At 69.6% G+C, this 55646-nt stretch carries 58 protein-coding genes, 2 tRNA genes and 1 pseudogene (2 of these 61 only partly in view); 35 read left to right on the top strand and 26 right to left on the bottom strand.

Translation table 11 applies throughout. The features are described 5' to 3' along the window. The 4 genes from BLV05_RS02160 to BLV05_RS02145 form a co-directional block, all read left to right on the top strand. Nucleotides 1–1324, top strand: partial view of a type IV secretion system protein gene (locus BLV05_RS02160; RefSeq protein ID WP_046766638.1) — the 3' portion only. Its footprint begins 197 nt before the window's first position; only the last 1324 of its 1521 coding nucleotides appear in the window; the start codon falls outside the window, past its left edge; its stop codon occupies nt 1322–1324. Then, entirely contained in the window at nt 1321–2337 is a 1017-nt protein-coding gene (locus tag BLV05_RS36830; protein ID WP_052762067.1) for a C40 family peptidase, read from the top strand. The genes BLV05_RS02160 and BLV05_RS36830 overlap by 4 nt, the downstream gene beginning before the upstream one ends. Before the next feature lie 184 nt (nt 2338–2521). Further along, nucleotides 2522–2869 (top strand): hypothetical protein, encoded by a 348-nt coding sequence (locus BLV05_RS36825; RefSeq protein WP_052762068.1) that lies wholly within the window; start codon nt 2522–2524, stop codon nt 2867–2869. 167 nt (nt 2870–3036) lie between these two features. Further along, complete coding sequence (locus BLV05_RS02145) at nt 3037–7803, top strand: helicase-related protein (RefSeq protein WP_052762069.1); 4767 nt, start codon at nt 3037–3039, stop codon at nt 7801–7803. Nucleotides 7804–8041: 238 nt separating this feature from the next. On the opposite strand, the gene BLV05_RS02140 is transcribed toward BLV05_RS02145, so the two are convergent. After that, the gene (locus BLV05_RS02140; protein ID WP_046766639.1) at nt 8042–8347 is read right to left on the bottom strand and encodes a GntR family transcriptional regulator; all 306 of its coding nucleotides are present in this window, start codon (nt 8345–8347) and stop codon (nt 8042–8044) included. Nucleotides 8348–8512: 165 nt separating this feature from the next. Between BLV05_RS02140 and BLV05_RS02135 the strand changes: the two genes are divergently transcribed. From BLV05_RS02135 to BLV05_RS02110, 7 genes and pseudogenes are all read left to right on the top strand, one after another. Next, entirely contained in the window at nt 8513–9256 is a 744-nt protein-coding gene (locus BLV05_RS02135) for a hypothetical protein (protein ID WP_046766640.1), read from the top strand. Between the two features lie 93 nt (nt 9257–9349). After that, nucleotides 9350–9928 (top strand): helix-turn-helix domain-containing protein, encoded by a 579-nt coding sequence (locus tag BLV05_RS02130; protein ID WP_052762070.1) that lies wholly within the window; start codon nt 9350–9352, stop codon nt 9926–9928. A 468-nt stretch (nt 9929–10396) separates the two neighbouring features. Next, on the top strand, nt 10397–10705 hold the full coding sequence (locus tag BLV05_RS35410) for a DUF6112 family protein (protein WP_046766815.1): 309 nt from the start codon (nt 10397–10399) through the stop codon (nt 10703–10705). Between the two features lie 5 nt (nt 10706–10710). Beyond that, nucleotides 10711–12168, top strand: coding sequence for an SCO6880 family protein (locus BLV05_RS02125; protein WP_331245858.1), 1458 nt, complete (start codon nt 10711–10713; stop codon nt 12166–12168). Next, a complete protein-coding gene (locus BLV05_RS02120; RefSeq protein ID WP_046766641.1) occupies nt 12165–13685 on the top strand; it encodes a hypothetical protein in 1521 nt (506 codons plus the stop codon). The genes BLV05_RS02125 and BLV05_RS02120 overlap by 4 nt, the downstream gene beginning before the upstream one ends. A gap of 283 nt (nt 13686–13968) precedes the next feature. Beyond that, a complete protein-coding gene (locus tag BLV05_RS02115) occupies nt 13969–15732 on the top strand; it encodes a type IV secretory system conjugative DNA transfer family protein (RefSeq protein ID WP_197683504.1) in 1764 nt (587 codons plus the stop codon). After that, a pseudogene (locus BLV05_RS02110) lies at nt 15638–16294 on the top strand (DUF2786 domain-containing protein); the annotation flags it as partial. The gene BLV05_RS02115 and the pseudogene BLV05_RS02110, both read left to right, overlap by 95 nt. Nucleotides 16295–16373: 79 nt before the next feature. Here the strand turns inward: BLV05_RS02110 and BLV05_RS02105 are convergent. Together BLV05_RS02105 and BLV05_RS02100 are read right to left on the bottom strand one after the other, a co-directional pair. Next, nucleotides 16374–16595 (bottom strand): hypothetical protein, encoded by a 222-nt coding sequence (locus BLV05_RS02105; RefSeq protein WP_152690549.1) that lies wholly within the window; start codon nt 16593–16595, stop codon nt 16374–16376. A 486-nt stretch (nt 16596–17081) separates the two neighbouring features. Next, nucleotides 17082–17348, bottom strand: a complete 267-nt coding sequence (locus tag BLV05_RS02100; RefSeq protein ID WP_152690550.1) for a hypothetical protein — start codon at nt 17346–17348, stop codon at nt 17082–17084. Between the two features lie 307 nt (nt 17349–17655). On the opposite strand from BLV05_RS02100, the gene BLV05_RS02095 reads away from it, so the two are divergent. Genes BLV05_RS02095 through BLV05_RS02085 form a run of 3 tightly spaced genes read left to right on the top strand, consistent with a single transcriptional unit; the run spans nt 17656 to nt 19240 of the window. Further along, nucleotides 17656–17862, top strand: a complete 207-nt coding sequence (locus BLV05_RS02095) for a hypothetical protein (protein ID WP_046766645.1) — start codon at nt 17656–17658, stop codon at nt 17860–17862. Beyond that, nucleotides 17859–18395, top strand: a complete 537-nt coding sequence (locus tag BLV05_RS02090; protein ID WP_046766646.1) for a DUF6879 family protein — start codon at nt 17859–17861, stop codon at nt 18393–18395. Before BLV05_RS02095 ends, BLV05_RS02090 begins: the two co-directional genes overlap by 4 nt. Next, nucleotides 18395–19240: a helix-turn-helix domain-containing protein gene (locus BLV05_RS02085; RefSeq protein WP_046766647.1), complete on the top strand. Its 846-nt coding sequence runs from the start codon at nt 18395–18397 to the stop codon at nt 19238–19240. The genes BLV05_RS02090 and BLV05_RS02085 overlap by 1 nt, the downstream gene beginning before the upstream one ends. A 149-nt stretch (nt 19241–19389) precedes the next feature. On the opposite strand, the gene BLV05_RS02080 is transcribed toward BLV05_RS02085, so the two are convergent. Together BLV05_RS02080 and BLV05_RS02075 are read right to left on the bottom strand one after the other, a co-directional pair. After that, complete coding sequence (locus BLV05_RS02080; RefSeq protein WP_197683503.1) at nt 19390–19689, bottom strand: hypothetical protein; 300 nt, start codon at nt 19687–19689, stop codon at nt 19390–19392. A gap of 38 nt (nt 19690–19727) precedes the next feature. Beyond that, complete coding sequence (locus tag BLV05_RS02075; protein ID WP_152690551.1) at nt 19728–20138, bottom strand: hypothetical protein; 411 nt, start codon at nt 20136–20138, stop codon at nt 19728–19730. A gap of 180 nt (nt 20139–20318) precedes the next feature. On the opposite strand from BLV05_RS02075, the gene BLV05_RS02070 reads away from it, so the two are divergent. From BLV05_RS02070 to BLV05_RS02050, 5 genes are all read left to right on the top strand, one after another. Further along, nucleotides 20319–20870, top strand: a complete 552-nt coding sequence (locus BLV05_RS02070; RefSeq protein ID WP_082154898.1) for a single-stranded DNA-binding protein — start codon at nt 20319–20321, stop codon at nt 20868–20870. Nucleotides 20871–20875: 5 nt separating this feature from the next. Continuing rightward, nucleotides 20876–21424: a hypothetical protein gene (locus tag BLV05_RS02065; RefSeq protein ID WP_152690553.1), complete on the top strand. Its 549-nt coding sequence runs from the start codon at nt 20876–20878 to the stop codon at nt 21422–21424. A 101-nt stretch (nt 21425–21525) separates the two neighbouring features. Beyond that, the gene (locus BLV05_RS02060; RefSeq protein WP_052762074.1) at nt 21526–22821 is read left to right on the top strand and encodes a DNA cytosine methyltransferase; all 1296 of its coding nucleotides are present in this window, start codon (nt 21526–21528) and stop codon (nt 22819–22821) included. A gap of 59 nt (nt 22822–22880) precedes the next feature. Then, on the top strand, nt 22881–23348 hold the full coding sequence (locus tag BLV05_RS02055; protein WP_052762075.1) for a hypothetical protein: 468 nt from the start codon (nt 22881–22883) through the stop codon (nt 23346–23348). Further along, a complete protein-coding gene (locus BLV05_RS02050) occupies nt 23345–24160 on the top strand; it encodes a bifunctional DNA primase/polymerase (protein ID WP_052762076.1) in 816 nt (271 codons plus the stop codon). The genes BLV05_RS02055 and BLV05_RS02050 overlap by 4 nt, the downstream gene beginning before the upstream one ends. A 71-nt stretch (nt 24161–24231) precedes the next feature. On the opposite strand, the gene BLV05_RS02045 is transcribed toward BLV05_RS02050, so the two are convergent. From BLV05_RS02045 to BLV05_RS02035, 3 genes are all read right to left on the bottom strand, one after another. Continuing rightward, on the bottom strand, nt 24232–24507 hold the full coding sequence (locus BLV05_RS02045; protein ID WP_046766650.1) for a hypothetical protein: 276 nt from the start codon (nt 24505–24507) through the stop codon (nt 24232–24234). Next, entirely contained in the window at nt 24504–24983 is a 480-nt protein-coding gene (locus tag BLV05_RS02040; protein WP_046766651.1) for a hypothetical protein, read from the bottom strand. The genes BLV05_RS02045 and BLV05_RS02040 overlap by 4 nt, the downstream gene beginning before the upstream one ends. Nucleotides 24984–25138: 155 nt before the next feature. Further along, nucleotides 25139–25375 (bottom strand): hypothetical protein, encoded by a 237-nt coding sequence (locus BLV05_RS02035; RefSeq protein ID WP_152690554.1) that lies wholly within the window; start codon nt 25373–25375, stop codon nt 25139–25141. 119 nt (nt 25376–25494) lie between these two features. Here BLV05_RS02035 and BLV05_RS35405 point away from each other — a divergent pair, with 119 nt between their 5' ends. Continuing rightward, entirely contained in the window at nt 25495–25659 is a 165-nt protein-coding gene (locus BLV05_RS35405) for a hypothetical protein (RefSeq protein ID WP_157524174.1), read from the top strand. On the opposite strand, the gene mobF is transcribed toward BLV05_RS35405, so the two are convergent. Next, on the bottom strand, nt 25660–29418 hold the full coding sequence (mobF, locus tag BLV05_RS02030; RefSeq protein ID WP_052762077.1) for a MobF family relaxase: 3759 nt from the start codon (nt 29416–29418) through the stop codon (nt 25660–25662). It abuts the gene before it with no gap. 901 nt (nt 29419–30319) lie between these two features. Between mobF and BLV05_RS02025 the strand changes: the two genes are divergently transcribed. The 3 genes from BLV05_RS02025 (at nt 30320) to BLV05_RS02015 (ending at nt 34431) form a co-directional block, all read left to right on the top strand. Then, entirely contained in the window at nt 30320–32311 is a 1992-nt protein-coding gene (locus BLV05_RS02025) for an N-6 DNA methylase (RefSeq protein WP_046766654.1), read from the top strand. Further along, nucleotides 32308–33675, top strand: a complete 1368-nt coding sequence (locus BLV05_RS02020; RefSeq protein ID WP_152690555.1) for a restriction endonuclease subunit S domain-containing protein — start codon at nt 32308–32310, stop codon at nt 33673–33675. Before BLV05_RS02025 ends, BLV05_RS02020 begins: the two co-directional genes overlap by 4 nt. A gap of 345 nt (nt 33676–34020) precedes the next feature. Then, on the top strand, nt 34021–34431 hold the full coding sequence (locus BLV05_RS02015) for a hypothetical protein (RefSeq protein ID WP_082154918.1): 411 nt from the start codon (nt 34021–34023) through the stop codon (nt 34429–34431). 71 nt (nt 34432–34502) lie between these two features. Here BLV05_RS02015 and BLV05_RS02010 read toward each other — a convergent pair whose 3' ends face one another. Beyond that, the gene (locus tag BLV05_RS02010; RefSeq protein WP_052762078.1) at nt 34503–34835 is read right to left on the bottom strand and encodes a DNA/RNA non-specific endonuclease; all 333 of its coding nucleotides are present in this window, start codon (nt 34833–34835) and stop codon (nt 34503–34505) included. Nucleotides 34836–35313: 478 nt separating this feature from the next. On the opposite strand from BLV05_RS02010, the gene BLV05_RS02005 reads away from it, so the two are divergent. From BLV05_RS02005 to BLV05_RS01995, 3 genes are read left to right on the top strand one after another with little or no spacing between them, the layout of a single operon-like run. Continuing rightward, entirely contained in the window at nt 35314–36228 is a 915-nt protein-coding gene (locus tag BLV05_RS02005; protein ID WP_052762079.1) for a nucleotidyltransferase domain-containing protein, read from the top strand. A gap of 1 nt (nt 36229) precedes the next feature. Then, nucleotides 36230–36889 carry a Cap15 family cyclic dinucleotide receptor domain-containing protein gene (locus tag BLV05_RS38465; RefSeq protein WP_046766656.1) on the top strand — a complete coding sequence of 220 codons (660 nt, stop codon included), beginning with the start codon at nt 36230–36232 and terminating at the stop codon, nt 36887–36889. A gap of 54 nt (nt 36890–36943) precedes the next feature. Beyond that, entirely contained in the window at nt 36944–37171 is a 228-nt protein-coding gene (locus BLV05_RS01995) for a hypothetical protein (protein WP_083421259.1), read from the top strand. 123 nt (nt 37172–37294) lie between these two features. Here BLV05_RS01995 and BLV05_RS01990 read toward each other — a convergent pair whose 3' ends face one another. The 4 genes from BLV05_RS01990 to BLV05_RS01970 form a co-directional block, all read right to left on the bottom strand. After that, nucleotides 37295–37507, bottom strand: coding sequence for a hypothetical protein (locus BLV05_RS01990; protein ID WP_046766658.1), 213 nt, complete (start codon nt 37505–37507; stop codon nt 37295–37297). A gap of 295 nt (nt 37508–37802) precedes the next feature. Further along, nucleotides 37803–38192 carry a uracil-DNA glycosylase family protein gene (locus tag BLV05_RS36820; protein WP_197683502.1) on the bottom strand — a complete coding sequence of 130 codons (390 nt, stop codon included), beginning with the start codon at nt 38190–38192 and terminating at the stop codon, nt 37803–37805. Between the two features lie 290 nt (nt 38193–38482). Continuing rightward, nucleotides 38483–39067: a hypothetical protein gene (locus tag BLV05_RS01980; protein ID WP_046766659.1), complete on the bottom strand. Its 585-nt coding sequence runs from the start codon at nt 39065–39067 to the stop codon at nt 38483–38485. A gap of 410 nt (nt 39068–39477) precedes the next feature. Continuing rightward, on the bottom strand, nt 39478–39771 hold the full coding sequence (locus BLV05_RS01970; protein WP_052762081.1) for a uracil-DNA glycosylase family protein: 294 nt from the start codon (nt 39769–39771) through the stop codon (nt 39478–39480). A gap of 565 nt (nt 39772–40336) precedes the next feature. Between BLV05_RS01970 and BLV05_RS01965 the strand changes: the two genes are divergently transcribed. After that, entirely contained in the window at nt 40337–41122 is a 786-nt protein-coding gene (locus BLV05_RS01965; protein WP_160312704.1) for a DUF2637 domain-containing protein, read from the top strand. Beyond that, a complete protein-coding gene (locus BLV05_RS01960; RefSeq protein WP_046766660.1) occupies nt 41109–41330 on the top strand; it encodes a hypothetical protein in 222 nt (73 codons plus the stop codon). The genes BLV05_RS01965 and BLV05_RS01960 overlap by 14 nt, the downstream gene beginning before the upstream one ends. A 13-nt stretch (nt 41331–41343) precedes the next feature. On the opposite strand, the gene BLV05_RS01955 is transcribed toward BLV05_RS01960, so the two are convergent. Then, nucleotides 41344–41568: a helix-turn-helix transcriptional regulator gene (locus BLV05_RS01955; RefSeq protein ID WP_046766661.1), complete on the bottom strand. Its 225-nt coding sequence runs from the start codon at nt 41566–41568 to the stop codon at nt 41344–41346. A gap of 336 nt (nt 41569–41904) precedes the next feature. Here BLV05_RS01955 and BLV05_RS01950 point away from each other — a divergent pair, with 336 nt between their 5' ends. Further along, nucleotides 41905–43029 (top strand): tyrosine-type recombinase/integrase, encoded by a 1125-nt coding sequence (locus BLV05_RS01950; RefSeq protein WP_046766662.1) that lies wholly within the window; start codon nt 41905–41907, stop codon nt 43027–43029. Between the two features lie 13 nt (nt 43030–43042). On the opposite strand, the gene BLV05_RS01945 is transcribed toward BLV05_RS01950, so the two are convergent. The 3 genes from BLV05_RS01945 to BLV05_RS01935 all read right to left on the bottom strand — a co-directional run bounded on the left by BLV05_RS01945 (nt 43043) and on the right by BLV05_RS01935 (nt 44844). After that, nucleotides 43043–43120, bottom strand: a tRNA-Asp gene (locus BLV05_RS01945). Between the two features lie 55 nt (nt 43121–43175). Then, nucleotides 43176–43248, bottom strand: a tRNA-Glu gene (locus BLV05_RS01940). A gap of 66 nt (nt 43249–43314) precedes the next feature. After that, nucleotides 43315–44844, bottom strand: coding sequence for a metallophosphoesterase family protein (locus tag BLV05_RS01935; protein WP_052762083.1), 1530 nt, complete (start codon nt 44842–44844; stop codon nt 43315–43317). 68 nt (nt 44845–44912) lie between these two features. On the opposite strand from BLV05_RS01935, the gene BLV05_RS01930 reads away from it, so the two are divergent. Beyond that, a complete protein-coding gene (locus BLV05_RS01930; RefSeq protein ID WP_046766663.1) occupies nt 44913–45263 on the top strand; it encodes a metallopeptidase family protein in 351 nt (116 codons plus the stop codon). Nucleotides 45264–45379: 116 nt separating this feature from the next. On the opposite strand, the gene BLV05_RS01925 is transcribed toward BLV05_RS01930, so the two are convergent. Then, the gene (locus BLV05_RS01925) at nt 45380–45670 is read right to left on the bottom strand and encodes a LysR family transcriptional regulator (protein WP_046766664.1); all 291 of its coding nucleotides are present in this window, start codon (nt 45668–45670) and stop codon (nt 45380–45382) included. Between the two features lie 199 nt (nt 45671–45869). Continuing rightward, entirely contained in the window at nt 45870–46487 is a 618-nt protein-coding gene (locus tag BLV05_RS01920; RefSeq protein WP_046766665.1) for a TetR/AcrR family transcriptional regulator, read from the bottom strand. A 67-nt stretch (nt 46488–46554) separates the two neighbouring features. Between BLV05_RS01920 and BLV05_RS01915 the strand changes: the two genes are divergently transcribed. Continuing rightward, the gene (locus BLV05_RS01915; RefSeq protein ID WP_046766666.1) at nt 46555–46809 is read left to right on the top strand and encodes a hypothetical protein; all 255 of its coding nucleotides are present in this window, start codon (nt 46555–46557) and stop codon (nt 46807–46809) included. On the opposite strand, the gene BLV05_RS01910 is transcribed toward BLV05_RS01915, so the two are convergent. Further along, nucleotides 46766–47509 carry an ABC transporter permease gene (locus BLV05_RS01910; RefSeq protein ID WP_046766667.1) on the bottom strand — a complete coding sequence of 248 codons (744 nt, stop codon included), beginning with the start codon at nt 47507–47509 and terminating at the stop codon, nt 46766–46768. The genes BLV05_RS01915 and BLV05_RS01910 overlap by 44 nt on opposite strands. 271 nt (nt 47510–47780) lie before the next feature. On the opposite strand from BLV05_RS01910, the gene BLV05_RS01905 reads away from it, so the two are divergent. The 4 genes from BLV05_RS01905 to BLV05_RS38085 are packed head-to-tail and all read left to right on the top strand — an operon-like array spanning nt 47781 to nt 50330. Beyond that, nucleotides 47781–48407 carry a cob(I)yrinic acid a,c-diamide adenosyltransferase gene (locus tag BLV05_RS01905; protein WP_046766668.1) on the top strand — a complete coding sequence of 209 codons (627 nt, stop codon included), beginning with the start codon at nt 47781–47783 and terminating at the stop codon, nt 48405–48407. Between the two features lie 10 nt (nt 48408–48417). Beyond that, nucleotides 48418–49047, top strand: coding sequence for an MBL fold metallo-hydrolase (locus BLV05_RS01900; protein ID WP_046766669.1), 630 nt, complete (start codon nt 48418–48420; stop codon nt 49045–49047). A gap of 35 nt (nt 49048–49082) precedes the next feature. After that, the gene (locus BLV05_RS01895) at nt 49083–49700 is read left to right on the top strand and encodes a hypothetical protein (RefSeq protein ID WP_197683501.1); all 618 of its coding nucleotides are present in this window, start codon (nt 49083–49085) and stop codon (nt 49698–49700) included. A gap of 51 nt (nt 49701–49751) precedes the next feature. After that, nucleotides 49752–50330, top strand: coding sequence for a sugar O-acetyltransferase (locus BLV05_RS38085; RefSeq protein ID WP_197683500.1), 579 nt, complete (start codon nt 49752–49754; stop codon nt 50328–50330). Nucleotides 50331–50377: 47 nt separating this feature from the next. Here the strand turns inward: BLV05_RS38085 and BLV05_RS01885 are convergent, their stop codons facing one another. The 5 genes from BLV05_RS01885 to BLV05_RS01865 all read right to left on the bottom strand — a co-directional run. Next, on the bottom strand, nt 50378–51076 hold the full coding sequence (locus tag BLV05_RS01885; protein ID WP_052762084.1) for a GIDE domain-containing protein: 699 nt from the start codon (nt 51074–51076) through the stop codon (nt 50378–50380). Nucleotides 51077–51236: 160 nt separating this feature from the next. Beyond that, the gene (locus BLV05_RS01880; protein WP_046766672.1) at nt 51237–52991 is read right to left on the bottom strand and encodes an IucA/IucC family protein; all 1755 of its coding nucleotides are present in this window, start codon (nt 52989–52991) and stop codon (nt 51237–51239) included. Further along, nucleotides 52978–54309, bottom strand: coding sequence for a lysine N(6)-hydroxylase/L-ornithine N(5)-oxygenase family protein (locus tag BLV05_RS01875; protein WP_046766673.1), 1332 nt, complete (start codon nt 54307–54309; stop codon nt 52978–52980). The genes BLV05_RS01880 and BLV05_RS01875 overlap by 14 nt, the downstream gene beginning before the upstream one ends. Continuing rightward, nucleotides 54293–54985, bottom strand: a complete 693-nt coding sequence (locus BLV05_RS01870) for a GNAT family N-acetyltransferase (RefSeq protein WP_052762085.1) — start codon at nt 54983–54985, stop codon at nt 54293–54295. Before BLV05_RS01870 ends, BLV05_RS01875 begins: the two co-directional genes overlap by 17 nt. Continuing rightward, on the bottom strand, nt 54982–55646 hold the 3' portion of the coding sequence (locus BLV05_RS01865) for an IucA/IucC family protein (protein ID WP_046766674.1). The gene runs 1117 nt beyond the window's last position; only the last 665 of its 1782 coding nucleotides appear in the window; its start codon lies beyond the right edge, outside the window — the gene reads right to left on this strand; the stop codon is at nt 54982–54984. The genes BLV05_RS01870 and BLV05_RS01865 overlap by 4 nt, the downstream gene beginning before the upstream one ends.

Here is a 55646-nt window from a genome sequence, read left to right as displayed (position 1 = left end):
CTACGAGTGGGCCGGCAGGATCTTCGGGATCACGCTGCCGATCACCGTCGCCCTGCTGATCCTGCAGGTCATCACCATCGTCCTGCGAGACGGCGGCGCCCGCGACGGTGTCGGCCGGGCGGTGGCCCGAGCCGGTGCCGCCGTCTTCGGAACCGCCGTGTCCCTCCCCGTGATCCACCTGCTCACCTCCGCCGTCGACGCGCTCGGCACCGACCTCACGGCAGCGACCTTCGGCGACATGGATCAGGTAGGCGACCGCCTCCAGCAGGTGTTCGCCACCGTCGCCGTCATCGACCAGGCCACCGGCGGGCTCAACTACGGGCTGCTCGGTGGCGGCAGCGTCATCGCCGGCGCCGTGGCGTTCATCATCTTCGGGATCCTGCTCGTCCTCGGCGCGATCGCGGTGTGGGGCGCGTTGCTGGTCCGGTCGATGCTGCTCTACGTCGTCATCGTGATGGGCCCGATCGCGATCATGGGCCTGGCCTGGCAGTACACCAGCGGCTGGTTCCGCTCCTGGATCGCCGTGGTCAACGCGCTGGTGTGGACGAAGCTGGCCGTGATGGTGGTCTTCGGGCTGGGCGTGTCGGCCATCGCCGGAGCGGACTTCGGCAGCGACGGCCCAGGCGCGGTCGGTGTCCTGCTGTCCGGGGCACTCATGATGCTCATGGCCGCCCTCGTCCCGATTGCCTGCTACTCCTTCATGTCGTTCGTCGGTGACGAGGTCCACGCCAGCGTCCTGCACCGCGGCGGCATCAGCGCCGCCGCGGCCGGACGCGCCGCGGTCGCACGAGCAGACCCCGCCCAGATCCTGCGCCGGACGAGCCGGCATGGATCCACCGCCGACGACACCGACACCACCACGACCTCGGACCCGCGGGCATCCCGCCGCCCGGGCATCATTTCGCGCCCGGCACCTACCGCCGACCAACGCCAACCGGCGCCAATGTCCGCCACCGCTGCCGGTGGTCAGGCACGAGCCGGCGACGTCGACGGCGGGCCGGACCGGCAGGAACATCGGCCACGGCAGACCGGCTGGTGGCCGTCCTCCCAGGTCGGGGACGACACCAAGCGCCAGGATCAGGGATCTGCACGCAACTCACGCGCCTCGGCGGATATCGCGGACGTCGTGGACGCTCGCGGCGAGCGCGCCGGCGGCACCCCACGCGCCGCCGCCACGCATCCGGCGCCGTCACACTCCGCCCCTGTGGATGTTGAGGTGGCGGACGAACCGCCGGCTCCGGAGCCCACGCACGCAGCCGACCGGCTCCGCGCCGCCACGGCCGACGCCCCGAGCGCCCAGCCGCACGAGACCGAACACGGATGAGGCGGCTCGTCGCCTCGCTCCTCGCCACCGTGACGGCGGCCGTGGCGTCGCCGGCCTTGGTTCTCTTCGCGCCGGGCGCTCCCACGGAGGGCGAGTGGAGCTGTGCTGAGCAGTTCGGCGACGCCCAGCTGGCCGGGCTCGACGCTGATCAGTCCGACCATGCTCGGATCATCGTGGCCGAGGGCGCCGCACGCGACATCGAACCGTTCGGCATCGCCGTCGCTCTCGCCACCGCCGCGCAGGAGTCCACCCTGCGCAACCTTGCCTACGGCGACCGCGACTCACTCGGGCTGTTCCAGCAACGCGCGCCCTGGGGGAGCGCCGCCCAGCGCCTCGACCCGCGCACGGCGACCGGGTACTTCTACGACGGCGGATCCGGTGGGCAGCCGGGGCTCCTCGACATCGACGGCTGGCAGTCCATGTCCCTGGCCGAGGCCGCCCAAGCAGTCCAGCGTTCCGCCTACCCGGACGCCTACGCCAAGTGGGAGGACGACGCCTGGGGCTGGCTCGCCGAAGCCACCGGCGACGGCGACCCGTCCGCCTGCCCGCCGCCGGACCTCGGGGAGAACGACCCACCACCGGTCGTGCCCGACCTGGAAGCGCTGCGCGAACGTGCCCAGGACTTCGCCGACGCCTCAGCCGCGGACCGCCCGGACCCCTACTACGGGGAGACCAGCTACTACCGCTGGTGCGCCCGCCTCGCCGCACGCATCCACGGACACGCGAACTCCGGCTACCCGACCGCCGCCGCCCAGTGGGAGGCCTACCAGCGTGCCGGCGTCGCCGTGGCCGACGGGAGCCCACCGCCGCCCGGCGCGCTGCTGTTCTACGACACGGATCCTTCCGGTCACATCGCGGTCTACCTCGGCGACGGACTCATCGTGAGCAACGACGTCCTCGATGACCTCACCGGCCGCCGGGGCGGCGTCTACATCGTCGACGCGAGCGAACTCACCGACGGCGCCTGGCAGCTGCCCTACCTCGGCTGGGCCGCACCCCAGTACGCCTCCTAACCGGCCAGGGGTTGGGGGCACCGCGAGCCGCGGCGCCGCGTGCGCGCCACGCCCCTACCACCCAGTGACCGGTAGCGGCGGCAGAAGGGGGCACGGCGATCGATGGCTGGCCGCAGGACAAGGACGCAGATCGACGGGCAGCTCAGTCTGGAATCGTTGTGGGCAGAGGCGGAAGGTGAACGCGATGAACAGGTACGGCCGGCTGGCGATGGAGCACTGGCAACAGGCCGATCCGGCGCACGTGGCGGCGCTGGCGGACCCGACGACGTTCTTCTCCGCTCTGGGGGATCAGGTGGAGGAACGCGTGCAGGCGCTGCAGGAGCATCTGGCCGGGCCGGACTCCCCGGGCGAGACGTACCTGGAGAAGGTCGGCCGTCTGAACGCGGCGCGGCTGCAAGCCGAGGAGATGGCGCTGGCCGAGATGGTCTGGGTGCAACCCCCGACAGCGCCGGACCCGCCGAGCGCGACCGACGAGTACCTCTGGGTGATCCATCGAGCGTTGAACGAGGACGAGGACCGGCCGGGCACGTAGGCCGGTTCCGGCCGACCCGTCAGGACGACCTCGCCCCCTCGGGCGCCCGCTCGCGGGTCCGGGCGAACCTCGACGCGATCGCCCTGCTGCAGCGACTCCAGCGCGAGGATCGAGCTGCGACCGACGACGACCTGCGGGTGCTCGCGCGCTGGTCGAGCTGGGGTGCTGTGGCGGCACTGTTCGACGAACAGGCCGACCAGTGGGAGACAGAGCGCCGGCATCTCCAGGCTGTGCTGGACGAGTCGGCATACGCGGCGGCGCGCCGCACGACGATCAACGCCCACTACACCGACCCCGCCTACGTCCAGCCGATGTGGGACCTGCTGAACCGGCTGGGCTTCACCGAAGGCGACGTGCTCGAGCCCGGCTGCGGCGCGGGCACCTTCATCGGCCTGGCGCCACCTGGCGCACGGATGACCGGGATCGAGCTGGACCCCACCAGCGCCGCCGTCGCCGCCACCCTCTACCCGGCCGCGACCGTGAGGACCGAGTCGTTCGCCGACACTCGATTCCCGGCCGGCCACTTCGACGCCGCCATCGGCAACGTCCCGTTCGGCGACATCCGGCTGCACGACCCCCGCCACAACACCGGCCGGAACACCCTGCACAACCACTTCATCATCAAGGCGCTCGGCCTGACCCGCCCCGGCGGCCTGGTCGCCGTACTGACCAGCCACTTCACCCTGGACGCGCAGAACCCGGCCGCGCGGCGGGAGATGAACGCACTGGCGGACCTGGTCGCCGCGGTCCGGCTGCCGACCGGCGCGCACCGCCGCGCCGCTGGCAGCGACGTGGTCACGGACCTGCTGCTGCTCCGGCGCCGTGACCCGCAGACGCCGCCACGGTCGACCCTGTGGGAGACCGTCACCGACCGCGTCATCGACGGCGAGAGCATCCGCCTGAACGCCTACTTCGACCGTCACCCGGAGCACATCCTCGGCGAGCTCGCCGTCGGACCCGGCATGTACAGCGCCACGACCCTGCATGTGCGGGCCGACCCGGCAAGCGCGCCGACCAGGTTCGCGACCGTGCTCGACGGCGTCGTCGACGCCGCGCGCCGCGACGGCATGACCATGACCCCGCGTGCCGCCTCCCCGCGCGAGGTTCGGAAAGTAGCGCGCGCTCCGGAAGGGCTGTGGGACGGGCACCTGATCGCAGCCGACGACACGTTCATGGTGGCGACCGGCGGCATGCTGGAGGACTGCCCGGTCCCTGCGACCCAGCGGCGCGAGCTGAGGTCGCTGCTCGGGCTGCGCGACGCCGCACGGGCGCTGCTGAGCGCCGAGGCCGCCGACCTCGACGACACCCCGCAGATCCGACAGTTGCGCACCGATCTCGCCGATCAGTACCGCGACCACGTGCGCCGGTTCGGGCCGATCAACCGGTTCACCACCCGCGCCACCGGCCGTGTCGATCCCGAGACGAGCGATCCGCGGATGTCGCGGGTCGCGCCACCGGTGATGCGGATCTTCCGCAGCGACCCGTTCGCCGCCCTGGTGAGAGGTCTGGAGGTCTTCGACGAGACCACCCAGACCGCCAACCCGGCCATGATCATGACGCATCGAGTCGTCGTGCCGCGATCACCGGCGCTGGGCGCGGACACGCCGGAGGAAGCGCTCGCGATGGTGCTGGACTCCCACGGACGCGTGGACCTGGCCCAGGTCGCCCGGCTGCTCGGTGTCGGCGCGGACGACGCCCGCGCTCAACTGGGGGAGCTGGTCTACGACGATCCACCGTCGGGGCAGCTGGTCACGGCCGCGGAGTACCTGTCCGGGAACGTCCGCCAGAAGCTCACCGCCGCCGTTCAGGCCGTCGAGGCCGAACCGGACCGATACAAGGTCAACGTCGCGGCACTGCAGGGCGTCCAGCCGCCCGACCTCGGGCCGGCCGACATCGAGGCCCGCCTGGGCGCGGCCTGGATCGACGCGGCCACCCATGCCCGGTTCCTGACCGAGCTGCTGCGCGACGACACCATCCAGGTCGAGCATCCCGGCGGGGCGATCTGGGAGGTGCGCGGCGTCAGGTCGTCGGTCGCCGCCGGTGAGGAATGGGGGACGGCGCGGATGCCGGCGCCGGCGATCGTGAAAGCGATCCTGGAACAGCGCCCGGTCCAGGTCACCGACGAACTCGACGACGGGCGCCGCGTCCTGAACCCGACCGAGACGGCGGCCGCGCAGGAGAAAGCCAACCTGATCCAGGAACGCTTCGCCGACTGGGTGTGGGAGGACCCCGAGCGCGCTCAGGTGCTCTTGCGGGAGTACAACGACCGGTTCAACGCGATCGTGCTGCGCGACTACAGCGCCGAGGGACGGCACCTGACCCTGCCCGGCCTCGCGCGCACATTCACCCCCCGCGACCACCAGCGCGCCGCCGTGGCCCGGATGATCAACGAACCAGCCGTCGGGCTGTTCCACGAGGTCGGCGCCGGCAAGACCGCCGAGATGGTCATCGGCGCGATGGAGCTGCGGCGCCTGCGCATGGTGACCAAACCCTGCGTCGTCGTGCCCAACCACATGCTCGAACAGTTCACCCGCGAATGGCTCCAGCTCTACCCGACCGCCCGCGTCCTCGCCGCATCCAGCGACGACCTGCGCGGCGAACAGCGACGAGTGTTCGTCGCCCGCTGCGCCACCAACAACTGGGACGCCGTCGTCATGACCCGCGGCGCGTTCGAACGGATCCCCATCTCACCCGCCATCGAGTCCGCCTACCAGGACCGCGAGTTGGGCAGGCTGCGCGAGATGCTGGCGAACTCACGCGCCGGGCAGAAGCTGAGCGTCAAACGTCTCGAGCGGGCCCTCCTCGCCGCCCAGGAACAGCTCAAGAAGCGCCTGGACGCGCCCCGCGACCCGGGCGTCACCTTCGAGCAGACCGGCATCGATTACCTCGTCGTCGACGAACTGCACGACTACAAGAACCTGCGCACCGTCTCCAACATCCGAGACGCCGCCATCGACGGCAGCCGCCGCGCCAGCGACCTGCACATGAAGATCGAGTACCTGCGCGGCCGGCACGGCGACCGCGTCGTCACCGGCGCCACCGCCACCCCGATCGCCAACTCCGTCACCGAAGCGCACGTCATGCAGCGCTACCTGCGCCCGGACCTACTCGCCGAGGCTGGCGTGGAGGACTTCGACGCGTGGGCGGCCACCTTCGGGCAGACCGTCACCGGGATCGAGATGGCCCCGGCCGGCGGCTACCGCCTGCAGACCCGGTTCGCGCGGTTCCAGAACGTCCCGGAGATGCTGCGCATGTGGCACGTCTTCGCCGACGTGAAGACCGGCGACGACCTCAACCTCCCCACCCCCGACCTCGCGCCGCGCGACGACGGCCAACGCGCCCCGGTCACCGTCGTGGTGCCGGCTCCGGCCGACCTCACCGCCTACGTTGCGCACCTCGGTGAGCGCGCCGAACGGGTCCGCAGCGGCCGGGTCGACGCTCGCGAAGACAACATGCTGAAGATCAGCACCGACGGCCGCAAGGCAGCCCTGGACATGCGCCTGGTCGGCGCCCGTCGGCCGCTCGACGAGCCGACGAAACTCGACATCGTCGCCGACAACGTCGCGCGCATCTGGGCCGACCACCGCGGCGCCCGCTACCTGATCCCCGGAACAGGGGAGCACTCCCCGCTCACCGGCGCCATGCAGATCGTGTTCTGCGACCTCGGCACCCCACGGGAGGCATGGAACGCCTACGACGAACTCCGCGACCTGCTGACCGGTCGTGGCATCCCGCACGAGCAGGTCCGCTACATCCACGACGCGCCCAGCGACGCCGAGAAGGCCCGGCTGTTCGCCGCCGCCCGCGCCGGGCAGATCGCCGTCCTGCTGGGATCCACCTCGAAGATGGGCGTGGGCACCAACGTCCAGACCCGCGCCGTCGCTCTCCACCACGTCGACTGCCCCTGGCGGCCCGCCGACCTCGCCCAACGCGACGGGCGGATCATGAGGCAGGGCAACCAGAACCCCGAGATCCAGATCTACCGCTACGTGGTCGAGGGCTCGTTCGACGGCTACCTCTGGCAGACCGTCGAGCGCAAGGCGACGTTCATCGCCCAGATCATGCGCAGCCGCCTCGACCTGCGGTCCATCGACGACGTCGGCGACACCGCCCTGTCCTTCGCCGAAGTCAAGGCACTCGCCGCCGGCGACCCGCTCATCCTGGAACGCGCCAACGCCCACGCCGACCTCACCCGGCTGGAACGGCTGCGCCGAGCGCACCTGCGCCAGATCGACAACCTGCGACAACGCAGCGCGTTCCATGCCGCCCAGATCGACGACCTCGACCGAGAGCGCGACCAGCTCGAGGCGGCCCACACCCGCACCATCCCCCTCGGTGAGAACTTCACCATGACCATCGACGGCGTCCGCGCCACCAAACGCGCCGACGCCGCAGCCGCCGTCGCCCAGTGGGCGACACAGCACGTACTCACCAACTCCCATCGCGCCGCCGACCTCGGTGTCATGGGCGAGATCGCCGGCCACACCATCGACGCCACCTACCAGCCAGCAATCGGCAGCCTCGGTCGGCGCGCCCAGATCCGCCTCACTCTGCGCGACGTGCCCCGCAGCGGGGCAAAGGTGTCCGTCGAGAGCATCACCGACCCCCACGGCATCGGTGTCATCCGAGTCCTGGAGAACCGAGTCGCCGCGATCCAGACCGACATCGCCGAAACCGAACGGCTCCGCGCGGACGCGGTCAGTGAGCTGCACGCCGCGGAAACCGCGCTCGGTGCCCCCTTCAAACACGAACTGGCCCTCACCGAGGCGCGAACGGCGCTCGAGCGCATCGAGACCGCCATGTCGGAGCAAGCAGCCAACCACTCGGACCAGGAACCCACGGCTGCACCGCAGCCCGCGATCACCCCCATCACACGGCCACCGGCGCCGTCACATCACCCGCCCATGCATCCGCCCGGGATGGCTCCGAGATGACCGCGCTACGGCACGGTCTTCTGGGGAACTCACTTCGGGGGCGGGGCGTCATCAAGGCTGGCTGCGAGGGCAGACCCGTTGACGGGCAGTCCGTCCGCTGCCACGATCACTTTCATCCTCAGGCACCCGGGGTGCTTGCGCCGGGCCAATCAGAGCAGGCGAAGGCCGGTGCCCGTCATCCCCCGTCGGCGAGCACCGGCCTGCGTCGCGCCCGTCTGAGTTCTGTCCGGGGTAGCTGCTAGCTCGTCGACTCTTCGCCTTCGGTGCCGTCCAAGGGTTCGAGCAGGGGCGCTGGATCTTCAACCACGTACGTGCCCTTGTAGCGGAACGTCACGATCAGGCCACGCTCACGTAGGACATCCAGCGCCCGCACGATCGTGTTGGTGGAGACGCGATACTCGGCGGCCATGTCCCGCTGGCTCGGCAATCGCGCGCCGGCCGACAACCGGCCGTCCGCGATCTTCGCCGTCAGATGATCAGCCAGGTGAACGAGCTTGTAGCCCGGGCGATCCTCATCCGGATCGAACTCATCGGCGACGGTCACAGATGCTGAATCTATGCACCCCTGAGCAGGGCAGATTACACGGGAGCAGTCGAGTGCAGGCCACTGCACACGAGTGCAGAGGTGGTCAGTTGTCCTACCCTTGTGCGACCTTTGAGTTTTGTAGCTAGGTAATTCGAGGCCCTTCCCCGGGGATCGGAGATCCAGATGGTGCCCGACTCGCAACTGGCCGCGTTCTACATCCCGGCCTTCCCACCGGCACGGCCGGCGCCCGTCATGCAGATCCGTACGCCGGGCGGCGAGCTGGTCGACCTCGCGGCGGGTGGGAGAGCCGACGTGGCCGGGCCGCGCGGCTGGGACGCGCAGCTGCGGACGATGGGCTACGCCCGGAGTTCGCGTTGGACCTCGGTCGACGACCTTGAGCTCGGCGGCGGCCCCGTGCACATGTGCCAGGCCGTCCGTGCCGCCCAGACGGGCCCGTCCGGTCGTCCCGCCGACCACCTGGGTAACGGGCTGCTGCCCTCGTGCACCAGCTTCACGCTGCTCACCGACGAGCAGGCCGCCAAGCTCGGCCGCTCCAAGTTCGGTCTCCACGCCGGCGACGTCGTCGAGTGCGAGTACATCGCCCACCACCGCCTACCGCACACCGGGCTTGGCCAGGCCGATCCGCGAGACGTCGACGCCGGCGTCGACGAGAGCCAGCTGCGGTGGTGGTGGTTGATGTGGCACGGCCAAGAAGCCGTGCTCACCCCGGGCCTGCTCTGCGGCGTTGAGGGTCCTGTCCCGGGCAACGGGCAAGTGATCGACCCCTGCGCCCTTCCTTGGGGCCACGAGGCCAAGTCGCCCCACAGCTGGCAGCTCGAGGCATTCGCGCCCGGCGGCGCCTCCAGGCACTCGTTCCGGCCCCGCCGGCGGGGCGACATCGCGCCGCGCCGACCCGGTCAGGACTGACCCCGGCCTGACGAGCGCAAGATCCCGATCGTCGAGTGCCGGGCCGCTGCGTGCCCGGCTGACCCTCCACCCTCACGAAGGAGCGCCACCGACATGGACGACGTCGACTCCCGGGCCGTCGCTGCGATCCGTGGTCGCCTGCGGGCGCTGCGTCAGCGTCGGCGGCTCACCCTGGCCCAGGTCCAGGCCGCCCTCGACGGCCGGTTCACCATCAGCTCCATCGGCGCGTGGGAGCGTGGAGACCGGGTCCCGTCGCTCGACACGATCGTCACGCTCGCCCGGTTCTACGGGGTCACCGTCGGCTATATGGTCGCGGGTGAAGGTGATGGCCCAGTTGTGCGTGCCGCTTCGGCGGAGATCCGCTCTGCCGCCGTAGGGCTGTTGATCGCCGCACGACTGCATCCCGACCTCGACCCATCCGCCCGCGCTGCGCTGACGACCGCCCTGCGCGCCGGCGTCGCGCTCTCCGACCTCGCCCTCGACACCGGCCGACCCGGCTTGGAGCTCGCGCGCCTCATCGAAGACCCCCAGCTGCGGCTCCGAGCCCTGCACGACCACCTGGACGACGTACGCGACTACATCGCGCGCCTCCGCGTGGCCGTCAAGGCGGTCACCCCGGCCTCTACGCTGCCGACCCCGCGGCGAATGGGGCACCGGCTCGCAGGCCAATGACAGCACCGGGCGGCGCCGCTGCCCGCGATGAAGCCGTGGGCGTTCACCTGACGCAGCGTCCACTGCTGCTGCCCAGCTGACGCTGCCGCACGGCCAGGCACCGCCGCGTGGGAACTGGCAGCCTCAGCAATTCAGTCGCCTAGGGCTGAGCCCGTGCACATCAGCGGCGAAGTGCGATAGCGGGCCGCCAGATGAGTGCGCGTCCCGCCGGGGTTCATCGGCAACGTCGCCTGGCGGAGAGCCGACGGCCGATCGCGCGGCACCGGGCAGCTTCACCAGCTGCCCTCGCTACGCCTGCACCGGTCGCTGCCACAGCTCCGGGGTCCGTGCGGATCCAAGACTTCTCGCCGACGGCGATTGGTAGGTGATCTCCAACCGGCCTTGGCGCGGAGCGGTGCGCGGCGTTTCCGGACCCGTGCGTCTGTGACCTGTAGCCGCAGGTCCGTTGATGACGGTGAAGGAGCTGGGGTGCGGGGACTTCTGGGCACGATTGTGGGGGCGGGGACCAATCCTGGGATCACGCCGAACACGGACGGGCTTCCGGGCCTGGAGCAGGTCCGGCGCGTTGTCGGTGCTCTGTCGACGTGGGGTCTGGTGGCCTGTGTGGCGGCGGTCCTGATCGGTGGGGCGTTGATGGCGTTCGGTCGGATGGGCGGCCGGACCGGGATGAGCGACGGCGGCAAGTCGACGCTTCTGATGGCGGTGGCCGGTGCTGCGATCATCGGCGCCGCGAACGCGCTGGTGGCGTTCTTCGCCGCCATCGGCGCCGAGGTCTGACCTTCGTGGTCGTCGAGCAACCGCAGGGCCGATCAGTGCTGTTCGCCCCGCGGCCGCGGCGCGGGATCATCATCGGGCTGCTGCCGGGCCAGTTGGTGGTGCTGGCGGTAGGCCTGCTGGTGGCGATTCCGGCCGTGTACACCGGGGGAGTCGCGCGGTTGGCGGCGACGGCACCGCTCTGGGGCGCGATGGTGGCGGCCGCGTTCGTGACCGTCGCGGGCCGCACGCTGGTGTCGTGGGCGCCGACGGTCGCTCATCACGCGTGGCGGGCGGTCGCTGGGCAGCTTTCCTACCGGGTCCGGGTGCCTCGGCCGCCGGAGGCGGGACGGCTGGCCCTGCCGGGCGAGGCCGCGGGGCTGCGTCTGCATGTGCATCCGGGCATGACGGCTGCGATGGTCCACGATCCACGCGCCCGCACGCTCACGGCGGCGCTTCGGGTGCGCTCGGCGGGCACGTTCGTGTTGGCCGACCCGCGTGAGCAGGAACGCCGTGCCGATACCTGGGGCGCCCTGTTGTCCGGCTACTGCACCGGTGGCCGGCTGATCAGCCGCATTCAGGTTTTGGAACGCACGATGCCCGAGTCCGGGATCTCCGCCGACGCGTTCTGGCGCGCGCACGGGGTGGACGACGGCGGCTGGGCCGCGCAGTCCTACCGTGAGGTGTTGGCGACGGCCGCGCCGACATCGGAGCGTCACGAGACCCTGGTTGCGCTCAGTCTCGACCTTCGCGCGGCCGCCCATCAGGTCCGCGCGGCCGGCGGTGGCGTCGGCGGCGCCGCCGAGGTACTCGCGCAGCAGCTCACCCTGCTCGGGCGGCGGCTGCCGAGCCTGGACCTGGCCCATGACGGCTGGGTGACGGCACCGGACCTGGCGCTGCTGTTGCGCGGCGCCTACGACCCGACCGGTCTCGCAACGCTCGTGCGTTCGAAAGTCGGCCGTACTCCCGGGTCGGCCGGGCCGATGGCCGTCGACGAGGGCTGGGCCACGTTTCGGGCCGACGGGAGCTGGCACTGCGTGTTGTGGGTGGCCGAGTGGCCGAGGGTCGCGGTGCCCGTCGACGTGCTCTGGCCGCTGCTGCTCACCTCCGGTGTGCACCGCACCGTGTCGGTCACCTTCGAACCGATCCCGCACGACCGGGCCTTGCGGGCGGTCCGGCAGGAGCGAGTGGAGCACGAGTCCGACGCGCGGCAACGGGCCCGTTCGGACGTGCTCACCACCGAGACCCAACGCAGGGAGGCCGTCGACGCAGTGCGCCGTGAGCGAGAGCTCGTCGCCGGTGCCGGCGACATGCGCTACGTCGGCCTGGTCACGGTGTCCGCGCCGGACCGGCAAGCGCTGGACGTGGCGGTCGAACAGGTCAGGACCGCCGCCGCCGAGGCGCACTGCGAGCTGCGGGTCCTGTACGGGCAGCAGACCCAGGCGTTCACCGCCGCCGCGCTCCCACTGGCCCGGGGCATGCAGTGACCAGGCCGAGCCCCCTGCTCGTCCCGGCGGGCGAGACCCGAGCCCAGCGGCGCGCCAGGATCGACGCCCAACGTGGTATCCGCCGCGCCGCCGTCCAGGCGCGCCGCGAGGAGGCCCGCCGCGTCGCGGCCGCCGACCGGGCCGCCGCGCCCGGCCGCGACATCCCGAGCGGGGGCGAGCACCGGCCGGGGGCGTTGCGCACCTGGCGCCGGCTGCGGCTGCCGGCCCATCGGGCGACCACCGCCACGCTGGCCGCGGCGTACCTGTTCCAGGCCGAGGGCGGCCTGGCCCTGCCCGGCATGGTGATCGGGCACGACGCCTACACCCGCGCAGCGTTCTGCTTCGACCCGTGGGTCCTCTACGCCGCGGGCGTGCTCACCAACCCCAACGTCCTGATCGCCGGGGAGATCGGATCGGGCAAGTCGGCGCTGGCGAAGACCCTCCTCGGCAGGGGGCGCGCCTTCGGTCACCGCGCCTACGTCCCCGGCGACGTAAAGGGCGAGTGGACGCCGATCGCCGCCGCGCTCGGCGGCGCCACGATCAGCCTCGGCGCCGGCAGACCGACCAGGCTCAACCCACTCGACGCCGGTCGCCGGCCCCAGGACGTCGGCGACCCGGAATGGGACGTCGAGGTGCGGTCGCGGCGGCTCGAACTGCTGCGCAGCCTGATCGAGCAACTCGGCGGCCAGCCGATCAACCCCACCGAGCGGACCGCCGTCGCGGCGGCCGTCGACGCCGCCGTCGCCGCCCACACGACACCCGTCCTCCCGCACGTCGTCGACCACCTGTTCGCCCCGGACCTAACTCGACCGCTCCCGGCCGGTTTCACCAGCCACGCCGAGCTGCGTGAGGCCGGGCGGCAGCCCGGCCATTTGCTGGCCACCCTCGTGTTCGGCGAGCTCGCCGGCCTGGTCGACGCACCATCCACGGTGCGGTTCGACCCGTCGCTGCCGATCCTCACGATCGACATCTCCGCGCTCGGCGAGACCAACCCGGCGCTGCCACTGGTGATGGCGTGCACGTCGGCATGGACCGAGGCAGCGCTGCGCGACCCCTCCGACGGCCAGCGGTTCATCGTCTACGACGAGGCGTGGCGGATCCTGCGCGAACTCGCCCTGGCCCGGCGCATGCAGACGCAGTGGAAGCTCTCCCGGGCCTGGGGGCTGTCCAACGTCGCCGTCGTGCACCGCCTCAGCGATTTCGCCGCCGTCGGCGACGCGGGATCGGAGCTACGCGCGCTGTCAGAGGGCCTCGTCGCCGACACCGCCACCCGGATCGTCTATCGGCAGCGCGCCGACCAAGTCGCGGCGACGGCCGTTGCGCTCGGCCTCACCGGCCCCGAACGGGCCCTGCTCAGTGCGCTGGCGAAGGGCACCGGTCTGTGGCGGATCGGGGAGCGCAGCGGCCAGATCGTCGCGCACACCCTCGCTCCCGCCGAGTTGGCGGTGGTCGACACCGACCACCGCATGTCGAGAAACCCGGACAGGTTCGCGGTCCCTAGTGTTGCCGATGGCTAGGCCGCCCGAACCGCGCAGCGGGGACCTGTTCACCGATCTCGCGTTGACCGTCCTGCTGGCCGTCCTCACCGCTCTGGCGGCGAGCACCGGCCTCGTCTGGGCCGGGACCGCTGCGGCCGCCCGGCTCACCAGTCATCCGGTGCCGGACTACTCCGCCTCCGCCGCGGTCGCCGCCATCCAGGCGCCCGGACAACTCGAGCAGGCCTGGCAGACCCGGCTACCCGCGCCCGAGCTTGTCTGGTCGATCACCGGCCTGCTCACCCTCAGCACGGCCGCGGCGGCCGTGACCGCGGTCTGGGCATGGCGCCGAACCGTCGGTTCGACGAACGGCCGCGCGCGGACCCTCGAGGCGATGCCGGGCGTCGCAACTGCCCGCCAGGTCCGCTCTGTCGCAGGCGCCCGCACCGTCCGCGCGCACGGGCAACGACTGCGTCCTTCCCTACGCGCGCCGCAGCCGCGAGACATCGGGTTCTGCCTGGGCCGATCCCATCGGACCCCGGTTTGGATCACCGTCGAGGACTCCGTCCTCATCATCGGGCCCTCTCGATCCGGCAAAGGCCTGCACCTGGTGATCCCCGGTGTCCTGGACGCGCCCGGCGCCGTCGTGTCCACCTCCACCCGCACCGACGTCCTCGCAGCCACCCTGACCGCGCGCGAGCGGATCGGGCCGGTCGCCGTGTTCGATCCCCAACACCTCGCGCACGGCATCGACGCCGGCATGCGGTGGAACCCGGTCCGCGGCTGCGAGGACCCGCAGACCGCGATGATCCGCGCCCGCGGCCTCGCCGCAGGTTCCAACATCGGCAAGGGGGTCGAGAACGCGGACTTCTGGGCCGGCCAGACCGAAGCGGTCATCCGCACTCTGCTCCACTCGGCCGCCCTGGACGACCTCGGCGCGCGCGACCTCTACCGATGGTCGCTCGACCCCCTCGCAGCGATGCAAGCCCACCGCATCCTCACCGCTCACAATGACGCAGCCGACGGGTGGGCCGAGACGCTGGAGGCCGCCGCCACCGCCGACACCCGCACCAGGGACTCCATCTGGCTCGGCGTCCGGCAGGCGTTCGCCGGCCTCGCCGACCCGCGCGTCCTCGCTGCCCTCACCCCGCGATCCGGGGATGCCGAATTCGACCCGAGCACCTTCATCCGCGACCGCGGCGCCCTCTACCTGCTCGGCACCGCCGCGGGCGCCGGCGGCGTCGGCACACTCGTCGCCGCGCTCATCGAGGACCTCCTCGAGACCGCACGTCAGCAGGCCGCCGCATCCCCCGGTGCGCGACTCGATCCGCCCCTGGCCCTGGTCCTCGACGAGATCGCCAACCTCGCCCCGCTGCCGTCGCTGCCCACCCTGGTCTCCGAAGGCGGCGGCAGCGGGATCGCCACCACGGTCGTGCTGCAGACGATGGCCCAGGCCCGTCACGCCTTCGGCGAGCACACCGCCAGCACCATCTGGGACGCCTCGGTCGTCAAGATCCTCCCCGGTGGAGCGGCCAGCGCCGCCGACCTGCGCGACATCTCAGCCCTCATCGGTGACCGCGATGACGAAACCGTTGCGATCACTCGCGGCCGCGACGGCGACACCACCCGCCAGACCTCCTACCGGCGCATCCCCATCCTCGACCCCGGCCAGCTCCGGACTCTCCGATTCGGTCAGGCCGTCGTCCTGCTGCGCTCCGCCGCACCCATCGCCTTGACCATGCGGCCCTGGACCCGCCGCCCGGACGCGCCGCGGCTGCGAGCCGACAAGGCCGCCATCGAGTCCAGCATCCGCGCACACGCCGCGCCGACCACCCCCGGCAGCGGTACCCGCGACAGCGCGACACCGCCGTCCCGAGACCGGTCACACCACCACCTACGAGTGAGGAGCCCCATCCATGAGCGACGCCACCGAAGCCACCATGCGGAAGATCCGAGCACTGCTCAGCCAAGCCGAGAACGCCGCCGCCACCGAGGACGAGGCGCGGACCTTCAGAGACAAGGCGTTCACGCTGATGGCCACCTACGGCATCGAGCAGGCGATGCTCAGCGCCGATCATCCGGATCGTGACCATCCCCAAGGCCGCACCTTCGAGGTGCGCCCGCCTTGGGCCGCGGAAAACTCCGAACTGCTTGGCCGTATCGCGTACAACCTCCGCTGCCGCGCAGCCCGGCTGGAGTTCCCTGGGCGGCGTCATCCCGTGACGGTGCGCGTCCACGGATTCGCCAGCGACCTGGAGCGCGTCGACATCCTGTACACGTCACTGCTGGTGCAGATGCACGGCGCGCTGCTCACCGAGACGGTGCCACCCGGGGTCAACGCTCGCGCATGGCGGCGCTCCTGGCTGCTCGGATTCACCGCCGAAGTCACCGAGCGCATTATGTACGCCGAGGCCGCGGCGCGACAAGACGCCTCGGCAACGACCGGCAGCGGAAAGGGAACCGACCTCGTCCTCGCCGATCGTGAAGCCCGAGTCCTACAGATGCAGGCCCAGGAGTTCCCGAACCTCCTCAAGGAGCGACCGGTCACCTACACCGGCAGCGGCTTCACCGATGGCCGCCTCGCTGGCGCTCGCGCCGACATCGGACGGTCACGTATCACGGACGAGGGCCGCGACGGCATCGAACACTGAGACGTCCCAGCGGCGAGGCCGGCCGCGCCAGCAGACCCAGCGGCACGAGCATCCCGGCGGAGCAATCACGGTCCCCTGTTCACTGAAGCGGCCGTACAGTGCACCACCAGCCGTCCGGTGGCGATTCGTGCCACCCGCCCACCCGGATGTACCCGAGCTCGCGCAGGTGGACGTCGGCGGTCTCGGGCTGCGGCGAGCCGTAGGGCAGCGGCCGCTGCGCCAAGCTCTTGGTGTCGTCGGTGACCATGACGACGTGCAGCAGCGACGCCTTCGGTAGCCAGATGAGGGCGGTCAGACTCACGGCTTCGCTGCCCGACGGGTGAGGCTGCGCCGCCACCGCTCGGCCCAGCCGGCCCACCCGCACGGCCAGTGGGCCCGGCAGTCCGCGCACCTGGTGCGGCGATGCGGCAACCAACGACCCGCCGGCACGTGCACGGCGCGCAGCCCGGCGGCGTAGGCATCGATGTCTTCCGGGGACCAGTCGACCCGCCCGTGTCCCTGCACACGGGCGGTGAAGCCACTCATGAGATGTCTCCGTTGGCCGAGCGTGGCTGGAGAACGGCGGGCCGCCGAGACCGGGGCCATGAACACCGGCGGCCTGCCTGGGATGACGGTTCCGTTGACCGAGCACCAGGCGGTAGAGCGTCGAGAGCAGCGGGTTGCGTTCGCCGCGCTCCAACGAGGCCAGCTAGGCGGCGTGGTGTCCGGCTCGCTGCGCGACGTCCTGGTGACCGGCGTCCGGCCTTGGTGGGTGCGGCGGCTCATGTGGAGTTCTGGTTCGACTGCATCAGGTGGCCGGTTCGACGCTGCAGCGCCACCAGTCGCCGGACGGTGTCCAGTCGTCGAGGCGTTGGTAGCCAAGGCCCTGCAGCTCTTGATCGGCCGCATCCGGCAACGGGGCACCGTAGGGCAGAGGCCGATGCGCGAGTTGCTCGCCGCCGTCGGCGACGATGAGGGTGCGCAGCAAGGTCCTGGTCCGCGTCGAGGGCAGGATGTAGGCGGTCAGACTCGTGATCGACGCCGCACCAGCGGACGGCTGGCTCTCATCTGGCATGAGCATTCCTCGACCACACCCTCGGGAGGCCCTGCGGTTGGTCGGCCCGGTGGTACGGAAGACCCTGCTCGTTCCGCACCACCGGAACCGGCGGCCGATGCAAGTGGGCGGCCACGCCACAGGACCGTAAGAAGCGGCCATGCCGAACCGGAAGCAAGTTGCCCAGCTTTCCTGATGCGCTGGCCCACTCGGCTGACGTGAGCAAACTGGAGCAAACTTCTTCTCGGCCGCGCATCTTGCGGCCTAGGCTCGCGGCAAGCCCTTCGGATATGAAGGGCGACCATCGCCTATCCCCGGAGGCACCAAGATGCGACTGACCTACCTCGGCAAGACGTCGGACTCGGGCAAGAACGGCTGCCCGGCGCTGTACGCCACCGACCGCGGCACCTTCGTGGTCCAGGGCAAGATCGTCACCGACCCGGAGGCCATCGCCGATCTGCGCGACCTGGCCGACGACGAGTCCTACGTGGAGATCCCGGCCGACCTGCTGCGGCTGGCGGATCGAGCGCAGTGACCGAGCTCCTGGCCGGCGCCGGCTTCCGGCAGCTCTTCGATACCTACGAGCACACGGCGTTCCGTCTGGAGACGCGCGAGCGCTACGTCGAGGACGAGGAGCAGGAGCCGCTGCGCAAGTTCCTCGCCGGGGAGCCGGCCGATGACGCCTGGTTCGCCGACTGGGTCGAAGACATCCAGGCCGCGACCGCCGCCGGCAAGCGGGTCGAGCGGGTCCGGGTGGTCAGCGAGCCGCACAGCGACTACACGCGCTTCGGCCTGGACCTGGCCCGGCTCAACGTCGGCGCCGGCGAGGACATCCGCTACCTGCCGCGCAACCGGGCCGCGGAGTTGCAGCTGCCGGAGGAGGACTTCTGGCTGTTCGACTCCCGCATGCTGGCTGTTCTGCGGTTCGCCGAGGATGACCAGTTGCTCGGCGTTGAGGTCGTCGACGACCCTGTGGCAGTACTGCAGCGGTGCCAGTGGCGCGACGCGGCCTGGCACTACGCCATCAGCTGGCAGGACTACCGCGGCGGGAGTCCCGACCGCGCCTGATGTCCAGCTTCCAGCGCGAGCGGGAGGCCCTGGGGCAGCGTCTCCGCGAGATCCGCATAGCGGCCCGATTGACCGGGCGCGCCCTGGCCGACCGCGCGGGCTGGCATTCGAGCAAGATTTCCAAGATCGAGGCCGGCAAGCAGACCCCGTCGGAGCGTGACCTCGAGCTGTGGGCGCAGCACTGCGGCGCGGCCGGGCGGCTGCCCGACCTCGTCGCGGCGCTGCGCTCGCTGGAGAGCCACTACCAGGAGCACCGGCGGCAGTTCCAGGCCGGGATGGCCGGACACCAACGCGACTACGCCAGCATGGAAGCGAACACCGAGTTCATCCGCAACTTCGAGAGCTCGTGCGTCTCCGGGCTGGTGCAGACCCCGGACTACGCCCGCTTCCGGCTGGCCGAGGCGGTGACCTACAACGGCGCACCCGACGACCTGGACGGGGCCGTGGCCGCGCGGATGCAGCGACAGCACGTGCTCTACACCCCTGGCAAACGGTTCCACATCGTCATGACCGAGGCCGCGCTACGCTACCGGCTCTGCCCGCCCGACGTCATGGAAGGGCAGCTCGACCGGCTGGTGTCGGCGTCGACCATGCGCAGTGTGCGGCTGGGCGTCATCCCGTTCGATGCCAACTACCCGGTGATGCCGGTGCACGGGTTCTGGCTGTTCGACAAGCAGCTGGTGCGCGCCGAGACCTTCACCGCCGAGTTGCACATCACGGACTCCACGGAGCTGCAGGCCTACGCCCGCATCTTCAGCGAGCTGGCCGGCGCTGCCGCCTATGGTGCCGAGGCCAGGGCGTTGATCACGAGAGTGATGGCGGAGCCCTCCGTCACGGCTGACTGACGAGTGCGCCCGCATCACCGTTCAAGAGGCGCTGAGCAGCTCGCGGATCACCGGCAGATCTGCCTCGCGGTTGCGGCGAAGGCGCCCGCGCGAGTTGGCGTCGAGCTGCGCGGGCCGGATGACGACCAACCGCAGACCACGGGCTGGGATCAAGGCGTCACGCCGGGCGTCGTACAAGGGCTCGCTGTTTCCCGCGGTGCACCACCGCTCACGGTGAGCCGATGGGGCTTGTCGAAGAACGGTGTTGCTTCGTCGTGCTGGCGTTCGCGGTACTCGACCACCAGGCTGTGACCGGGCCAGAAGGAGTCGACGGGCAGTCGGACCTGGTGCCCGGTGACGCCAGGATCGCCGAGCAACCAGTCGAAGCGGTGGCCGCGTAGACCGTGCTCGCCCAACACGTCGTCACAGAGCTCGAGGACGTAGTGTTCATCGCTGGTGCCGCGCCCCATGGGCGGAGACTACGGCGATGGTCGGACAGTTCGGCCCCTCAGCGCAGCCGGCGCCGACAGACACGGCAGTCGGGCTGGATGGCGCGGGGCTCACGCTTGGCTGTTGCACGCACCGGCCCCTCGAAGACGGGCACGTACACGATGCGCACGGTGTGCGAGTCGCTGCACAGAGCAGGCCCGCGGCCGTCCAGCGACACCAGGCCGGGTCGGATGGCGTGGCGTGTGCCACGGTCCTCGGCGATCAAGGGACGGTCGATCGGGCGCAGCAGTTGGAGTTGTGGGCGGTCGCCGTCGATCCGGAGCTCGCCGAGCTGCTTGATCATTGTCTCGCCGTGGATGTGGTGACGCGCAAGGTGGTCGCAGGCCTGCCCGGCGATCTCTCCGGGCGGGAGATCATCTGCCAGCTGGAGACCGGGGCAGCGTTCCATGGGACAGCGAATGATGACCATAGCGGTGAGCATAGAACGCGTGTTCGAGTGAGCGGAAGTGGCTGAGGCCCTGGCATGGGTTGGTCGAGTGACGCCTAGCTGACCCCGTGCCCCACGTTCTGTGCGCGCCGCGTGCGTACCCGTGTTCTCAGCGGCGTAGAGGACACGAACGGAGGCGTCCAGGTGGGTAACAGCTTTCCGATGTCGGCGACGGGTCGCGTGATGCGCATCCCGGAGCAGGTCACCACGCGCTCCGGCGCGCCGATGGCGAAGTTCACGATCGCTGTTCAGGACTTCGCACGTCAGCCCGATGGCAGCTGGGTGCCGCGTCAGGTGGTAAACCACGACGTCGTCGCGTTCGGCATGGCGGCACAGGCGGTCGCTGCGCTGCGGCTGGAGGCGGGCGATCCGGTCATCGTGGTCGGTGATCTGGTCTTCAACGCCTATCAGACCCGCGATGGCGTCCGTGCATCGTGCGAGATCCGGGCCCGGGCGGTCGCGCTGGATGCCAGCGCCGACGGCGTCACGATCTCCCGGAACGCGGCGAAGTCCGTCGAGCATGCCAGTGCGACCGCCGGCGCGGTGCCACCGGCGGCTGCCAGCGGCGCACCTCCAGCGAAGTCGGCTGGTGAGGAGTTCCGACCCGCGCCGGTGCCGCCGCCACCGCCGTCGATCCCCGAAACCCCGGCGGCCCACCAGCCGGTCCCGCGGTGGCCGGACCCGGCGGCCGAGGCGTCCGGCGTCGGGCGGTAGCGGTGATGTTCTTCACCGGTGACTGGGAGCTGGAACCCGGTGGCCGCGGGTTCCTGACCGCGTTCGAGGCCGCCGGGCATGATCGCGCGTGGAACGGCTGGATGACACCGGTCGTCACGGGCTCGGTGCTGACCAGGCTGGCGTGGAGGCAGGCGCAGCTGCACCAGGAGGCCGTCGCGGGCGATGAGCCGGTGGACATGGAGCGGCTGGTGTTCCATGGCCAGCACCTCCTGGTCACCAGCACGGAGCCCGGGCGCGCCCCGACATGGGTCCACCCCGACCGGAACGGGCTGTATCACCTGTCCGCGCTGGCGTGGACGTTCGTGCAGGTGCATCCGAGCCGCGCCCTGCATCTGGTGCGAGCGGAGCTGGAACCGTGGAACGACCACGTCGGGGAACGACTCGTGCGGCATGTCGAGCGAGGCGAGCTGCCCTACTACTGGGCGACGCGGCTGCGCGACCGGTACAGGAGGACGACCAGGACGGTCCGGCAGGTGGACGCCGCACGACGGCGGCCACCCCCGGATCGCGGGCCGATCGGCCCGGGCGCATGACTCGCCAGGCAACGCCCAGTGCGCCGATCCTCCATGCCGCAGGCGCGCAGCGCAGGTCTCGCCGACCCGCCGCCGCCGACGACGCCGACATCGTCGGGGAGGTGGCGCGGCAGGCCGGCGTGGTGGAGCTGTTCGCCGGGCCGGGAGGGTGGAGCGAGGGCCTGCGCTCGCTGGACGTGGCCGACGTCGTCGGCATCGACAACGATCCGGACGCGTGCGCCACCGCCACGGCGGCCGGGCATCGACGCGTGTGCGCCGACGTGAGCGTGCTCGACCCGTTCCAGTTCGGGAGGGTTCGAGGGGTGGTGGCTTCCCCGCCGTGCACCACGTTCTCGTCGGCCGGGTCCGGTCTCGGCCGCCACCTGGTGGGTGTGCTGTCCGCCGCGGTGGCGCCGGTGCTGAACGGCGCGATATCGATCACCGAGGTCGCTGAGACGTGTCGCCAGCTGCTGAAGCGCGTCGCGTCGATCGGCGATGACGAAGGCGTTGCGCTCGCGGCCGCGATCTCGGTCCTGGTGCTGGAACCGGCGCGTTGGGTCGCAGCGCTGAGCCCGGACTGGGTGGTGATGGAGCAGGTCCGGGCCGTCGGCCCGATCTGGGACGCCTACACCGCCGCCCTTCGTGACTTCGGCTATGGCGCATGGAGCGGCGTGCTCAACGCGGCCGATTACGGCGTCCCGCAGGACCGGCGCCGCAGGATCCTCATAGCCGCCCGAGGCCGGACCCCACATCCGCCGCCACCGACGCACGCCCAACATCCCGAGCCACCCAACCTCATCGGGCCGGGCCGGCGCCGATGGGTCAGCATGGCCGACGCCCTCGGCGACGCGGACGGACACCGCGCGGCCTACCGCCGCACTCGTGGCGCGGGCTGGACGACCCGTCACGGCGCCCGCCCCGACCGGCCGACCGATCAGCCGGCACCATCGATCACCAGCAAGGCACGCTCAGACACCTGGCACTGCGGGCGCGTGAGCCTGCGCACCGACACTCGCCCCGGCCGCGGCGGTCGGCCACGGCCGACTCGCGGGCTCGACCAGCCGGCGCCCACGCTCGTGTTCGGGAAGCGGTTGAACGCTGTCAGCTGGGTACTGGACCGGCGCAGCGTGAGCACAGACCGCTGCGGCACCCGGTATCCGACACCGCCGGTGCAGGCCGGACGTCCGGCCCCGACGCTGACCGGCAAGTCCGGCGGGCAATGGCTTCGTCGTTGCACCGCCTGCCCGGGCAGCCGCCGCATCACGATCGCGGAGGCGTCAGTCCTGCAGGGCTTCGCGCCGGACTATCCATGGCAGGGCTCGGCCACCAGGGCGTTCGCTCAGATCGGCAACGCCGTGCCGCCCCGCTTCGCGGCGGCCATTCTCGGCCAGGCTCTACCGCCGGGGGCGCCGCGATGACCGGCCGCGGTCCAGGTGAGCGACCCCCGGCCGAACCCGGACAAGACCGGGACGGCGGTGTGGAGGGCGCCGACCCGTTCGCCGAGTTCCTCGGCGCGCCGCCGCAGCTTCCCCGCTCGATCCGCTGGGACGACCTCGAGCCGCAGGATCACGCCGCGGCGCTGCACGATCTGGCCGACTGGGTGCGCTGGCTCGTCGTCCGCTACGCCCTGGACCAGCGCGACGTGCCGTCGTGCTGGTACCGCCACGCCGCGCTGGTCGAGGAACTCTCCGCACTACGCGGTGCCTGGCAGATCGCCTACGACCCCGCACAGCCGGCCACCGCCGCCGTCGACTGGCACACCACGCTCGCCTACGGCCGACAACGCCTGCGCGAATGGGCGGCCCGCACCGGGTGCCGCCAGCGCGAGCACCGCCCGGACAGCGTCGAGCCGTGGGCCGCTGACCCGGAAGGATCGGGCTGGACCACCAGCTTCTACATCCACCTCGACGACGTGGTCGGCCCGCCGACCAGCCCACCGCCGTGACCGACCGCGACACCATGGGCGCAGCCGCGCTGAGCTACGCCGCCGCCGGCATCGCCGTCTTCCCCTGCTGGCCGCTGCGCAAGCGCCCACTGGTCAAGGACGGCTTCTACGCCGCGACCACGGACCCCGACCGCATCCGGGCCTGGTGGGCGAGATGGCCGGCGGCGAACGTCGCCATGCCCACCGGGCAGCCACACTGGGACGTCGTCGACGTCGACGTCAAGAACGGCGCCCCCGGCTACGCCACGCTCCGCCGGCTCCGTGCAGCCGGTCTTGTCGACGGCTGGTCGCACGCCGTCGTGACCCCGTCCCGCGGCCTGCACCTCTACTTCGCGGGCACCGCGCAACCCAGCGGCAGCAATCCCGCCCACGGCCTCGACTTCCGCGGGCTCGGTGGATACGTCCTCGTACCGCCCTCACGCGTCCACCTCGTGGGCACGCACGGCTCATACCAGACCATCGACATCTGCGACGCCCACCGGGCCAGCACGGTCGGCTGGGAAGCGATCCGCACTCACCTCGCCCCGCCCCATCGGCCGACTCCAGCCCGGGTCACCGCCGACGTGGCCAGTGACGCCGAGCGTCGCCTCACCTACCTGATCCGGCACGTCGAGACCCGCCCCGACGGGCAGCGGCACCCAGGGCTGCTGTGGGCCGCCCATCGAGCCGTCGACAACGGGTCCACCGACCTCGCCCCATTGGTGGCGGCAGCCGTGCGAGCCGGCCTGCCGGAGGACGAAGCCGAGGCGGTGGTCACCCATGTCGCCGATCGCCGCGGCGTCAGCGGGAGATCGAGCACCAGGGCGCTGTAGGTCCACCGACCGGGAACAAGGCTCGGCTGGGCGCAGCTCCGAGGGGAGCGGCGCCCAGCCGGAAGGGTGGGTCAGCGGGTGGCGCGGGTGGCGGCCTCGAGGAGGGCCTGCCCGACCGCTTCGGCCTCGTCGGGTTTCAGCGTCACCGTGGCAGGCGGGGACCACCGAGACGTGGCGGACAGCTCGACGTGCAGCGGCTCACCGTCGGACTGGACGACGTTGACCCCGATCAGCCAGGTGCTGCGCCAGGCGACCAGCGACGTGACGTACTGCCGGTGAGTGTCGTGGTCACCGGCCTCGTTGCACCACTTGAGGACGCACTCGTCGTTGGGCGAGGTGGCGGTCATCGGCCGACCTCGCTCTCGTGCGCGAAGAACGTGCGGACCTGGTCGAGTTCGGCCTTGACGGTGCCGAGCTGGTCGACCGCCTGCCGGTAGCCGGCCAGGTGCTGCTCGGCGGTGTCGACCGCGGCCGCGGCCCGGTCGAGCAGTTCGTTGCCGGTCTCGGCGACCAGCATGCGACCGGCCCGCCAATCGACCCGGCCGCGGAATCCGAGCACGAACCCGCCCAGCCGCTCGGACAGGGCGTCGAGCCGGGCGATGATCTGCTCGTCGGACAGCCCGGGCAGGTACCGCTCCCGGGCGTCGGCGAGCAGGGCCGGGGTCCAGCCGGCCCGCTGCGCGGTGTCGGCGATCTCGGTCAGCTGCCGGGCCAGGATGCGGGCCTCGGACGGGGAGATCGAGACGTCGATGCGCTGCCCGGCGTCGCGGGGTTCGAGATGGATGTCGATGGCGGGTCCCTCGGTGTCGTGCCAGGCGACCATCTCGCCGAAATCGGTACTCAGAAATGGTGCACGAACGATGACGTCACGACGATCAGGGGTAGGTGGGGTGGGTACGGTTGCCACGGGTCTCCTCCTGCTCATACCAGGGTGGGGATCAAGTTCCTGCCCGGTGTTGGTGCACCGGGCAGGAACGCCTAGCTGTGGTCGACCGGTCGTTCCTCGGCCGGTGGCGGTACCACCAGGGAACGCAGCGCGTTGATCAGCAGCGCGCTGTCCCTGTGGGTCGACGGCGGCGGCTCGTTCGGCCCGAACGTCACCGCAAGTGCGCCGTGTCCGGGGCTGAACCCGATCACACACTCGTGCTCCTGCTCCGGGTCGTAGCGCAGGACCAACGTTCGCTCGGTTGGCCAGTCGTCCGGGGAAGTGCTCACTGCGTCCTCCAGATCCTCAGTTGAACCTCGCCTCAGCATACGTCCCACATACGACACACATCAAGCACACATTCGTCACACGTTGGTCTACTGGCCGCACACACTGGCACCATTTGTGTGTGCCCAGCCAACGTAAGCACCTCTATATCCGTGAGCAGGACGTCGACCTGTGGGAGCGCGCAGCTCAGTACGCGCAGGAGCAGCGACTCTCCATGGGTGGGCTGATCATGTTCGCGCTGGAGGCATACCTCGCAGAGCACGAATCGCGCCCCGACGCCGAATGATCACCGTCCCACGCCCGAGCGACGACTCCGGGCTGCCTGCGCATGCTCGCGGCCGGACTTGAGCAGGCCACTCAGTTGCTGTGCCCGGCGTAGGGCGCTGAAGGCGAGGCGAAGATCTGGGCGGTCTTCGGACTGAGGGTTGTCGCCAAGCGGATGCGTGCTGGTGATGTCGTGTCGTTCGCGGTAGGCGGCGATGGTCGCCACGCAGCGGATCCACCTGCTGCGATCGCGCGGCGTGGACGGTGGTGGGCCGAGTTCGTCGAGCCAGGCAGGCCGCTTGGTGAGCGCGGTGCGGGCCAGCGTCTCGGCTCGGCGTTCGAGATGGCGTTTCCGCTCGTCGAGGGCGCGGCGCAGCGCGGGGTCGGCGGTGCCGACCGCGGCCGGGATCAGGCCGGCGATGCGGTGGAGGGGCCGCGCTCGGTGGGTCCGGCGGGCCTCCTCGACGAGTGCTGCGAGCCGCTGGTGCAGGTGCGCGATCGGATCGTCGGAGCGTGGTTCAAGGTGGGTGGCCAGCTGGGGGAGCGTCCGTAGGACGTCGATGCCGAGGTCGTGGGCGTAGCGGATCGTGGCGGCGAGTGCCGGGTAGGCCGGCGATGTCGTCGGGTCGGCTATGTGGGGTAGGGGGGTGGCGTCGATGATCCGGGCGACGTGGTTGGCGAACGCCTGGGCGGCCAGGGTGGTGTACTCGTCGGCGAGTTGCCCGAATGACTCCGCGCGTTCGTGGAGATCGCGGGCGGTTTCGTGCGCGGAGCGCGGAGCAGCGGATCGCTGCAGGACGGCCGTGAGCGCAGTGATCGCTATCGGTTCGATGTCGTCGCCCAGGTGCTGGTCGTCGGGTTCGAGGTCGGTGGCGACGTAGGCGTGGTTGGCGAGCCGTCCTCGGGTCATGGCGACGTAGAAGAGTTCGCGGGCGGTGCTGGTGCCGGTGACCAGCACGTGGGTGGTGTCGACGCTGGCGCCCTGGGCGCGGTGGGTGGTGGTCGCGTAGGCGAGTTCCACGTGCTGGCGGACGTAGTCCGCGGGCAGTGTGATGGTACCGACGCCGTGATGCCGTGTGACGGTGAGAGAGCCGTCGCGGTGTCGGCGCCGCACGGTCCAGGTGTCACGGTTCCTGACCCAACTGTGGCGTCCAGTGATGAGGCGGCGGTCGTTGTGGCGGGTGACGACGCGGTCTCCGCGGCCGGCGAGGCTGCCGTCGTGCAGGACGACGCCGCCTGATTCGACCTGCCCGGCGGCCACACGGTCGGCACGTGCGCGCATGGCCAGCTCGCGGACGGCGTCTGCTGACGCCGCGATCAGCAGTGACGTGTGACCGGCCGCCTCGTCGGCGAGCCAGGCCCGGTAGGCGGCATCGGTGACCTCGTCGGTCTCGCCCGGGTGGAGTCGGCCGTGCCGCTGGTAGGTGTTCAGTACCGAGGCGTCACCGCGGCGGAGGCTTCTCGTCGCGGCAGCCTCCCAGGGCGCCTGGAATCGGTGTAGCGCGACCAGCTCGGGCACCAGGTCGTCACCGTAGTCGCGTGCGAGCATCCCGAAGGCACCGCCCGCGTCGATCGCGCCGAGCTGAGCGTGATCGCCGACCAACAACAGCTTCGCGCCAGCGCCCGCCGCGGCGCCGGCGATGGCGTCCAGCGCGAGCGTCCCAGCCATGGCCGCCTCATCGACGATGACCAGCTGACCTTCGGCGAAGCGCCAGTTTCCGATCTCGGTGGTGAGTTCGGTGATGCGGCTCCCGACTGCCGAGGTGAGCCTCGCCCGACCGGTGTTCGACATCGCGCCTGGTCGGCGCAGGTGCCACGGCCGTGCGTACGGCCAGGTGCGCTCAGCGCGTTGCAGGTGGTGGCGCCAGTGTGGGTCGTCTCGACCGATCCCGGGGAGGGCGAGCAGGAGATGGTCGAGCTCTCGCTGGCGATCGGTGTTGCGGCGGGCCTCGTGCAGCAACTTCGCCGTGTTGTCGGTCGGGATCCCCAGCGACTCGGCCAGCACGCCGGCGGCTGCGGCCGATGGCGCGAACCCGATCACCGACCCGGTGCCGTGCTCGCGTTCCCAGGCATGTCGAAGTACGTCCAGCGCGGTGGTCTTGCCCGAGCCGGCCGGGCCCAGCAGCACGTCGATCCGGCGTCCGCTGAGCGCGATGCGTGTGATGGCGTCGGCCTGATCCGCGGTGAGCCGGTGCCCGCCGCGGGTGGGGGAGCGGGTCGCGTTGCCGATCGCGACCAGGCTGAGCGCGGCCGCATCGGAGGCGTGCAACCCGTCGAGCAGTCGCCGCTCGGCGGCCAGCACCTCGGCGGAGGTGAAGACCTGACCGGACGCGAACACCGAGCGGCCATCGCGTTGACGGAGCCTGGCAGGCGTGAACGCACGCTCGTGTGGTGTGAGGTCGACCGACATCGCGAGTACCCGTGCGGTGGCGTCAGCGACGAGCCGGTCGCGCTCGTCGGCGTCGCTCATCCTGTAGGGCATCGCGGCACGCGCGACTGCGGCGCGGGCGTTCCACACCGTCCACGTCGACCGTTCGGTGCTCAGCTCGTCGAAGGCCTCACGCACCAGCTGGTCGAGCGCTCCGCCTGCCGCGAGATCATCCACCCGCCACAACGGCGGGCGCTCACGTCCGGACCGCGCGAATCGGGTGCGACGGCCGACCCAGGCCACCGGGTCCTCACGAAGAACGACGTGAGCGCGCTCGGCCCAGTCGGTCGTCAGCTCCGCCAGCGAGCGGACCTCCTTCGCCGGGCGGGTCGCCAAGGTGGCGATCTGCCGCAGCCGGATGATGGTCCGATCGTTCGGGCTGCGGCCGTGTTGGCGCCGGTAGGCGTCGACCAGCCGGTCCTTCTCCGCTTCTATGTCGGCGCTGCGGCTGGAGAATGCCGCGATCAGCTCGTGCGGGACCGTTTCGATCTCCCAGACGGCGTTCTTCGCCTTGTGCCGGGTCCCGCGGTTCTCCCACCCGACACCGAGCCGGGCGGTGATGTGGTCGGCCAGCACGTTGTCGTACAGCTCGGACAGCGCCACCACCGCCGGATACAGAGCATCCCGCGAGTCCAGCGTGCGCCACCGGTCGTCGTCGGCGGCCTGGACCCGGTTGAGCATCAGCAGGTGCGTGTGCAGCTGCGGGTCGCCGGAGCGGCTGTCCCAGTGGTCGAACGTGGCGCCGACCACCCCCTTGGTTTCCACCCGGGCGACCCCGTTGCTGCCGATCCGGGTGCGCGCGACGTCGCGCTCGAGCACCGCGAGGACATCGCGGATCGCGGCCCGATGCGCTTCATAGACCTGCTCGCGCACACCCTGATCGCCCAACCCCCACAGCACGCTCACGCTCTTGGGCGGGGAGAAGGTGACGTCGAACCCGGCCACCGGCCTGATCGTGGGGCGGGCCTTCTCCTCGGCCTCGATCTGCTCGACCGAGTCTGTGCGGTCAGCGTCGCCCAGTTGAGCGCTCAACCCGGCGATGCGCATGTCCGCGCGCTCACGCCACCCGACCACCTGATGGAACCGGCGGCCCAGCGGCCGGCCGGTGAGCGGATCTGCGCCGTCGCGGAACATCCGCTCCAACTGCTGCTCGCTCACCCTCGACCCGACGGCGAGGCCGGCGCCGTCGCCGATGCCGTCCAGCCCGGCACCGATCCACCGGCCATGGGGATTCCCCGGCTGCGTGTAGTAGCTCGTCACCGCCGACGCGCCGGGCAGATCTTCCTGATCGGCGATCCCGCGCAGCAGGTACCGGTAGCCGTCACCGGCGTAGACCCGCTTGACCGAGATCAATCAGCCGGCCGGTGCTGCTCCGCCCGTCGTGCTCGCTGAGCGCACCGGCGCGAGCACGAGCGCGCATCTCCCCTGCGCGGCACGAACGTCCGTCCGCACCACCCACACGCACGCCGTCGAGCACCGGTGCGCTCACGCTCACGACGCGCCCGCGCGCGGCACGACTGCGAGCAGAAACTGGCATCACGCCGCACCGGAACCCACGAGCGCCCACACTGAGCGCACACCCGTGTGCGCTCAGCCGCCACCGCTCGCCCGTGCTCACGCTGTTGCCGGCGCCGTGCCCGCTGAGAACACCGGCGCGAACACCACCGCTGCGTCACCGTTCGGGCCGCGAACCCCCGGCCACACTCCCAACACGACTTCGAACCCGTAGAGAACTGCTCGTCCATGACGGCCCGGTGACGACCCGCCGCGCACCGCGAAGCCGATCCGCGACCGGACTCTGCCGCACAATGCCAGACGTGTAGTGCACTTAGAACTCGCGCGAATAGGGCGTTCGTGAGCGTGTCGTAACTAGGATGCAGGCACGGGCCTGTTGATCATGAAGTTGTCGACGCTTCGTGATCAAGAAGAGGCCCGTGCCCTGTGCTGCCATCTTGGTCCTGAAGCTCCTGCGCGAGCACGGGTGTCAAGCTCCGACGGCAGGGTCCTATCAGCGGCGAGCAAGTTGCGGCGGTCGAGTTGTACGAGTCCGGATTCTCCCTGGCTGCCGCGGGGGAGCGGCTGGGCCATCACCCGAGCAGCATCCGTAGCGCACTCCGGCATGCGGGGTGTACGGCTCCGCGGACGCCGCGACACGTGGCGTAGCACGCTTGATATCATGACCTGCCCGCCGGAGGTCGCATAGGCGCAAGTAGCATCGACGGACCTGTCGCCCGCCGAAGGAACGTTGCCTGCTATGACGACCCAGCTCGTGCCACCCGTGACGATCGCTACCGGGACGATCCCCGAGGGCAAGGTCGCAGACTTCCTCACGGGCAGGCACGTCCGGGATACGCCCGAAGAGTACGTCAGGCAGAACCTCGAGAAGGCACTGGTTCGGCAGTACAAATACGAGGCATCTGACTGTAGCCCCGAGTTTCCGATCAAGGTCGGATCAAGCAGGAAGCGTGTCGACGTCGTGGTCTTCGCCGCCGGCGCGGACCACAAGCAGGAGAACGCCTACATCCTGGTCGAGACCAAACGTGCTGGTACCAGTCCAAGCAACCGGACAGAAGGCGTTGGCCAGCTTCGTAGTTATCTCGCGGCATGCCTCAACGCGCAGTATGGCATCTGGACCAACGGCGACGAACAGTATTGCATCGCGAAGCGGCCCGATGGCCGTGGTGGCTTCACCTTCGAGGAGATCATCGATGTACCTGCGAACGGTCAGACTGAGGCGGAGGCGCAACGACCGCAGCGCAAGGACCTGAAGCCAGCGACCGCTGACAACCTGCTCTTTGCCTTCCGCCGCTGCCACAACTACATCGCTGGCACCGAAGGAAAACAGAAGGCGGAAGCGTTCTGGGAGCTGCTGAAGATCATTTTCGCGAAAATCGAGGATGAACGGTCGCGGCAACTGGACTTCTACGTTACCCCGACGGAGCGTACGAGCACCACGAACGCTGCGTCAGCGAAAGCTAGGATCCAGAAGATCTTTGAGACGAAGGTACTCAACAAGTATCGAGCAATCTTTGCCGCCTCGGACACTGTGATCGACCTCAAGCCGCCTGTGGTCGCGTTTGTGGTGAGCCAACTCCAGGGATATTCACTTCTAGCTAGCCCGGTCGATGTCAAGGGCGTCGCGTATGAGGAGATCGTTGGGTCGAACCTTCGCGGTGATCGAGGGGAGTTTTTCACGCCGCGCAATGCCTGCCGCATGGCGGTCACGATGCTCAACCCTCAGCCCGACGAGAGGCTGCTCGATCCGTCTTGTGGTACGGGTGGATTCCTTATTACGGCGATGAATCATGCGCTGGGGCATATCGAGCGAGAAGAACGCGCTCAGTGGCACGATCCGTCGCGCGGTACTGACGAGGAGCGGGACGAGCTATTCCGTCGACGAAACGAGTACTTCACCCAGAAGGTTCATGGCCTCGACCTCAACCCGGGCCTTGTCCGGGCCGCCAAGATGAACATGGTCATGAACAATGATGGGTCTGGAGGGTTGTGGCAAGCAAATTCGCTCGCCAATCCGCGATCTTGGTCGCCGGAGGCGTCTAGTCGTATCGCCCTCGGCACGATCGACTGTATCGTCGCCAATCCACCATTCGGCGCAAACATCGTCATCGACGATCACGAGCTTCTTGAGCAGTATGACCTCGCAACTATGTGGGATAGGGTCGACGGGCGCTGGACACAGCGCCTGAGTGCCGACGGGACCCCGACCTTGCAGAAGAATCAGCCTCCGGAGATTTTGTTCATTGAGCGCTGCATTCAGCTGCTCAAGCCGGGCACGGGCCGGTTTGCGATCGTGATCCCGAATGGAATATTGAACAATCCTGCGCTGGGTTACGTCCGCACGTGGCTGATGGAGAATGTGCAGTTGCTTGGCGTGGTTGATATGGCCCGCGAGCTGTTCCAACCCAAGAACGATACGCAGACATCGATGGTTCTGGGCCGACGCCTTAGCGCCGATGAGCGCGCAGCTGCCGCTGACGGTAAGCTCGACTACCCTGTGTTCATGGCCGTGGCCGAGCGCATCGGTCACGATAAGCGCGGCAACATCCTGTACCGCCGCACGGAGACGGGCGAAGACGTGACGATCACCCGAGTCGAAACGGTTGCTGCGATAGACCCGAAGACCGGTGAAGAAATTCTTCAAAACGTTGAAGTTTCTGAGCGACAAATTGATGACGAGCTCGCTGACGTCGCCACCGCCTACCTGCGCTGGCTTGGCGAGCAGAAATGATTACGACGACCATCCGTTTGGGCGCAACGGATGCATACGACCGGCTGGATGCCCACTTCTTCACCTCCCCAGGGGTGGCTGCGAGCGCACAAGTCGCCGCCCTTAGCGCGGCCGGGGTTGAAGTCGTCCGGGTGGGTGACGTCGCTAACGTGTGGGATCCACCGCGGTTTGCGCGAGCCTACGCGGCACCGGACGAGGATGGTGTGCCGTACCTGCGCCCATACGATGTATTCGACTTTCTGCCGGCTCCTGCCGATCGTCTTTCACGACAACGTAATCCAGGGGTAGAAGATCTCGTTCCTCGCGACGGGACCATCCTCCAAACCTGCTCGGGGCGGAACCTCGGCCCCGTGACGGTCGCCGATCAGACTCTCGGGCAATTCGCTCTCAGCCATGACCTTATCCGCATAGAGATTGATGATGCTGAGACAAGGGCATACGTCCTGGCATTTCTCAAGACCAGGATGGGGCAAGCTCTGCTGCGGCGAGGCAAGAGCGGCTCAGTTGTCGACCACATCACGGTCAATGACGTCAAAGCAGTGCCGCTGCCGGTGGTGTCGGATGACGTCAGGGCGACTACATCCGCATTAGTACTGCAGTCTGTCGCGCACGCGTCGCAGGCCAGGATTCGCCTGAGTGAGCTAACCCAGCGATGGGATGTCACGCTCCCGATGCCAACCTACAGCCGTCCACGGCGCGAGGGCTGGACGTGGCGCCCCGACGGTTCAGTCGATCGACTTGACGCAGGCTACTTCGAACCGTTGGTCGTGGCGGTGCGCGAACAGATGCGGGGCGCCGACACCGTGCGCTTGGGAGACATCGCTGGGGCAACGCTGCCCGTGAGGTATAAGCGGTACTACGTGGGTCCCGAGCACGGGCGGGCCATCATGTCAGGTCGGCAGTTGCTTCAGCTCGACCCCGTGAACCTGCGTCACGTCTCCGATAGATCATTTCGCAACCCCGAAGACTACGAGCTGCGCGAAGGTATGACGGTGTTCGGCGCGGTAGGTCGCTCGGAGGGCCGACAGGGTGCCGCGTCGCTCGTGACGTCAGATAGAGCTGGTTGGCTTGCGAGCAACGATGTGATGCGGCTCGAGCCGCGCAGCGGCGTGCGCCCAGGTGAGCTCTGGCTCGCTGTCTATGTTCGGCAGACCCGCCTGCAGATCAACGCGCTTTCGTTCGGCTCCGTCGTAGACCACATGAATCCGTGGGACGTTGAGGACTTGCGTGTGCCAGTCATTGACGACGGCGCCGCCGGCGAAGCGGAGGATGCGTGGGCACGGTTTGCAGCAGCAGCGCGCGATATGCGGCGTGCAATCGCGATCCTTGAGGATCATCTTGATGCGCTGATCGCGACGGGCTGACTCTAAGGGGTCGCGCACGCCGCTTACACCATCCATGCACTCTGCCTCGTGGTCGGTCCGCGCTCGTACCTCCCTGCCTGCGCCGCATCGAACGCCGATGGGCCCGACGATCCCCGGCTGCCACACCATCAACTAACAGCTCAGCAGCACGCGCTGCTGCGTCTGACGTGGCCGGCCATGAAGAGCGTGCGTGCTGCGCTCCAACTCTCGTGGCCAAGGCTGTGAGCAGCGGCTTCGCCAAGGCGTCTGCTCAGTTTGCTCCATTTTGCGAAGAGTACTTGCTATATGCGCGAATCCTGCGCTATGTTGCTCATGCTTAGCAATCACAACAGGAAGGGAGTCTGGATGGCAAGACCCGTCGAGGTTGACGAGGACACCTACAAGTCGCTCGAACTGGCAGCACGGATGACGGGAACGACAGCCGGCGAGATCGTGGCTCGGCTCGTGGCCCAGGCCAGTACCAGGCAACAGCCAGAGGCCAGTGCCACCGTACCTACGGAGGGAGACGGCATTACCGTATTCGCCGACTATGACGGCCACCGAACGTATGGCCGCTTTGATCCGCGAACCACCCGTATCGACATCACGGGCGGCCCGCTCAGTGGGCGTAGCTTCAAGACGCCCTCGTCAGCTGCGCGCGGTGTCATCAAACACTACAAGCCGAGCGTGAACGCCAACCGAAATGGTTGGTCGTTCTGGAGCCTGGACGACGGCTCCGGACGGCTTCTGCAAGCAATCCGGCACGATCACGATTGATCATGTTTTAGTCAGCACAACGGCCCGGCCGTAATCCGGGCCGTTGTGCCGTCTAAGGGTATGGCACCTCGTCAGGAAGACTGCCGTGCCGGATGCCACGCCGGCAGGTTCGGCACCAGGTTGAGGCGCTGGCCCAAGCCGCCGAGGATGCGCGCGATGATGTGCCCGGCGTGATCCCCGGGGACCTTGTCCTTCAGGCTGGCCTGGGCGGACTTGTCGCGCGGCTGATCGGGTGTGACCTCGATCAGTACCGTCTGCGCTCGGATCACCCGACCGAGGCTGTCGGTGGTGTAACGGACGGCGCCGTCGATCTCGATGATGGCGATCGGCGGCGGATTGCCGAGGGCTGGATGCCGCATGGGCGCATCGGTTGAGACCTTGATGACGGGCAGTTCGTCGGGCACTGCAGCGACCGCGGCCGGCGTGGCGACAGCTGCCGAGTTGCCGGCCGGCCGGCGAGCTGATCGAGATCGCTGGCGGTGCCGTCGAGCAGGGACTGCAGTTCGTCACCGAGCGTGCCAAGCACGGCCTGGATGGCTTGACCGAGATCCGCCACCTCGGCGGCAGGGACTCTCGGCACCTCGGCGGACCTTGGCCTCCTCGACCATCCGCGTGATGCCGTCGGTCGCGGCCTTGGCTTGAGTGGCGACACGGTCGACCTCACGTGCCGCCTGGTCGCGTGCCTCCTGTAGGCCGTCGACGCCGTGCTCGATCGGCCGTTCGGTCATGCCACGATCTCCTGCCCTGCGAGGCCCCTGGTGGCTCCAGGCTCTCACATCGGTGAGTCTCGTGGTCGAACACAGCAGTTGATAGGACGGCACTCGCCCCGATGTGTCAGTCCCGTCCGCTATCGTCCCTTGCGGAGCAAGGGGGTGTAGGGCGATGGCGATGTTGCCTGCGGCCCGGCAGCTGCTGTTGTCCAACTGGATTCAGCCGTCGAGCGCGAATGAGCAGCAACAGCAGGAACGGGCCGAGCGTATGGTGCGGGAGGCGATCGATGGAAGCACGGCATTCAGCGGCAGCACGCTAAAGATCTACACAAAGGGTAGCTACCCGAACAATACAAACGTGCGCCGAGACAGCGACGTCGATGTTGTCGTGGAGTTGCAGGACTGCCAGTACTACGAGTACCTCGAAGGCAGATCTCCTGCTGGCAGGAAGCACTCACCTTACGTCGGACCCTGGACGCCGGCCACTTGGAGGTCGGCTGTGCGCGCCGCGCTTGAAGCCAAGTTCGGCAAGGACTCTGTTGATACCAGCGGCACAGTGGCGATCAACGTGAGCGCCGTTCCGAACAGTCGACCTAGTGCTGACGTTGTGCCAAGCTTCGCATTCATTCGCTATGACGATCCTGCAGGGATTACCTTCCACGAGGGGAGCTGCGTCTTCCCCACCGATGGCGCGCAGAAGATCCAGAACTGGCCACGGCAACAGTTGCGGAACGGGCGTAATCTGAATGATCGATCTGGCCGCCGGTACAAAGAATACGTCCGAGCCCTTAAGAACGCTGAAAACCGGCTAAGCGCCGACCAGGTCATCAAGGACCTCCCGTCCTACTTCATGGAGTGTCTCGTGTACAACGTGCCCGTGGCGACTCTGAAGTACGGATCCCTTGATGACGGATTCCGCGAGACTTTGGCCTACCTCTGGGAGAATCTTGATAACGGTGTTGCATATGCTGACTGGGTGGAACCGAACGAGCTGAAGTGGCTATTTAAGGGTCATCAAAAGTGGTCGGTTGGCGACGGCAAAGACCTGGTCATGGCGGCGTGGAACTACCTCGGCTACGGGTCCTAGCATGCGTCGGCCCGCGTTCGTCGTACGCCTAGCCCTCATCGGGGCCGGCGCCGTATACAGCGTCCTTCTATACGTCTCGGGCCTTGAACTCGACAGCTGGACCGTGCGGCTCCTGGCCCTCCTGCCGCTCCTCGGCGCAGGGCTGTTGACGCTCTGGGACATGTACCTCTGGAAGCTGCCTGGCGTTCAGCGACTCACCCGTCGCCCGCGAATCGATGGGCTTTGGGAGGTCACGCTCAAGCCTACCGACGAGAGCCATATTCCACCCGAGGGAAACCGTGGCCCGTTGCGGGCCTATCTCGTTGTCAGCCAGTCGTTCTGGACGGCGCACGTTCGACAAGTTACCGCTGAGAGTTCTAGTCGCAGCCGAGCGTTCTTCTGGGAGCGCGACGGCGTCGCTGACGTTGACACTCTGGCGTTCGTTTACGCCAACGAGCCAAGATCCGGTGTCGAACATCGAAGCCGCATGCATCTGGGTACTTGCAGAATAGACGTCGTAAATCTCAAGCCGACCGACATGTCGGGCGTCTACTTCACAGATCGCTATACCAAGGGCGATATGGAGCTACGGCTAATAGACCGGTCCAGGGGGCATGCGACCTTTCAGGCGGCCGAGAAGCATGCTGCTGCGAGCCTGGCGAGTTCGCGTTCAGATCGCTAATCTGATCAAACCCCCGCAAGACACCCCACCCGCACGCCCCGGCAGGGCTACCAGATGATCGAGCCGGCCCAGCTGCTGGAATGGCGGGATCGTGACGGAGTGTGGAACGACACAGCCGACAAGGCGCGCCGCGTCATCGTCCTCGCCAACATAAGAACGATCGAGTCGCACAGGCTAGGCAACAACGGCAAGGCGTCGCTCATCGAGGTCGCCTTCGTGGTGCAGGTCGTTGCCGTGGCGTTCCTGGCGATCACGATCGGTGTAGCCATCCAGTCGGCATAGCCGGGGGACCAGCAATCATGTCGAACATGAAGACTCCCGCTCCCGTGTCACACTAATGGCCGGGAGCGGGCGCCAGCACAGCCTAGAGCAGTCATCGGGGTTGGTGCCCGCGAGGTGGGGCAATCAGGGCGGGCGCTCGCGCAGGCGGATGAGTAGGTGGTCGGGCGCCTCGAGGTCCTGAGTGGCTTCGACTTCCCAGGTGACGTCCGCTGTTTCCAGGATCTCCGCGATGGGCAACGACACCGCGCCGCCGGCTCGGCGAAGGAGCGCAATGAGCAGAGCAGATTGGATCTCGGGCGTGATGACGAGCCAGCGGCGCTCGTCTGGCTTGGTCATTGGCTCTCACCCACGGAGTGACCATAACTGTGGAACTTGATCCAGTCAGTAGGTCACGTGGGTCCGCCGCGAAGCAGCTGCGCCGCTCGGGCATAGGTGTCGAGTCGGGCTTGCTGACGCGCCTGTCGGACCACGGGATCGGGTGTTCGGAGGGCTTGCCGGCTCGGGTGGTAGGTGCTCAGTACTTCAAGCCGTCGTGCGCCGACTTCAGGGTTACGTCGCAGCAGTTGGCGCCAGGCGCGCTGGGCGTCGCCACCCTGTAGCAGGACGATCTGTAGCTGGGGGAGGTGACCGACTACATCGAACAGGACATCCACACCGGCGTCGAGCTCAATGCGGGACGGCTGTCGGTTGATGTACCAGGGATAGGCGTCCAGGGCGTGAAGTCGCTGTTCGCGATGCCAACCGCAGCGAACGCGACGCTCTGCAACTCGGCCGTGGGGTCATCGTTCTCGATGCAGAGGAAGCCCGAGCCGGTGCCGTCCTGGGTCTTGGGGCCGGGGTCACGGAGGACCGAGAGCATGCCTGCTTCGATACCGCCGTGGCACGGCGCCACGTAAGGCATCCAGCCTCGACCATCGCCACGCAGCACGTCTACCAGCTCGTTGATCGGCCGGACGTGCGACGCGTAGCGGTCGCGTTCCTGCGCCAGCCGGAAGGCTTCATCGGCCATGCGTCGCGCCACGCATCCTCCTGTCCCGACTCCGGCGCGACCGTAACACGGCGTGGCCGTGGGTGCAGTTACGTCCGGGGCGTCTGGTAGAAGGGCCGGTGGAGTTTCTCGACTCCTGAAGGGACGGGTTCATGGCAAGAGCAGAGAAGCGCATCGTGCAGGATTATCGATGCCCGGACTGCGGCTCAGAGGTGGAGAGCCTGTTCGTCGAAGTGCCGGGTGTGACCTGGCAGGAGAACGAGGACCTTCGCGCATGTACCAGCCCGACTTGCGCATGGGGCGCGAAGCACTGAGGTCGTTTGCTAGGAGGACGATCCATCCCCTTCGCGTCGCTCTCGTCTGTACTCCTCCTCGAGTTCCGCCTGCTCCGCGTATCGCGCATACGCCGAAACGAGCGCTTCCCGGTAACGCGCAATGTCCGCGGACTCGGCGGGCTGGTCCTCGCTCCGCAGGTAGGCACCGACCACTGACTCGGTCCAGACCTTGAGCCGTCGGGCCACGCTCTCGACGGATTCGAAGGTCTCCTCATAGATCGAGTCCAGGTCATGGAGCGCTTCACCGATCCATAGCAGGCGTCCCCGTACGGTGTCGTCCGTGATGCTGATCACCTGAAGACTGAAGTCGTCGGTCAGCTTCTCAAATTCGTGCCGCTGCTCGAAGGTTCTCCGGTCGCTTGGAATCTCACCGACGCGCCGGACGTACGCCAGGACGATTTGCTGCGCCATCCGGGCGGCATCGTGGTTGCGACGCCGTATGGCGGAGCGTTCCTGAAGTATCGTCTGAACCCATTGGCCCGCCCAGGCCAGCAAGCCACCGAGGACAACCGCAGCCAACGTAGGCCAGATGGAGTTCGCAGCCTCGGTAAGACTGCTCTCTTCGACCAGCACGCACGCCTCGCTTCCTCTGCGACCGTCAGATCAATGACGTCTACCAGTTCCATTCCAGTACATGGATCCGCGCATCAGTTGACGGCTGGCCTACGTCTTCACCGTCGTAATGATGTCGGAGGTGCCGCGCGAGCAGCGCTTCTCGTTGTTCGCGCGTTTGCTCGTGCACAGCAGCACGCTCGGACTCGGATCGTCTGTTCAGTTGATGACCTCGAGGCGCTGGGCGGCGACCGTTTCGGGGTGTCGTCTGGTCAACCGACGCCGGGTGTCTTGCGCGTCGCCGCCCTGGAGGAGCACGACGTTCAGGCGCGGCATCATCGCGATGAGCCGGGCCAGGGGTTCTACGCCGGATTCTCGCTGGGCCGCGCTGGGTGCTCAGTTGGTGTACCAGGGGTAGGCGTTCCACGGCGTCAGGTCGCTCGCGTCGATGCGGCTTCGCGGAAGGCGATGTCCTGGAGTTCGGCGGTCGGGTCGTCGTTCTCAATGCACAGAAAGCCCGACCCGACACCGTCGCGTGTCTTCGGGCCCGGATCGCGGAGCAGCGACAACAGCCGGGCCTCGACCCCGCCATGCAACGGCGCGACGTGCGGCATCCAGCCTCGCCCGTCCTGGTCCCGCAGGGTGTCGACAAACTCGTTGATCGGCCGCACATGCGGCGCGTACCGGCCACGCTCCTGCTCGGCGCGGAACGCCGGGTCGGCCATCAGTCTCGCCACATCGCCTCTCGACAGGGACATATACGCCCGGCCCCGATTGTGACATGCATAGCAAACACCACCCCAGCGAGCCCTGCGGCGGTGGTGGACAGGTAGACACCGGCTCTGCCCAGACGTTGGACTGTCGACTACAGCTGGACGAATGCCCCGATAGCGGCCTCGCCGACTGCTACATCATGAGCTGCCCTGTGGTCGCGGGCTGGTGCTCGGTGGCAGCCGCCGCCGCGTGAACATGACGGGCACTCGCCTTCGATGAACGGTGGCTGCTCCGGTTGGCGTGCACGATCTGAGCAGCCAACGAGCTGCGCCGATTGGATTCGGCGTTGGTGTGCCAGCCGCTGGAACCCGACCTGGGACACCGACTGACACGCTGCCTTTCCTAGCGTTGTAGTCGGGGGAGGGCAATCCGAGGGTGCGCGGTGGATTCCTACCTGAGCAGTAGCGCCATGGGGCGCTGTCGAGCTGCAGGGAGGACCATATGGCGACGAGCAGGATGGAGTGGGAACGGCGGCGGGGCGGACGCGCCTCGGCTGGTGATCGGCTCCGGGCGTGGGTGAGCGATCCTGACCTTGCGCTCATCGTGACCGTGTTCGCAGACGTTGTGCTGGCGCTGGGCGCCTTCACCTTGTCGTTCGATGCGCTCCGGGAGCTGGCTCTCGCGGCGGGTCTACGTCCTGAGCTGGTGTGGATCTGGCCACTCGTGGTGGACGGGTTCATGGTCGTGTCCACCATCAACGCCGTCGTGTTGAGCGAACGCATTCCGAGGGCTGCCTGGTATCCGGGCATCGCGCTGGTCGTCTTCGCGATGGTGAGTGTCGCCGGGAACGGCCTGCACGCTGCCAGGCACGCTGACACGGACGTGATCAGCGTGCCGGTCGCGGCCGTCGTCAGCGCGATTCCCGCCGTGGCTCTCTTGATCATCAGCCACCTGATCGTCGTCCTGCTCATGGCGCGGCGCCGAAGCCCAGGAGCCGCGGATCGTAGTGGGCCGACGGCGTACGACACCAGCGATGACGGCATTGGGCGGGCAACAGGACCCGCCCGGCCGAGCGACCGAGCTCTTGACGCGCGGCCCGACTCGGCGCGCGAGCCAGCGTCATCGGGGGCCTGGGACGGTCCGCGCAGGACATGGGGCGACGCTGACTCGCTGGCCGCGTGGGTGGCGTCGGAGACGCAGGCGGGGCGGACGGTGACCGGTGACGACGTCGCTGCGCGCATCGGGATGTCGTCTGCGACCGGGCGTCGTCGACTGCGGGCCATTCGAGCGGCCCTCCCAGACGTCGCGACCGATCTTGCCCAGCACGGCAACGGGAGGTGGCCGGCAGATGGGACTTCTTGAGGTCGCCGCGATCATCGCCGTTGCCGTCCTGACGTTCAGCTGCGCAGGCGTCGTCGCGGTGTTCGCGGTTGCTGCCACTGCGCATCGATCACGAGGCCAGGGCTGGGGTCACCTCCTGGGCAGCGCCGTGCGGCTCACGCTCGTCCTCGCCGCCGTCGCCCTGGCCGTCGAACTTGCGGTGATCGTGCTCGGCGCTGCCATCACGTAGCCGCCGTTCGGCGTCAGCTGCGACTGGTCGCCTCCTTCCGGGCTGCGATGTGTGCGGCGACGTCGCGCTCATAGGCGACGAGCCGGCGACCGATCTTGAACAGGTAGGGCGCCTCACCCTTGTGCCGCTTGTAGCGCAAGGTGGCCTTCGTCTCCCGTGTCATCGCACAGACCTCATCGAGGGTGAGCACGCGGTCCGGGCGATCACCTCCGGAGTTGATCTCGTCGTTGGTGCGCATCTCTCGTCCTCTCGCCGGTGCCAGTTCTTGAAGGCCAGGTAGGCCCCTGGCGCGCGCACGCTGAGAGCTGCGCCGTGACGTAACGGCCACGGGTCCCCTCCGCGGATCATGGCCAGCGGTGCGCGGGCCGGCCCCACCCACTTCTCGACCAAGGCGGTCGCGGTCGAGAAGAGGGGAACCACCGATGGAGAAGACACCGAGCCGCTCGCACGAACCCAGCGGGCAGCAAGAAGCCGAAGGCGGCATTCGATCCGCCGAGCACCAGCGTGGAGTCGGGCAGTTCGCGCCATCACCCGCCCGGGCCCGCTGCGATGTCACTGGCGGGGGACGAAGCTGATGGCCACCGTCACGAAGCGCGACGGCGGCTGGCGCGCTCGCTACCGGGAACCGTCTGGGAAGCAACGTGAAAAGCGGTTCGACCGCAAGGTCGATGCTCAGCGTTGGCTCGACGAGCAGACGACACAGCATGTCACCGGCACCTACGTCGCGCCGGAACTCGGGAAGATCACCGTGGCGGAGTGGTCGGAACGATGGCTTGCCACCAAGGTGTCGCGGAAGGCATCGACGCGCGACCGGTACGCCGGAATCCTTCGCACCCACATCATCCCGGTCTGGGGCACAACGAAGATCGCCGACGTCGCCCATGAAGACGTTCAGGACTGGATATCCGGACTCACCGTGGCCGGCCAGTCCGCCGGCTCGGTCGTCAAGATCCATCGAGTCATGTCGCAACTGCTCGGCTACGCCGTCAGGTCCAAACGGCTCGCGTCCAACCCGGCCAAGGACGTCGACCTGCCCAAAGTCACACCGGCAGAACACCGCTACCTGAATCCCGCCCAGGTTGCCGACCTCGCCAACGCCGCCGGAGACAAGGGACGGCTGGTGATCCTGGTGCTGGCCTACTGCGGCCTACGTTGGGGCGAACTGGCGGCTCTGAGGGTCACGCGCGTCGACCTACTGCGCCGCCGCATCCATGTCGCGGAGAGCGTGACCGAGGTCAACGGAGGAAAGCTGGACTGGGGCCTGCCGAAGGATTGGGAACGGCGCTGGGTCCCGATCCCACGATTCCTCGCCGACGACCTCGCCGGGCACTTGGTCGGCAAGGCGCCGGAAGACCTCGTGTTCACCTCCCCGCGCGGTGCGGTACTCCGCGTCGGCGGTGCCAAGCGATCGTGGTTCAACCGCGCTGTCATCGAGTCGGGTGTGCCCGCGGGCTTCCATCCGCACGAGCTGCGCCACACCGCGGCCTCGCTCGCCGTGTCCGCCGGAGCGAACGTCAAGGCCGTCCAGAAGATGCTCGGGCATAAGAAGGCGAGCATGACACTCGACACGTACGCCGATCTCTTCGACGAGGATCTCGAGGCGGTGGCCGAACGGCTCGACGAGATCGCACGCCGTGTGGGCGAAACGTGGGCGGACGCCAAGGCGAATGATCTTGATGAACCTGCCTTGGCGTCCTGACCTGCTGTGATACTGGCGGTCCTGACGGGACTTGAACCCGCGACCTCCGCCTTGACAGGGCGGCGAGCACTCCGAACTGCTCCACAGGACCTTGCGTTGTACTGCCTTACCGGTACTACCCCGGTGGCCTGCCGAAGCGGGCACCGCATCCCCAACGGGATTCGAACCCGCGTTGCCGCCTTGAAAGGGCGGAGTCCTAGGCCGCTAGACGATGGGGACCAGATCTGACGACATGGGCCCATGGCTCGTCGCCGTTCGGGACGTTGAAAGCATAGGATGACGCGCTCAGTTATCCAAATCGGGAGCTGGCGACGGGTCCTCGGGGCCTTGAGCGGCGCCGTCGTCCTCGCCGGCCTGGTGGCGGTCGATCTCGGCGCTGGTCTGGCCGAGGCCGCCGAGGGTGAGATCGTCCCAGGCCACGAGCGCTTTCGTCTCCGGATCGAAGTAGAGCACCGACAGGTTGACCGGAGTGGGATCTTCGTCACGTAGTCCGCGCAGCCCGGCGCCGCCGGTGGAGCCCTGGACCATGACGCGGGTGCCGTCGTCGAGGACGTACGTGTCGCGCTTGTGCGCGTGCCCCGAGAGCACCAGGGGGGCGATGCCGTCGAACAGCTCGGCGTGGCTGGGGTCGTGGAAGACGATGACGTCAGGGGGCGGCTCGAGGTCGGCGGCGTCGTCGGCGAACTCTTCGGTGCCTTCGCGGATCACCTCGTCGGGGACGCCGCGGACGGACTTGTCCGGCGTGAACCGGGGGTCGGGCGCGCCGAGGAACCGCAGCCCGGCGACCTCGGCCGGCTCGCCGTCCAGGACGACGGCGTTGGGCGCGGCGGCGACGGCGGCGGCGGTCGCGACGGAGTCGTGGTTGCCCTTGACGAAGACGTAGGGCCGGTCGAGCTCGGCGATCGGGCGCACGTAGGAGTTCTCCAGCGGCGTCCCCTGGTCGACGATGTCGCCGCTGTCCACGATGGCGTCGACGTCGTACTGGTCGGCGACGGCGTCGATGACGTCCCAGGCGGCCGGGTTGAGATGGAGGTCCGACACGTGCAGCACGCGGATGGTGTCGTCGCCGGGCTGGAACGTCTCGAGGTTGAGCGTGGTGTCGTAGACGGCGGCGACGTTGGCGACGAAGCCGGCCAGCTGGTCGGCGTAGGCGTCGAAGTTCGTCGCGATGTCCTCGGCGTTGCCGATCAGCTGCGGCGCGGCCGCCAGCGGCCCCGTGTACGCGGGCTCGCGGACGGCCTCGGGGTTGTACGTCAGCGCCGTCAGGCCGTAGCTGCCGAGGACCGCGGCCCCCGCCACGCCGGCCGCCAGCGCCGTCCGCCGGACCGATCGCAGCACCAGCGCCGCCGCCAGCGTCCCGCCGATGAGGGCGGTGACGGCGGCCCGGAGCGCCGCGTCGACGAGCACGTCCTGCATGCCGGCGGTGATCTCCTCGTCCAGGCCGGCCAGCGATGACGGGTTGTCGACGTAGCCGTTGAGGCCGTCGAGGTCGACCTGGCGGACGGAGATGTCCAGCGTCACCGGGCCGGAGTGCGTGTCGAGCACGACCGCGCCGACCGGGTCCAGGTGGATGACCGACTCGCCGCTCAACGTCGGCCGGAACGCGACGTCGATGGCCAGCGGGCCGACGTAGGTCTGGGTGGTGCCCGCGATGGTCAACGCGACCCACGCCCCGGCCAGCGCCAGCGCGACCGGGCTGAGCAGCGTGAACGTCCGCCGCAGCCACGGCGGCCAGCTCTCCGTGCGGGTGTAGTCGCGCCACACCCGCCGCCGGGCCTGGTCGCCCGGAGGGCTCGTCTCCGTCGCCACGTCCACGCTCTGTTCGTAACACATTTCCGCCCCCTCAATCGTCGGGCTCCAGCACGGCAGGCGAGACTGGTCCCGTGCTGGAGCTGACGGAGGCGGAGTTCGAGCGGCTGGTGTCGGAGGCGATCGACGAGATCCCGCCGGAACTGGCCGAGATGATGGACAACGTCGTGATCCTCATCGAGGACGAGGCTCCGGACGACGCACCGGAGGTGCTCGGGCTGTACGAGGGCACGCCGCTGACCGAGCGCGGCGAGTGGTACACCGGCGTGCTGCCGGACACGATCCGGCTCTTCCGGCTGCCGATCCTGCGCATCTGCGACACCCCCGACGACGCCGTCGACGAGGTGCTGATCACCGTGGTGCACGAGGTGGCGCACCACTTCGGCATCGACGACGAGCGGCTGCACGAGCTCGGCTGGTCGTGACGGTCAGGCCCTCCGGCCCGGAACAGCCGCAGGCACGCCGAACAGCCGGGCCGCGTTCGCCGTCGTCGTCGCACGCCAGCCGGGCGCGGTGTCGTCCAGCCGGCTCAGCTGCCGCGTCACCCCGTCGGCCGGCGTGAAACAGGAGCCGCTGCCAGCTCGCCGGCGACGTCGCGCGCGCCCTGCACCGCGTCCTGCACGGCGAGCGCCTCCGGCAGCAGCGCCGCACCGGCCTCCGTCAGCACGACGCGCTGCGCGCTGCGTTCGAACAGGGTGACCTTCAGGTCCTTCTCGAGTGCGGCGATGGCCGCGGAGACCGCGCTCTGTACGACGTGCAGCCGTCTGGCGGCCAACGTGAAGCTCTTCTCGTGCGCGACGGCGACGAAGTACTCCAGCTGCCTCAGCTCCACCGGGCCAGTGTGGCCTACGGAGGGTGGTTCGGGCGCCGGGCCGGGAACGCCTCTCGGCGCAACGGCCGCTCGTAGCGGCTATAAGTGGGACCCGGGGTTACCACGGCCCGCCGCCCAGCGAGAGCCCCGAGGGGCTGTCGCCAGTACCTGAAACTACCCGATGTCTCGGGTTGTTCCCAGCCTTCCGGCGTGGCAAGGATCACCTTGACGACGCGCCGGTGGGTGGTTCAGAGCGGTCGGGCGCGGTCATCCGGCGGGCCAGCTCGACGACGGCGGCGCGCTGCGTCGCGCGGTCCATGCCGTCGGCGCCGACGGTCATCCGCACCACGTGCGGCGCGACGAACCACCAGTCGACCAGCGCCATGACGCCGTAGAGCAGCTGGCCGGCGCCGACGGCGTCCGTCACGAGCCCGCGGCGCTGGGCGTCGGTGATCGCCGCGACTTTGTCGTGCTGCAGCGCCGCCCGCTTCGCCTCGGCGACCGTCGCTCCGCCGCTGGCCAGCCCCTCCCAGTGCAGCAGCCGCAGGAAGTGCGGGTGGTCGGTGTGGTGGTCGAACAGCCGGCCGGCATAGTCGCCGAGGTCGCCCGCCTGCTCGTGGGTGAGCGGGACGGCCGCGGCGAGGCGCTGCAACTCCTGCGTCAGGACAGTGCGGAACAGCCCGCCCTTGTCGCCGAAGTACTGGTAGATGCGCTCCTTGTTGACGCCGGCCGACTTGGCGACGCGGTCGACGCGGGCGCCGGCCGGGCCGTGCTCGGCGAACTCCTCGACGGCGGCGTCGAGCAGGCGGCGGCGGGTCGCCTCGGTGTCCCACGGCATGGGAGCACCGTAGCAATTCTCCAACCGTCCGGTTGCTTTTTCCGGCGGCGAGGCGCAGACTCCAACCATGCAGTTGGAAAATCGCCCGCCGTCCGTTCACCGCCGCGCCCTGATCATCTGGCTGTCCATCTACCCGCTCGTGACCCTCGGCCAGCTGGTGCTCCGCCCCCTTACCGGCGACCTGCCGGTGCCGGTGAGCACGCTGGTGCTGACGCTGCTGGTCGTCCCGGTCGCCGTCTACCTCGTCGTCCCGGCGCTCACCCGCGCCAACGCCCGGCTCAGTGCCGGACGATCACGCCGCGGGCGACCAGTTCGATCGTGAGCGCGACGGCGCCGGCCTCGACCGCCAGCAGCGCCACCAGCACGAACAGCTGGACGGCACCGGCCTGGATCGGATCGGCGCCGCCGATGAGCATGCCGACGAACGCGCCCGGCAGCACCACCAGGCCGACGGTGCGGGTCTGGTCGAGCGCGGGGATCAGCGCCGTCGCCGCCTGCGGCCGGGCGATCTCCAGCGCGGCGTCGCGCGGCAGCAGGCCGACCGACAGCGCGGCCTCGACCTCGCCGCGCCGGGTCGCCAGCTCGTCCAGCGCCCGCCGCCCGGTCAGCGCGGCCGCCGTCATCGCCCCGCCGATCAGGATCCCGGCGACGGCGATGACCGCCAGCGGGTCGCCCGGCAGCACACCGGTGGCCAGCAGCGCCGTCACGACCAGCAGCGGGCCGGGCGCCACCGGGACTGCGGCCCAAGCCCACGACCGGTCGTGCGTCATCCGCCGCCCGGCCGTCACCGTGGCGGTCACCAGCATCACCAGCAGGAAGGCGGCCGTCAGCGGCTCGACCTCCACGACGGCGGCGAGCACCAGCGCCACGACGGCGAGCTGGGCCACCGCGCGCAGCGCCGCCGTCACCACGGCGCGGTCGTGCCCGAGCCGGGCGACGGCGCTCACGGCGACGGCGGCCGCGACGAGCACCGCCATCGCCACGCCCAGCGCCGGCCCGACCGGCAGCAGTGTCGACGACATCTCGTCACCGTAGTGTGCCCTGTGGAGGGTCTTGCACACCGACGACGACCGGGGGCCGGAGGCTCCCGCGAGTCGTCGGTCGAGACCGCAAGGCTGATGGAGAGCGGACTTTGTCGTGCAAGGCCCGACCAGTAGGGGATGGCCTGTGGAGGGTCTTGCACACCGGCGACGACCGGGGGCCGGAGGCTCCCGCGAGTCGTCGGTCGAGACCGCAAGGCTGATGGAGAGCTGGACTGGTCGTGCAAGGCCCGACCGGTAGAGGATGGTTGTCATGGTGAGGCTGACGAGGATCTACACCCGCACCGGCGACGACGGCACGACCGGGCTCGGCGACTTCAGCCGCACCCGGAAGACCGACCCGCGGCTAGCCGCCTATGCCGACGTCAACGAGGCCAACGCGGTCATCGGGGTCGCCGTCGCGCTGGAACGGTCCGGCACCGGGGGCGGCGACCTCGGCTCCGACGTGCTGGCCGTCCTCCAGCGGGTCCAGAACGACCTCTTCGACGTCGGCGCCGACCTCTGCCTGCCGCTGAAGGCCGAGTACGAGTACCCGCCGCTGCGCGTCCAGGCCGAGTGGATCGAGGAGTTGGAGGCCGACTGCGACCGCTACAACGCCGAGGTCCCGAAGCTGACGTCGTTCATCCTGCCCGGCGGCACCCTCACCGCGGCGCAGCTGCACGTCGCCACCACCACGGTGCGACGGGCCGAGCGGTCGGCCTGGGGGGCGGTCGAGCAGTACGGCACCGGCGACATCGACGGCGTCAACCCGCTGACCGCCTCGTATCTCAACCGGCTCTCGGATCTGCTGTTCATCCTGTCCCGGTACGCCAACCGCGCCGACGGCGACGTCCTCTGGCAGCCCGGCGGCGGCCGCGCGGAAGCGCCGTCGCGGCGCTAGCCTCGACCTCATGAGGCTGACGAAGTTCGAGCACTCCTGCGTCCTCGTCGAGGACGGCGACGCCCGCATCCTCATCGACCCCGGCGGCTTCTCGCACGGCTTCGAGGCGCTGACCGGTCTGACCGCCGTGCTGGCCACGCACCAGCACCCGGACCACCTCGACGTCGACCGGCTGGGGCCGTTGCTGGCGGCGAACCCCGAGGCACGGCTGTACACCGACGGCGGCAGCGCGGCCGTCCTGGCCGAGTCCGGCATCGCCGCGACGGGCGTGCAGCCGGGCGAGCGGCTCGACGTCGGCACCACGGTCGACGTGTTCGGCGGGCAGCACGCGGTGATCCACCCCGACATCCCCGTCATCCCGAACGTCGCCTACCTGGTCGGCGGCCGGTTTCTGCACCCGGGCGACTCGTTCACCATCCCCGACGTCGACGTCGAGATCCTCGGGCTGCCCACCGCCGCGCCATGGCTGAAGCTGAGCGAGGCGGTCGACTACCTCCGGGCGCTGACGCCGAACGTCGCGATCCCGATCCACGAGGCGCTGCTGGCCGTGCCAGGATTCTTCTACAACCTGTACGAGAAGCTCGCACCGGAAGAGACCGAGCTGCGCGTGGTGGCCGCGGGCAGCACGTTCGAGTCCTGACCCACACATCGGCGCACACAAGGGACAATGGAGACGTGACCGAAGGCAGACCCGAGCGCCACCGACGGCCCCACCTGCGTCCCGACATGCCCGATCTGCTCGGCGACCCCGATCCCGCCGACCGCACCGCCGTCGCGCACGCCACCGCGGCCGCCGTCCTGCAGGCCGCCCGGTCCGAGCCGGGCACGGCGCCGCGGCTGCTCGATCTCGCCGACCGCCTCGGCCTCGACGAGATCGCCGAGCTGTGGCGCGGGTCCGGCCCCGACACCCTGCCCGGCACGCTCTGGTCGCTCTACCTGCTGCGCAGCTGGGTGCACCGCAACGGCTCCGAAGCCGCCCGCGTCTTCGCCGTCGGCGAGCGGGTCGCCGAGGTCTCCACCGCCGTCGCCGGCGTCGCCCACCCGCCCGGCCCGGCAGAGGTCGCCGCTCTCGGCGACGCGGTCCTGACCAGCGCGTTCACCGGCGACTTCGCCGTGGCACTGGAACGGGCCGGCGCGTTCTGCCGGGTGGTCGCCGCCGGCCGCGCCCACTCCGCCGACGACCTGGCGGAGGAGGAGGGCGCGCGGCAGACCCGTCTGGCCAAGGGCAACCTGCGCATGGCCGAAGAGCTCGAGCGCGCCGCCGCCCTCTGGCGCCGCAACGAACTGCACTAGCGCGCCGCGCGGGAGATTCTCGCCCGGCGGACGCCGCGCGAGAATCGTCGAATGACCCACGACCGCTTCATGCTGATCCACGACCCGGAGCTCCAAGCTCGAGGCGAGCGCGTGCTGGGTGCCGAGTTCAGAGCGATGAGCGAGCGCGTGGTGCGGGCCACGGAGCTGACCTCCCGGCTCAACGTCCTCCCGTTCGACGACGAGGCGGGCAAGGCGGCGCTGCTCGAGCAGATCCTGGGCGGCCCGCTTCCGGAGCGGGTGACGATCTACCCGCCCTTCTACACCGATCACGGCCTTCGCCTGGACCTGGCCGAGCGGGTCTTCATCAACCAGGGCTGCACGTTCCTCGACTACGCCGGCATCCGGCTGGGCGCGGGCGTGATGGTCGGGCCGAAGGCCACGTTCATCACGATGGGCCACCCGGTCGACCCCGACGAACGGCGCCGGTTCCTCACCGGCGCGCCCATCGACGTGGCCGAGAACGTGTGGATCGGCGCCGGCGCGACGATCCTGCCCGGCGTCAGCATCGGCCGCGACGCTGTCGTCGCGGCGGGGACGATCGTGGCCGACGACGTGCCGGCGGCGAGCCTGGTGGCCGGGACCAAGGGCACCGTGCGCCGGAGTTGGTAGGGCCCGGGGCCGGCCGCTGACGCCCGGCCCCGGACCACGGGCCGGCGTCAGCGGAGAACGTCGATCACGATGAGGACGACACCGACGACGGCCGCGACCACGCCGCCGAGCAGGAAGAGGCGCTGCTTCGACTGGGACTCGCGCATCAGCGTCTCTTCGTCCTTGGTCGAGACGAGCGACGGGGCCTCGATCGCCAGGTCACCCGAGGCGTCACCGACCTCACCGAGCACGTAGAGCTTCCGCCCGGGCTTCAGCACCCACTCCTCGTACTCGTAGCCGATGGTGCCTTCGCGCTGGGTCTTCGGCAGCGACAGGCTGAACGAGCCGATCGACAGCTCGGTCCGCTCCTCCTTCTCGTCCTCCGGCTCGAACCGGTCGACGATCTTGTCCGCGCCCTCGACCACCTTGCCCGGATGCACCAGAATGCTGCCGGTCTCGTCGGTCACGAGGAACGCCTGCTCGGACTCGCGGTCGGCGACCTTCTCCTTCTTCTCGACCCGGCGGTTGCGGTAGTTGCCGTTGGAGTCGCGCTTGCGTTCGGTCTCCCAGAACTTGCGCGTGACGACGTGCTTGTGCCAGACGCATTCCGTGGCGGAGATCTCCGACTTCAGCACTCCGGACGAGCTCGGCTGGGCGGTGCCTGCCACCTCGCTCTGCTGCCGGAACACGCCCGGCCCTGCTGCCTCGGCCGCGGCGGCCTGGAGGGTGCGCAGTTCTGCGGTGGTGAACGTCTCGGTCGTGATCATCTTGCGCTGCCGCTTGCGTGCTTTGAGGATGAGATATCCGCAGAATCCAGCAACGGCCAGTGCAATCAGGCCGGCAATCCACATGACATTGGTCCTTTCGGAATGTGTGCCCGGCCCGCACACGATAGCCCACCTGAGCTGGCGCTTCCCGGCGCTCGATCTATGACGGCGTGAACGAGCGAGACAGCGGGTTGGGAACGGCGCCGAGGGCGGAGATGACGGGACGTTCGGGGTCGTCGGCGTAGCCGCGCTCGAACAGCCGCAGCCGGTTGAGGCACAGCTTCGGGAACGTCGGCGACTCCAGGTCGAACATCGTGAACCGGTCGGCCAGCTGGCCGCGGAACCGGTCCTGGTACGCCGTCAGCACGTCGCGCGCCGACGCCCAGAACGCCGCCTCGGGCACCCCGTGCCGGTCGGCCAGCACCTCCGTCAGGTATCGGTAGACGCAGATCAGCAGGCCGTTCTGCAGGTATTTGCGCAGCGTCTTCCCGTCCAGGATCACGTCCGCCAGCGCCTCACGCACCGACGGCGGCAGCTCGGCGTGCTCGGGAATGACCTCCGAGCAGATCGCGAGGTCGTCGACGAAGTCCTTGACGACCAGCCGCGTCGGCACCCCGTCACGGTGGACGATCATGCAGTTCTGCCCGTGCGGCGAGAACATCGCGCCGTACTTGTACAGCACGTGCAGCAGCGGCGGCAGGATCGCCTCGTGCAGCCGGGCCACCCACTGCGACGCCGGCAGACCGCTCCGCGCGATCAGCGACCCGGCGAACGTCCCGCCCGACGGGTCGACGTGCAGCAGCGCCGCCAGCGAGACCGCCTGCTCACCGTCGCGCAGGAAGGGCTGCACCGGCTCGCGCCAGATCGCCCCCAGCAGCTCCGTGTACTGGTACGGAACGCCGGGCAGCGCGGTGTACGTGGGATGCGCGACGCTCACGCCGGCCACCTCGCCGAGCAGGATCAGCCCGGTCTCGCGGAGGAACTCGTCGCCGTCGACGATCGAGGAGAGCCACGACGTCAGCGCCGGCGCGGCCAGCGTCCGCTCCCGCGGCAGCCCGCGGTAGACCGAGGTGTTGAGGATGGACAGCGGCAGCTTGAGGTAGCGCCGCGCCGGGTCGTCGAGGTCGGTCATCGTGCGGATCGCCAGCTGCGGCCGGTACCGCGCCGGCCCCTCGCCGAGGAACACCAGCTCGCCGCGGGCCAGCTGCGGCGCGTGCAGCGGCAGGATCCGGTGCGCCCACTGCCACGGGTGCACGGGCACGAACACGCACGTCGACGGGTCCAGCCCGCCCAGCTGCGCCCCGGCTCGCAGCGCCTCGAACCCCGCGTCGCCGATCTGCTCCCGCACCACCGCGTGGTGGTCCAGCCCGACGGAGTCCGCGACGTCCGGCGAGGCGGCCAGCCACAGCAGCCGGACGTCGGCCCGCGCCTCCGGCGGGTACGCCAGCAGGTCGTCGGCGCCGAACCCGACCCGGCCCTTGTTCGCGACGATCCACGGGTGCCCGGTCAGCTCGGCCTCGGCCAGCACCGGCTCGAGGTCGGCGAGCTCGGCCGCCGGGCGCGCCGTCGCCAGCTGCCGCGCGTCGGTGAGCAGCGTCGACGACAGCTCCGACACCGCACCCGCGACGGTGGACGCGTCGGCCCCCGCCGCGGTCAGCACCGCGGTGAACACGTCGACGGCGTCTGGCAGCGGCCCGCCGCCGTCGACCGTCAGCGACATCGGGTCCACCCGCCACCAGCCGAGGGCGCGACGCACCGCCCGTCCGGTCAGCGTCCCGCCCGGCAGCGGCACCGCCACGGACCCGTCCTCGGCGACGGCCGGCGCGATGATCTCCTCGTAGCCGAACTCGGTGACCATCTTCGCGATCAGCTCGCGGTTGGCCCGTTCCCACTGGTCCAGGTCAGGTGCGGTCATCGGGGCGGACCTCCTCGGGGACGCCGAAGCTCTGGTAGACGGTGCGGTCGCGGACGGGGTAGATCTCGCGGCCGGCGAGCGCGTTGACGATGACGGAGTTGCGGTGCGCGCCGAGCCCGAGGTCCGGTGCGCCGACGCCGTGCGTGTGCAGCTCGGCGTTCTGCGCGAACAGCGTCGACGGCGTGCCCGACGCCAGCGCCAGCCGGTAGTCCAGCGCGACCTCGGGCCGCCCGAGCGCGTCGGCCGCCACCACCCCGTCAGGCAGGGGAAGCGGGGACGGCTCGTGCCCGGTCCCGAGCACGACGACGTCGGTGTCGCGGGTGAACGTGCGGTCCTGGTCGCGCTGGCGCCAGGTGAGCCGCCACCGCCGTCCGGGCACCGGCGACGGCTCGATGGCGCGCAGCTCGCAGCCGCCCGCGTACACCACCGGTGGGTCGGCGCGGTCCACCGTCGCCTCGTACAGCAGGTCGTAGATGCGCTCGCTGGTCTCGGCCGACAGGCCCTTGTAGAGCAGGTCCTGGCCGGCCCGGATCTCGTCGCGAGTCGGCCCCGGCAGCCCGTGGAAGTAGGCCGTGTACTCGGGCGTGAAGTGCTCCAGCCCGAGCTTGGAGTACTCCATCGGCAGGAACCCGCGCGACCGCGTGAACCAGTCCACCGTCAGCCCGCCGGGCAGCCCGGCCTCCAGCAGGTCGGCGACCACCTCGCCGGCGCTCTGCCCGGACCCGACGACGGTGACGGCGGACGCGGTCACCGCCTTCTCCCGGTAGGTGAGGTAGTCCTCGGTGTGGAACACGTCCGCGCCCAGCACGTCGCGGGCGACGGCGGGCACGTGCGGCCGGGTGCCGACGCCGAACACCACCGAGCGCGCGGTGTGCTCCTCGACGCCGCCGTCCGCCGTCTCGACGACGACGCGCCACCCGTCGCCGGCCGGCGACACCGACGTCACGCGCGCGCCGAACCGGCAGGACGGCAGCGACTCCGCGACCCAGCGTGCGTACGCGTCGAACTCCGCCCGCGGCACGTGGAACCGCTCGTAGAAGTAGAACCGGTACAGCCGGCCGCGCTCGTGCAGGTAGTTGAGGAACGACCAGCGGCTGGTCGGGTCGGCCAGCGTCACGAGGTCGGCCAGGAACGGCACCTGCAGCGTCGTGCCGGGCAGCATCAGCCCGGGGTGCCAGGCGAACCGCGGCGCCGCCTCGAAGAACGCCGCGTTCACGTCGGGCACCGGGTCCAGCAGCGCGGCCAGCCCCAGGTTGAACGGCCCCAGGCCGACGCCGACGACGTCGTACTCACCAGTGACATCAGCCGGTCGGCTCATGCGGCGATGCCTCCCTCGCTCCATCCGGCTCGCGGTCTCGACCGACGGCTCGGCGGGACCTCCGGCCCCGCGTCGCCGTCGGTGCCGCATGATCCTCCCCGGTGAGCACCCCGGCTCCCGCGACCGCGGCGCGGTCGCCTGGCCAGCGCGCGTCGAACGTCGCCCGCTCGCAGGCCAGCACGGCTGCCCGCTTCTCCGGCAGGTCCACCTCGCCCAGCGACGTCAGCCCGAGCCGGTCGCAGTAGGCGAGCATGCGCCCGTTGCGCACGTCAGGCTCGCAGACGGCGCGGCCGCCGCGGTTGAGCAGCCAGGCCAGCACCGCCCGGCCCATGAGCCGCGGCACCCCGGTTCCGAGCATCGACAGCGGCCCGACCAGCAGGTGGAACCCATGGTCGTCGGGGTGCGCCGGGTAGTACCCGGCCAGCGCGTCCTCGGCGACGGCGTAGGTCTCGACGTAGCCGAACGGGGTGCCGTGCGCCGACACCAGCCAGGGCCGCAGGTGCGTCAGCCCGGCCAGGTAGTCGTGGATCTCGTCCAGCGACACACCGAGCTGCCACCACGGGACGACGTGCGACCGGTTCATCCAGTCGTGCACCAGCTCGGCGTCGTCCTCGGCCCGGACCGGCGCGAACGTCAGCTCCTCCGTCGCGCCCGGCAGCGTGACGGACCACGTCATGTGCCCACCCCCTGCAGCGGGTTCGGCAGCGTCACGTACACCGACTGCGTCGAGATGTCGCCGACCAGCTCGTCCATGTCGTGCGCGCGGGTCAGCAGGTTCGCCTTGCACGGCCAGCGGTCGTCGTCGAGCAGCCGGTCCAGCAGCGTCGCCGGGTACCGCCCGCCGCGCGAGCGTTCCTCCGTCAGCACCCTTCGCAGGTCGCCGAGAAGGACGGACTCGTCGACGGACGGGCCGAGCGCGTTGATCACGCCGAGCGTGAGGTTGACGAACAGGTAGTAGTTCAGCCGTTCGTCGGCCAGCTCCTCGGGGAAGATCGACTCGGTGACCTCGCCCAGCCCGGGCACGACGGCGACGAGGTGACCGTGGGCGGCCTCGCGGTGGAAGTAGCCCTGGCTGTCGCGGTACACGCCGCGCACCGGCCAGCCGTCCTCCAGCTCGACCAGCGTGTTCTGCTGGTGCGCCTCGAAGCACAGCCCGACGTCGAGGTAGAGCCGGACCAGCGAGCGCACGACGACGTCGCAGAACCGGCCGAACCACTCGCGGGCGACGGCGTCCTCGGTGCGGTGCTCGCGGCTGCTGATGGCCGCGACGATCGCGGCCAGCCGGCTGCTGCCGCCGTACGGGTGGTCCTGGCAGAGCGTCGTGAGCGCGCTGACGT

It is taken from the genome of Jiangella alkaliphila (assembly GCF_900105925.1).
In the GTDB taxonomy this organism is placed as follows: Bacteria; Actinomycetota; Actinomycetes; order Jiangellales; family Jiangellaceae; genus Jiangella; species Jiangella alkaliphila.
The sequence above is the reverse complement of the archived record's forward strand: the minus strand, read 5'-3'. Positions and strand labels throughout refer to the sequence as shown.

Excerpts from the sequence above, each read along its gene's own strand:
- BLV05_RS36830 (WP_052762067.1), top strand. The coding sequence starts at position 1,321 with ATGAGGCGGCTCGTCGCCTCGCTCCTCGCCACCGTGACGGCGGCCGTG.
- BLV05_RS36825 (WP_052762068.1), top strand. The coding sequence starts at position 2,522 with ATGAACAGGTACGGCCGGCTGGCGATGGAGCACTGGCAACAGGCCGAT.
- BLV05_RS02135 (WP_046766640.1), top strand. The coding sequence starts at position 8,513 with ATGGTGCCCGACTCGCAACTGGCCGCGTTCTACATCCCGGCCTTCCCA.
- BLV05_RS02130 (WP_052762070.1), top strand. The coding sequence starts at position 9,350 with ATGGACGACGTCGACTCCCGGGCCGTCGCTGCGATCCGTGGTCGCCTG.
- BLV05_RS02100 (WP_152690550.1), bottom strand. The coding sequence starts at position 17,348 with ATGCCAGATGAGAGCCAGCCGTCCGCTGGTGCGGCGTCGATCACGAGT.
- BLV05_RS02095 (WP_046766645.1), top strand. The coding sequence starts at position 17,656 with ATGCGACTGACCTACCTCGGCAAGACGTCGGACTCGGGCAAGAACGGC.
- BLV05_RS02085 (WP_046766647.1), top strand. The coding sequence starts at position 18,395 with ATGTCCAGCTTCCAGCGCGAGCGGGAGGCCCTGGGGCAGCGTCTCCGC.
- BLV05_RS02080 (WP_197683503.1), bottom strand. The coding sequence starts at position 19,689 with ATGGGGCGCGGCACCAGCGATGAACACTACGTCCTCGAGCTCTGTGAC.
- BLV05_RS02075 (WP_152690551.1), bottom strand. The coding sequence starts at position 20,138 with ATGGTCATCATTCGCTGTCCCATGGAACGCTGCCCCGGTCTCCAGCTG.
- BLV05_RS02070 (WP_082154898.1), top strand. The coding sequence starts at position 20,319 with ATGTCGGCGACGGGTCGCGTGATGCGCATCCCGGAGCAGGTCACCACG.
- BLV05_RS02065 (WP_152690553.1), top strand. The coding sequence starts at position 20,876 with ATGTTCTTCACCGGTGACTGGGAGCTGGAACCCGGTGGCCGCGGGTTC.
- BLV05_RS02045 (WP_046766650.1), bottom strand. The coding sequence starts at position 24,507 with ATGACCGCCACCTCGCCCAACGACGAGTGCGTCCTCAAGTGGTGCAAC.
- BLV05_RS02040 (WP_046766651.1), bottom strand. The coding sequence starts at position 24,983 with ATGGTCGCCTGGCACGACACCGAGGGACCCGCCATCGACATCCATCTC.
- BLV05_RS02025 (WP_046766654.1), top strand. The coding sequence starts at position 30,320 with ATGACGACCCAGCTCGTGCCACCCGTGACGATCGCTACCGGGACGATC.
- BLV05_RS02020 (WP_152690555.1), top strand. The coding sequence starts at position 32,308 with ATGATTACGACGACCATCCGTTTGGGCGCAACGGATGCATACGACCGG.
- BLV05_RS02015 (WP_082154918.1), top strand. The coding sequence starts at position 34,021 with ATGGCAAGACCCGTCGAGGTTGACGAGGACACCTACAAGTCGCTCGAA.
- BLV05_RS02005 (WP_052762079.1), top strand. The coding sequence starts at position 35,314 with ATGGCGATGTTGCCTGCGGCCCGGCAGCTGCTGTTGTCCAACTGGATT.
- BLV05_RS38465 (WP_046766656.1), top strand. The coding sequence starts at position 36,230 with ATGCGTCGGCCCGCGTTCGTCGTACGCCTAGCCCTCATCGGGGCCGGC.
- BLV05_RS01995 (WP_083421259.1), top strand. The coding sequence starts at position 36,944 with ATGATCGAGCCGGCCCAGCTGCTGGAATGGCGGGATCGTGACGGAGTG.
- BLV05_RS01990 (WP_046766658.1), bottom strand. The coding sequence starts at position 37,507 with ATGACCAAGCCAGACGAGCGCCGCTGGCTCGTCATCACGCCCGAGATC.
- BLV05_RS01970 (WP_052762081.1), bottom strand. The coding sequence starts at position 39,771 with ATGGCCGACCCGGCGTTCCGCGCCGAGCAGGAGCGTGGCCGGTACGCG.
- BLV05_RS01960 (WP_046766660.1), top strand. The coding sequence starts at position 41,109 with ATGGGACTTCTTGAGGTCGCCGCGATCATCGCCGTTGCCGTCCTGACG.
- BLV05_RS01955 (WP_046766661.1), bottom strand. The coding sequence starts at position 41,568 with ATGCGCACCAACGACGAGATCAACTCCGGAGGTGATCGCCCGGACCGC.
- BLV05_RS01950 (WP_046766662.1), top strand. The coding sequence starts at position 41,905 with ATGGCCACCGTCACGAAGCGCGACGGCGGCTGGCGCGCTCGCTACCGG.
- BLV05_RS01920 (WP_046766665.1), bottom strand. The coding sequence starts at position 46,487 with ATGCCGTGGGACACCGAGGCGACCCGCCGCCGCCTGCTCGACGCCGCC.
- BLV05_RS01915 (WP_046766666.1), top strand. The coding sequence starts at position 46,555 with ATGCAGTTGGAAAATCGCCCGCCGTCCGTTCACCGCCGCGCCCTGATC.
- BLV05_RS01910 (WP_046766667.1), bottom strand. The coding sequence starts at position 47,509 with ATGTCGTCGACACTGCTGCCGGTCGGGCCGGCGCTGGGCGTGGCGATG.
- BLV05_RS01905 (WP_046766668.1), top strand. The coding sequence starts at position 47,781 with ATGGTGAGGCTGACGAGGATCTACACCCGCACCGGCGACGACGGCACG.
- BLV05_RS01900 (WP_046766669.1), top strand. The coding sequence starts at position 48,418 with ATGAGGCTGACGAAGTTCGAGCACTCCTGCGTCCTCGTCGAGGACGGC.
- BLV05_RS38085 (WP_197683500.1), top strand. The coding sequence starts at position 49,752 with ATGACCCACGACCGCTTCATGCTGATCCACGACCCGGAGCTCCAAGCT.
- BLV05_RS01885 (WP_052762084.1), bottom strand. The coding sequence starts at position 51,076 with ATGATCACGACCGAGACGTTCACCACCGCAGAACTGCGCACCCTCCAG.
- BLV05_RS01880 (WP_046766672.1), bottom strand. The coding sequence starts at position 52,991 with ATGACCGCACCTGACCTGGACCAGTGGGAACGGGCCAACCGCGAGCTG.
- BLV05_RS01875 (WP_046766673.1), bottom strand. The coding sequence starts at position 54,309 with ATGAGCCGACCGGCTGATGTCACTGGTGAGTACGACGTCGTCGGCGTC.
- BLV05_RS01870 (WP_052762085.1), bottom strand. The coding sequence starts at position 54,985 with ATGACGTGGTCCGTCACGCTGCCGGGCGCGACGGAGGAGCTGACGTTC.